This window comes from Spirillospora sp. NPDC052242 (assembly GCF_040679555.1).
Classification (GTDB): Bacteria; Actinomycetota; Actinomycetes; order Streptosporangiales; family Streptosporangiaceae; genus Spirillospora.
On record NZ_JBFAUZ010000006.1, the window covers coordinates 170,142 to 216,105 of the forward strand.

Annotated in this window: 40 protein-coding genes (1 of these 40 running past the window's edge); 26 read left to right on the forward strand and 14 right to left on the reverse strand. The window is 73.5% G+C overall.

All coding sequences use genetic code 11. The features are described from left to right. Positions 1-885, forward strand: the 3' portion of a protein-coding gene (gene hemW / locus AB0L25_RS07195) for a radical SAM family heme chaperone HemW (protein ID WP_500169521.1). Its footprint begins 324 nt before the window's first position; 885 of the gene's 1,209 nt are visible here — the last part of the coding sequence; its start codon lies off the left edge, out of view; its stop codon occupies positions 883-885. Positions 886-1,087: 202 nt separating this feature from the next. Here the strand turns inward: hemW and AB0L25_RS07200 are convergent, their stop codons facing one another. Beyond that, entirely contained in the window at positions 1,088-1,903 is an 816-nt protein-coding gene (locus tag AB0L25_RS07200) for a DUF3097 domain-containing protein (protein WP_500169523.1), read from the reverse strand. A 226-nt stretch (positions 1,904-2,129) separates the two neighbouring features. On the opposite strand from AB0L25_RS07200, the gene hrcA reads away from it, so the two are divergent. The 3 genes from hrcA (at position 2,130) to AB0L25_RS07215 (ending at position 5,110) form a co-directional block, all read left to right on the forward strand. After that, positions 2,130-3,143, forward strand: a complete 1,014-nt coding sequence (gene hrcA, locus AB0L25_RS07205; RefSeq protein ID WP_500169524.1) for a heat-inducible transcriptional repressor HrcA — start codon at positions 2,130-2,132, stop codon at positions 3,141-3,143. Further along, a complete protein-coding gene (gene dnaJ / locus AB0L25_RS07210) occupies positions 3,144-4,277 on the forward strand; it encodes a molecular chaperone DnaJ (RefSeq protein ID WP_500169526.1) in 1,134 nt (377 codons plus the stop codon). A 101-nt stretch (positions 4,278-4,378) separates the two neighbouring features. Beyond that, positions 4,379-5,110, forward strand: a complete 732-nt coding sequence (locus AB0L25_RS07215) for a 16S rRNA (uracil(1498)-N(3))-methyltransferase (RefSeq protein ID WP_500169528.1) — start codon at positions 4,379-4,381, stop codon at positions 5,108-5,110. 24 nt (positions 5,111-5,134) lie between these two features. Here the strand turns inward: AB0L25_RS07215 and AB0L25_RS07220 are convergent, their stop codons facing one another. After that, positions 5,135-5,854 (reverse strand): hypothetical protein, encoded by a 720-nt coding sequence (locus AB0L25_RS07220; RefSeq protein WP_500169530.1) that lies wholly within the window; start codon positions 5,852-5,854, stop codon positions 5,135-5,137. Next, positions 5,851-6,438, reverse strand: coding sequence for a SigE family RNA polymerase sigma factor (locus AB0L25_RS07225; protein WP_378296833.1), 588 nt, complete (start codon positions 6,436-6,438; stop codon positions 5,851-5,853). Before AB0L25_RS07225 ends, AB0L25_RS07220 begins: the two co-directional genes overlap by 4 nt. 297 nt (positions 6,439-6,735) lie before the next feature. Between AB0L25_RS07225 and AB0L25_RS07230 the strand changes: the two genes are divergently transcribed. The 4 genes from AB0L25_RS07230 to AB0L25_RS07245 all read left to right on the forward strand — a co-directional run bounded on the left by AB0L25_RS07230 (position 6,736) and on the right by AB0L25_RS07245 (position 10,148). After that, positions 6,736-7,080: a histidine triad nucleotide-binding protein gene (locus AB0L25_RS07230; RefSeq protein WP_500169532.1), complete on the forward strand. Its 345-nt coding sequence runs from the start codon at positions 6,736-6,738 to the stop codon at positions 7,078-7,080. Positions 7,081-7,282: 202 nt separating this feature from the next. Continuing rightward, positions 7,283-8,338, forward strand: a complete 1,056-nt coding sequence (locus AB0L25_RS07235; RefSeq protein WP_500169533.1) for a PhoH family protein — start codon at positions 7,283-7,285, stop codon at positions 8,336-8,338. Then, on the forward strand, positions 8,335-8,814 hold the full coding sequence (gene ybeY / locus AB0L25_RS07240) for an rRNA maturation RNase YbeY (RefSeq protein WP_500169535.1): 480 nt from the start codon (positions 8,335-8,337) through the stop codon (positions 8,812-8,814). The genes AB0L25_RS07235 and ybeY overlap by 4 nt, the downstream gene beginning before the upstream one ends. After that, on the forward strand, positions 8,811-10,148 hold the full coding sequence (locus AB0L25_RS07245) for a hemolysin family protein (protein WP_500169537.1): 1,338 nt from the start codon (positions 8,811-8,813) through the stop codon (positions 10,146-10,148). The genes ybeY and AB0L25_RS07245 overlap by 4 nt, the downstream gene beginning before the upstream one ends. Before the next feature lie 10 nt (positions 10,149-10,158). Here the strand turns inward: AB0L25_RS07245 and AB0L25_RS07250 are convergent, their stop codons facing one another. Next, a complete protein-coding gene (locus AB0L25_RS07250; RefSeq protein ID WP_500169539.1) occupies positions 10,159-10,491 on the reverse strand; it encodes a cytidine deaminase-like protein in 333 nt (110 codons plus the stop codon). A 140-nt stretch (positions 10,492-10,631) separates the two neighbouring features. Here AB0L25_RS07250 and AB0L25_RS07255 point away from each other — a divergent pair, with 140 nt between their 5' ends. The 3 genes from AB0L25_RS07255 to era are packed head-to-tail and all read left to right on the forward strand — an operon-like array spanning position 10,632 to position 17,386. Further along, positions 10,632-12,770, forward strand: a complete 2,139-nt coding sequence (locus AB0L25_RS07255) for an MMPL family transporter (RefSeq protein WP_500169541.1) — start codon at positions 10,632-10,634, stop codon at positions 12,768-12,770. Between the two features lie 47 nt (positions 12,771-12,817). After that, positions 12,818-16,405, forward strand: a complete 3,588-nt coding sequence (locus AB0L25_RS07260) for an ATP-binding protein (protein ID WP_500169542.1) — start codon at positions 12,818-12,820, stop codon at positions 16,403-16,405. 45 nt (positions 16,406-16,450) lie between these two features. Continuing rightward, positions 16,451-17,386 carry a GTPase Era gene (gene era / locus AB0L25_RS07265; RefSeq protein WP_500169544.1) on the forward strand — a complete coding sequence of 312 codons (936 nt, stop codon included), beginning with the start codon at positions 16,451-16,453 and terminating at the stop codon, positions 17,384-17,386. Positions 17,387-17,392: 6 nt separating this feature from the next. On the opposite strand, the gene AB0L25_RS07270 is transcribed toward era, so the two are convergent. After that, positions 17,393-18,202, reverse strand: a complete 810-nt coding sequence (locus AB0L25_RS07270; protein ID WP_500169546.1) for a hypothetical protein — start codon at positions 18,200-18,202, stop codon at positions 17,393-17,395. 297 nt (positions 18,203-18,499) lie between these two features. Here AB0L25_RS07270 and leuA point away from each other — a divergent pair, with 297 nt between their 5' ends. From leuA to AB0L25_RS07305, 7 genes are all read left to right on the forward strand, one after another. Then, positions 18,500-20,212 (forward strand): 2-isopropylmalate synthase, encoded by a 1,713-nt coding sequence (gene leuA, locus AB0L25_RS07275; RefSeq protein WP_500169548.1) that lies wholly within the window; start codon positions 18,500-18,502, stop codon positions 20,210-20,212. A 34-nt stretch (positions 20,213-20,246) separates the two neighbouring features. Next, on the forward strand, positions 20,247-21,257 hold the full coding sequence (locus tag AB0L25_RS07280) for a LacI family DNA-binding transcriptional regulator (protein WP_500169550.1): 1,011 nt from the start codon (positions 20,247-20,249) through the stop codon (positions 21,255-21,257). Positions 21,258-21,458: 201 nt separating this feature from the next. After that, positions 21,459-22,823: an ABC transporter substrate-binding protein gene (locus AB0L25_RS07285; protein WP_500169552.1), complete on the forward strand. Its 1,365-nt coding sequence runs from the start codon at positions 21,459-21,461 to the stop codon at positions 22,821-22,823. Between the two features lie 113 nt (positions 22,824-22,936). Then, entirely contained in the window at positions 22,937-23,869 is a 933-nt protein-coding gene (locus tag AB0L25_RS07290; RefSeq protein WP_500169554.1) for a carbohydrate ABC transporter permease, read from the forward strand. Between the two features lie 6 nt (positions 23,870-23,875). Continuing rightward, positions 23,876-24,754, forward strand: a complete 879-nt coding sequence (locus AB0L25_RS07295) for a carbohydrate ABC transporter permease (protein ID WP_500169555.1) — start codon at positions 23,876-23,878, stop codon at positions 24,752-24,754. Between the two features lie 48 nt (positions 24,755-24,802). Further along, entirely contained in the window at positions 24,803-26,374 is a 1,572-nt protein-coding gene (locus tag AB0L25_RS07300; RefSeq protein WP_500169557.1) for a glycoside hydrolase family 13 protein, read from the forward strand. Between the two features lie 107 nt (positions 26,375-26,481). Then, positions 26,482-30,060, forward strand: coding sequence for a discoidin domain-containing protein (locus AB0L25_RS07305; protein ID WP_500169559.1), 3,579 nt, complete (start codon positions 26,482-26,484; stop codon positions 30,058-30,060). Positions 30,061-30,123: 63 nt separating this feature from the next. Here AB0L25_RS07305 and AB0L25_RS07310 read toward each other — a convergent pair whose 3' ends face one another. Next, on the reverse strand, positions 30,124-30,378 hold the full coding sequence (locus tag AB0L25_RS07310) for a protealysin inhibitor emfourin (RefSeq protein WP_378296724.1): 255 nt from the start codon (positions 30,376-30,378) through the stop codon (positions 30,124-30,126). 3 nt (positions 30,379-30,381) lie between these two features. Next, on the reverse strand, positions 30,382-31,434 hold the full coding sequence (locus AB0L25_RS07315) for a M4 family metallopeptidase (protein ID WP_500169561.1): 1,053 nt from the start codon (positions 31,432-31,434) through the stop codon (positions 30,382-30,384). Between the two features lie 183 nt (positions 31,435-31,617). Here AB0L25_RS07315 and recO point away from each other — a divergent pair, with 183 nt between their 5' ends. Together recO and AB0L25_RS07325 are read left to right on the forward strand one after the other, a co-directional pair. Next, a complete protein-coding gene (gene recO, locus AB0L25_RS07320; protein ID WP_500169563.1) occupies positions 31,618-32,406 on the forward strand; it encodes a DNA repair protein RecO in 789 nt (262 codons plus the stop codon). Continuing rightward, positions 32,403-33,203: an isoprenyl transferase gene (locus tag AB0L25_RS07325; RefSeq protein WP_500169565.1), complete on the forward strand. Its 801-nt coding sequence runs from the start codon at positions 32,403-32,405 to the stop codon at positions 33,201-33,203. The genes recO and AB0L25_RS07325 overlap by 4 nt, the downstream gene beginning before the upstream one ends. Before the next feature lie 67 nt (positions 33,204-33,270). On the opposite strand, the gene AB0L25_RS07330 is transcribed toward AB0L25_RS07325, so the two are convergent. Continuing rightward, positions 33,271-33,696, reverse strand: coding sequence for an OsmC family protein (locus tag AB0L25_RS07330; RefSeq protein ID WP_026405582.1), 426 nt, complete (start codon positions 33,694-33,696; stop codon positions 33,271-33,273). A gap of 445 nt (positions 33,697-34,141) precedes the next feature. On the opposite strand from AB0L25_RS07330, the gene AB0L25_RS07335 reads away from it, so the two are divergent. Then, on the forward strand, positions 34,142-35,125 hold the full coding sequence (locus AB0L25_RS07335) for an NHL repeat-containing protein (protein WP_500169567.1): 984 nt from the start codon (positions 34,142-34,144) through the stop codon (positions 35,123-35,125). 67 nt (positions 35,126-35,192) lie between these two features. Here AB0L25_RS07335 and AB0L25_RS07340 read toward each other — a convergent pair whose 3' ends face one another. From AB0L25_RS07340 to AB0L25_RS07360, 5 genes are read right to left on the reverse strand one after another with little or no spacing between them, the layout of a single operon-like run. After that, complete coding sequence (locus AB0L25_RS07340) at positions 35,193-35,573, reverse strand: Fur family transcriptional regulator (RefSeq protein ID WP_500169569.1); 381 nt, start codon at positions 35,571-35,573, stop codon at positions 35,193-35,195. Continuing rightward, positions 35,570-36,460, reverse strand: coding sequence for a metal ABC transporter permease (locus AB0L25_RS07345; protein ID WP_500169571.1), 891 nt, complete (start codon positions 36,458-36,460; stop codon positions 35,570-35,572). The genes AB0L25_RS07340 and AB0L25_RS07345 overlap by 4 nt, the downstream gene beginning before the upstream one ends. Then, complete coding sequence (locus AB0L25_RS07350) at positions 36,457-37,167, reverse strand: metal ABC transporter ATP-binding protein (protein WP_500169573.1); 711 nt, start codon at positions 37,165-37,167, stop codon at positions 36,457-36,459. Before AB0L25_RS07350 ends, AB0L25_RS07345 begins: the two co-directional genes overlap by 4 nt. After that, complete coding sequence (locus tag AB0L25_RS07355; RefSeq protein WP_500169575.1) at positions 37,164-38,177, reverse strand: metal ABC transporter substrate-binding protein; 1,014 nt, start codon at positions 38,175-38,177, stop codon at positions 37,164-37,166. Before AB0L25_RS07355 ends, AB0L25_RS07350 begins: the two co-directional genes overlap by 4 nt. A 32-nt stretch (positions 38,178-38,209) precedes the next feature. Further along, positions 38,210-38,539 carry a DUF6703 family protein gene (locus AB0L25_RS07360; RefSeq protein WP_500169577.1) on the reverse strand — a complete coding sequence of 110 codons (330 nt, stop codon included), beginning with the start codon at positions 38,537-38,539 and terminating at the stop codon, positions 38,210-38,212. 28 nt (positions 38,540-38,567) lie between these two features. Between AB0L25_RS07360 and AB0L25_RS07365 the strand changes: the two genes are divergently transcribed. The 3 genes from AB0L25_RS07365 to AB0L25_RS07375 all read left to right on the forward strand — a co-directional run bounded on the left by AB0L25_RS07365 (position 38,568) and on the right by AB0L25_RS07375 (position 41,979). Beyond that, positions 38,568-38,852 (forward strand): antibiotic biosynthesis monooxygenase family protein, encoded by a 285-nt coding sequence (locus AB0L25_RS07365; protein ID WP_500169578.1) that lies wholly within the window; start codon positions 38,568-38,570, stop codon positions 38,850-38,852. A 154-nt stretch (positions 38,853-39,006) separates the two neighbouring features. Then, the gene (locus tag AB0L25_RS07370; protein WP_500169580.1) at positions 39,007-40,338 is read left to right on the forward strand and encodes a DUF1906 domain-containing protein; all 1,332 of its coding nucleotides are present in this window, start codon (positions 39,007-39,009) and stop codon (positions 40,336-40,338) included. A 273-nt stretch (positions 40,339-40,611) separates the two neighbouring features. Beyond that, positions 40,612-41,979 (forward strand): glycine--tRNA ligase, encoded by a 1,368-nt coding sequence (locus AB0L25_RS07375; protein WP_500169599.1) that lies wholly within the window; start codon positions 40,612-40,614, stop codon positions 41,977-41,979. A gap of 138 nt (positions 41,980-42,117) precedes the next feature. Here the strand turns inward: AB0L25_RS07375 and AB0L25_RS07380 are convergent, their stop codons facing one another. Next, positions 42,118-42,792, reverse strand: coding sequence for a hypothetical protein (locus AB0L25_RS07380; protein ID WP_500169581.1), 675 nt, complete (start codon positions 42,790-42,792; stop codon positions 42,118-42,120). 290 nt (positions 42,793-43,082) lie between these two features. Here AB0L25_RS07380 and AB0L25_RS07385 point away from each other — a divergent pair, with 290 nt between their 5' ends. After that, positions 43,083-43,577, forward strand: a complete 495-nt coding sequence (locus AB0L25_RS07385) for a hypothetical protein (RefSeq protein WP_500169582.1) — start codon at positions 43,083-43,085, stop codon at positions 43,575-43,577. 65 nt (positions 43,578-43,642) lie between these two features. Continuing rightward, positions 43,643-45,919, forward strand: a complete 2,277-nt coding sequence (secD, locus tag AB0L25_RS07390) for a protein translocase subunit SecD (RefSeq protein ID WP_500169583.1) — start codon at positions 43,643-43,645, stop codon at positions 45,917-45,919. The last annotated feature ends 45 nt before the right edge of the window (positions 45,920-45,964 follow it).

Below are 45,964 nucleotides of genomic sequence, written 5' to 3' on the forward strand. Positions count from 1 at the left end.
CTCGCCGCGATCGACGCCGAGTTCGGCCTGGCCCCCGGCGCGGAGATCACCACCGAGGCCAACCCCGAATCCGTCGACGACGCGTACCTCGCCAAGCTCCGCGAGGCCGGCTTCACCCGCGTCTCGTACGGCATGCAGAGCGCGCGCGAGCACGTCCTGGCCGTCCTGGAGCGGACCCACACGCCCGGACGCGTCCCCCAGGTCGTCGACTGGACGCGCAAGGCGGGCTTCGAGCACATCAACCTGGACCTCATCTACGGCACCCCCGGGGAGACCGACGACGACTGGCGCGCGTCCCTGGAGGCGGCCCTCGCGTCCGAGCCCGACCACGTGTCGGCCTACGCGCTGATCGTCGAGGAGGGCACCCGGCTGGCCGCGCAGGTCCGCCGCGGCGAGCTGGCGGCGCCCGACGACGACGCCATGGCCGACCGGTACCTGCTGGCCGACGACCTGCTCTCCGCGCACGGCCTGCACTGGTACGAAATCTCCAACTGGGCGACGGGCCCCGACGCCGCCTGCCGCCACAACCTCCTGTACTGGACGGGCGCCGACTGGTGGGGCGTCGGCCCGGGCGCGCACAGCCACGTCGGCGGCACCCGCTGGTGGAACGTCAAGCACCCCGCCGCCTACGCGTCCCGCCTCGCCGAGGGCGTCACCCCCGCCCACGCCCGCGAGATCCTCGACGCCGACGACCGCCGCGTCGAACGCATCATGCTCGAACTCCGCCTCGCCGACGGCTGCCCCACCGCCCTCCTCGACGACGCCGCCGTCCGCCGCCTCATCACCGACGGCCTCCTCGAACGGGCCCCCTACGCCGAAGGCCGCGCCGTCCTCACCCGCCGGGGCCGCCTCCTGGCCGACGCGGTCGTCCGAGACCTGTGCTGAGCGAAACCCGGTCGGCCTCCGGGCGCTGCGCGCCCTCCGGCCGCCCGGACAACCCGCCCCCCGGCGGTGACTGTGGTGCCGCGGCCCGCGTGGTGGCCCGGCTCCGAGGGGCGGCGCCGCGCTGAGCGCCTTGGGGGCCGTCTTGTGCTTGTGGTGGCTCTGCTGCGGTGCGGGGCGTTCCGGGGGTGTCGGGTGTGGGGGGTTAGGGGGCGGTCACGAAGTCGATCAGTTCTTCTACGCGGCCCAGGAGGGCGGGTTCTAGGTCGGTGTAGGTGGTCACGGAGGCGAGGATGCGCTTCCAGGCGGCGCCCACGTCGGGGGCCCAGCCGAGGGCGTCCAGGACGCCCTCCTTCCACGGGACGCCGCGGGGGACGCGGGGCCAGGCGGGGATGCCGACGGCGGCGGGCTTGACGGCCTCCCAGACGTCGACGAACGGGTGGCCGGCGATCAGGACGTGCGGGGACGAGACGCGCGCGGCGATGCGGCTCTCCTTGGAGCCCTCGACGAGGTGGTCGACGAGGACGCCGAGGCGGCGGCCTTCGGCGGGGCCGAACTCGTCGACGATCGCGGGGAGGTCGTCCACGCCCTCCAGGTACTCGACGACGACGCCCTCGACGCGGAGGTCGTGGCCCCAGATCTTCTCGACCAGTTCGGCGTCGTGCACGCCCTCGACGTAGATGCGGCTCTCCTTTGCGACCTGCGCGCGCAGGCCCCGGACGGCGACGGAGCCGGACGCCGAGCGCGCGGGGCGGCGCGGGGCCGCCTCGGGACGGACGAGCGTGACCGGGGCGCCGTCGATCAGGAAGCCCGCCTTGGTGAGCGGGAACACGCGGCGCTTGCCGAAGCGGTCCTCGAGGGTGACGCCGAACTTGTCGCAGGCCACGACGGCGCCGCAGAATCCGCTGTCCGGGTCCTCGGCGACCAGCCCCGGTTCGGCCGGGATCTCCGGGACGAGGCCCTTGCGGGGCCTGCGCCAGTCGCCGGACAGCACGTCGTTGCCGTAGTCCTTACTCCGCACAGGTCCGCAGATTAACCGGACGGCGGCCGCGGGCGGTGTCGTCCCCGGTCGCTCGGCGTGGCGCCCGATCCGGATAGGATCGCGCCGCCGCCGGGGCCGGGACCCTCCAGAAGGGCGCCCGCGGGTCGTACACTTGGCACTCAGGAGTAAGGAGTGCCAGCGGCACGGGGCCGGACGGCACCGGATGATCGGGGGGCCAGTGGCAGCGCACGAGGGAGGTGACAACGTGCTGGACGACCGGAAACTCGCGGTCCTGCGCGCCATCGTCGAGGACTTCGTGTCCACGAACGAACCCGTGGGTTCCAAGGCCTTGGCGGACCGGCACAACCTCGGCGTGTCCCCCGCCACGATCCGCAACGACATGGCGGTTCTGGAGGAGCAGGGGTACATCGCGCAGCCGCACACGAGCGCGGGCCGCGTCCCCACCGACAAGGGGTACCGGCTGTTCGTCGACCGGCTGTCGACGATCAAGCCGCTGTCGGCGCCCGAGCGGCGGGCGATCGAGACGTTCCTGTCCGGCGCGTACGACCTCGACGACGTCGTCGGCCGGACGGTGAAGCTGCTCGCGCAGCTGACCCGGCAGGTCGCGGTGGTGCAGTACCCGTCGCTGACGCGGTCGACGGTGCGGCACGTCGAGCTGGTGCGGGTGGCCGAGAGCCGGCTGCTGCTCGTCCTGATCACCGACACGGGACGGGTGGAGCAGCGGGTCATCGAGACGCCCGCCGAGATCTCCGAGGAATCGATCGGGCACCTGCGGGCGTTGCTCAACACGTGCCTGGACGGGCTCGGGCTCGGCGAGGTGCCGACGGCCGTCGCGGACCTGCCGGACAAGGTGGGGCCGGACGAGCGGCCGGTGGCGGCCGCGGTGCTGTCGGTGCTGCTGGAGACGCTCGTCGAACGGCACGAGGAGAAGATCGTTTTCGCCGGCGCGGCGAACCTGGCCGCGGTGGACTTCTCGCAGAGCCTGCGGGAGGTGCTGGTCGCGCTGGAGGAGCAGGTCGTGCTGATGCGGCTGCTCGGCGAGTCCGGCGACTCCTCTACTGTTACGGTGCGGATCGGCACCGAGAACCCCGAATTGGGGCTCCGATCGACCTCGGTCGTCGCCGCCGACTACGGCGTCGGCGACCTCACGCTGGCCCGGCTGGGAGTGCTCGGGCCTACACGCATGGATTACCCCAGCACGATGGGAGCGGTACGGGCAGTGGCACGCTACGTGGGACAGATCCTGGCGGGGTCGTAAGTGGCCAACGACTACTACGCGACTCTAGGGGTCGGCCGGAACGCGAGCGCCGACGAGGTCAAGAAGGCCTACCGCCGGCTCGCGCGGGAACTCCACCCGGACGTCAACCCCGACCCGGAGACCCAGGAGAAGTTCAAGGAGATCACCCAGGCGTACGAGGTGCTCTCCGACCCGAAGAAGCGGGAGATGTACGACCTGGGCGCGGACCCGTTCGCGCCCGGCGGCGGGGGCGGCGCCGGCGGGTTCGGCGGCGCGGGGTTCCCGTTCAGCGACATCATGGACGCGTTCTTCGGGACGTCGACGTCGCGCGGCCCCCGGTCGCGGGCGCGGCGCGGGCGGAACGCGACGCTACGGGTCGAGCTCGACCTGTCGGAGACCGCGTTCGGCACCACCCGGGAGCTGACCGTGGACACCGCGGTGGCCTGCTCGGCGTGCGAGGCGACGGGCTGCGCGCCCGGCACCCACCCGGAGACCTGCGACACCTGCCACGGGCGCGGCGAGGTGCAGCAGGTGCAGCGCTCGTTCCTGGGCCAGGTCATGACGGCCCGGCCCTGCCCGGCGTGCGGCGGCTTCGGCTCGGTGATCCGCACACCGTGCACCGAGTGCTCCGGGGACGGGCGCGTCCGCACCCGGCGCACCGTCAAGGTCAAGATCCCGGCGGGCGTGGAGAACGGCATCCACATCCAGCTCGCGGGCGAGGGCGAGGTCGGCCCCGGCGGCGGCCCGCCCGGCGACCTGTTCCTGGAGATCGTGGAGCGCGCGCACCCGATCTTCGAGCGGGAGGGCGACGACCTGCACTGCACGGTCGAGATCCCGATGACGGCGGCGGCGCTCGGCACCAGCGTCACGATCGAGACGCTCGACGCGGCCGAGGAGATCGACATCAAGCCGGGCACGCAGTCCGGCCAGGTGATCACCCTCTACAACCGGGGCGTGCGGCACCTCAACGAGAGCGGACGCGGCGACCTGATGATCCACGTGAACGTGGAGACGCCCGGCAAGCTCGACGAGGAGCAGGAGGAGCTGCTGCGGCGGCTCGCGGTGCTGCGCGGCGAGGAGCGCCCGCCCGGCAAGTTCGCGCCGGGGCAGCGCGGGATGTTCTCCCGCCTGCGGGACGTGTTCAACCAGCACTGAAGAGAGACGGTGACGGCCTACCGGGAGGGCCGTGACGGTGCCGATGAGGACCCCGGGGACGCGGCCGCGTCCCCGGGGTCCGGTGACGTTGGGGGAGAGCGATGAGTCCGCCGGTGTTCCTCGCCGGGACGGCCGCGCTGGAACGCGACCGCGTCGTCCTGGACGGCCCCGAGGGGCGGCACGCCGCGACCGTGCGGCGGCTGCGGCCCGGTGAGCGCGTCGACCTCACCGACGGGGAAGGGCTGCTCGCGGAGTGCGTCGTCACGGCGGCCGACCGGGCGTCCCTCACGCTGGAGGTCGCGGCCCGGCACCGCGAGCCGCCGCCGGAACCGCGCCTGGTCGTCGTGCAGGCGCTGCCGAAGGGCGACCGGGGCGAACTGGCGGTGGAGACGATGACCGAGGCGGGCGTGGACGAGATCGTCCCGTGGGCCGCCGCGCGGTGCGTCACCCAGTGGCGTCCCGAGCGCCGCGAGAAGGCCCTGGGCCGCTGGCGGAACGCCGCCCGGGAGGCCGGCAAGCAGGCCCGGCGGAGCCGCCTGCCGCACGTGCCCGACCTCGCGTCGACCGCCGACGTCGCGCGGCGGCTCGCGGACGCGTCCGCGGCGCTCGTCCTGCACGAGGGGGCCGCCGAGCCGCTCAGCGGCGTCCGTCCGCCCGCGTCGGGGGAGGTCGTCCTGGTGGTCGGGCCCGAGGGCGGGATCGCCGAGGACGAGCTGGCCGCGTTCGGCGCGGCCGGGGGACGTCCGGTGCGGCTCGGCCCGACGGTGCTGCGCACCTCGACGGCCGGGGTCGCGGCGGCCGCCGTGCTGCAGGCCGCCACCGGCCGCTGGTGAGGGGCCGCCGGGCGGCCGTCCCGGTCAGGGACCGGCCTGCCCGGCGTCCTGCTGCTTCGTGGTCGACGGGGTGTCGCTGGGCGTCGGCGTCTGCTGGTCGCTCGGCTCCGGCGAGGGGTCGGGCGAGGTGGGCGTCGACGAGGGCGGGTCGGTTGGCGACGTGGACGGCGTCTGGCCGCCCGGGCACGGCGTCCCGCTGGGCGCGCCGGGCGTCGGCGTCGTGCCCGGCGAGGGCGTGCCGGTCGCGTCCGCACCGCCGCCGCGCGGGATGACGCACGACGACAGCCCGGGCGACGACGACGGCGCCCCGGCCTCCTCGGACGTGCTGGGCGTGGCGGACGTCGTCGGCGCGGGGGAGGACGGGTCCCCGGGGACGACGGGCGGCGGGTTCGCGCCGGTGCGGTCGCCGTCGCTGTCGTCGCCTCCGCCGCCGGACGGGCCGTCGCCGGTGACGGTGTGCTGGATCAGGTCGATCGTCTGCGGTCCCGCCGTGACGCCGAACCCGGCGATCGCGACGGCCGCGGCGACGGCGAGCACGGGACGCGCCCAGCCCACGGTGAGGCCGGCCGGCCCGAACCGGGCGGGCGCGAACCGGCCGAGAAACCCCCGGCGGCGCCCGCCTTCGGCCGCGATCCGGGCCCGGATGCGGTCCAGGCCGTCGTCGGAGGGGATGACCGATTCCGCCTCCGCGTTCAGAACCCGGCGAAGGATCTCGCCGTGGTCGTCGTGGGGGTCGGTGGTCATGAGAACTGCTCCAGGACGTTGCGTAGGGCGGTCATGCCGCGTGCGGTATGACTCTTGACCGCGCCGCGGGAGATCCCCATGGCGTTGGCGATCTCGGCTTCCGAGAGATCACCGTAGTAGCGCAGGACGAGCGCCTCCCGCTGGCGGGGTGGGAGCCGGGAGAGCGCGTCGACGACCGCCGAGCGCTCCAGCTCCCCGATGGCCCCGGCCTCCGCGCTGGGCGCGTCGGGAAGCCCCTTGGGGGCGTACTTCTCGACGACGGCGCGGTGGCGCAGCACCGATCGGGACCGGTTCACCACCGACTGCCGCAGGTACGACAGCGCCTTGTCGGGGTCCCGGAGGCGCCGCCAGCCGCCGTGCATCGCGACGAACGCGTCCTGGACGACTTCTTCGGCCGTCCCCGCGTCCCGCACGAGCATCGCGGCGAGCCGCACCAGCGAGCGGTAGTTGGCGCTGTAGAGGGCGGTCACCGCCTGGTCGGCGTCCCAGGCGACGGCAACGGCCCCGGCCGTGCCCCTGGCCACGAGGGTCTCGGTCACGTCTGTGGGACGCCCGCCCTCCTCGTCCGGTTTACGAAAGGGCATCTTCTGGTCTGCCTCGGTCACCTATCCGCCGCCTTTGCCGTCCCCGGCCGTCCTTTCGGTCGGCCACCGCGAGAGCGGCATGAATCGGGCGTTCCCGACCGAACCGAGGGCGTGCCGCATGCCTGCGAACCGGGGGGTACGCCTTGAATTGACAACCTTAACCAGTGGCCGGTCGGAAACGGCTCGACAACCGGAGATCGATTCCGGAAAACCTTATCGGCGGGGGCGCCGCGGACCACGCCCGCGCGGGTCTCGATAGGATTCCGATCGCGGTCGCCGCCGCGGGAGGGGAGACAGATGACCGACTGCCTGTTCTGCAAGATCGTGTCCGGGGACGTGCCGGCGAAGATGGTCCGCTCGTCGGACCGGGCCGTCGCGTTCCGCGACATCAACCCGCAGGCGCCCACGCACGTCCTGGTCATCCCGAAGGACCACCACCCGACGGTGGGCGAGCTGGCCGCGGCCGACGCCGAGCTGCTCGCCGAGGTGCTCCGCGAGGCGCACCAGGTAGCCGTCGACGAGGGCATCTCCGACACCGGGTACCGGATCGTGTTCAACACCGGGGCGCAGGCCGGGCAGACCGTCTTCCACGTGCACGCGCACGTTCTGGGCGGCCGCGGCCTGAACTGGCCGCCCGGCTGACGCCCGGCCGAGGACGATCTGCACGGGCCCGGCGGAGCCGGCCGGGCCGGGCGGGGCGCGCCGTTTCGCGGGCCGCGGACGCGCCGGGGCGAGCGGAAATACGGCGGCGCACCGGCGAGGGCGGTCGGTACCATGGAACCGACACACCTTGCACACCCGGAGCAGACAGAAGGCAGGTCTGAGAGGCCGCAAGGCCCGGCTGATGGTCGAATCAACTCACACGGGGCGCGACGGCCGCGCCCAGATCAAGATCGTGGTGCCGGACGACCATTCGATGGTGAGCCTGCTGGGCTCCCGGGACGAGTTGCTCCACGCGGTCGAGCGCGCGTTCGGCGACGGCATCGACATCCACGTCCGCGGCAACGAGATCACCGCGACCGGGTCCGAGACGGACACCGGCCTGGTCTCCCGCCTCTTCACCGAGATGCTCGAGATGCTCAAGGGCGGCACCCAGCTCACCCCCGACGCGGTCGAGCGCAGCCTCGCGATGCTGCGCGGCGAGGGCGACGCCCGTCCGGCCGAGGTGCTCAACCTGAACGTGCTGTCCGGCCGGGGCCGGACGATCCGCCCGAAGACGCTCAACCAGAAGCGGTACGTCGACGCGATCGACAAGCACACGATCGTGTTCGGCATCGGACCGGCGGGCACCGGCAAGACGTACCTGGCGATGGCCAAGGCCGTCCGCGCGCTGCAGGAGAAGCAGGTCAACCGCATCATCCTGACGCGCCCGGCGGTCGAGGCGGGGGAGCGGCTCGGGTTCCTGCCCGGCACGCTCTACGAGAAGATCGACCCGTACCTGCGGCCGCTGTACGACGCGCTGCACGACATGGTCGACCCCGACTCGATCCCCCGGCTGATGGCCGCCGGCACCATCGAGGTCGCGCCCCTGGCGTACATGCGGGGCCGCAGCCTGAACGACTCCTTCATCATCCTGGACGAGGCGCAGAACACCTCGCCCGAGCAGATGAAGATGTTCCTCACCCGGCTCGGGTTCGGCTCCAAGGTCGTGGTGACCGGCGACGTCACGCAGGTCGACCTGCCGAACGGGACGCAGAGCGGGCTGCGCGTCGTCCAGGACATCCTCCAGGACGTCGAGGACATCCACTTCTCCCGGCTGACCAGCCAGGACGTCGTCCGGCACAAGCTGGTCACCGACATCGTGGACGCCTACAACCGGTACGACGAGTCGCGGGTGCCCGAGTTCAAGAAGGACGCGGCGCGCGGCGGCGGGCCCGGTCGCAAGCGGGGTTCCCGGTGAGCATCGAGGTGCTGAACGAGTCGGGCGCGACGGTCGACGAGAACGGCCTCGCCGAGCTGTCCCGGCACGTGCTGGACGGGCTCCGCGTGCATCCGCTCGCGGAGCTGTCGGTCCTGCTGGTCGACGAGGACGCGATGACCGAGCTGCACGTCAAGTGGATGGACGAGCCCGGCCCCACCGACGTGCTGTCGTTCCCGATGGACGAGCTGCGCCCCGGGCACCTGTCGGGCGGCGCCGACGAGGACGACGAGCTCGACCCGGGCCTGCTCGGCGACGTCGTCCTGTGCCCGTCGGTCGCCGAGCGGCAGGCCCGCACCGCCGGGCACAGCACCGAGGACGAGCTGGAACTGCTGTGCACGCACGGCATCCTGCACCTCCTCGGGTACGACCACGCCGAGCCGGAGGAGCACAAGGAGATGTTCGGCCTGCAGGCCGAGCTGCTCACCTCCTGGCGGGAGAAACGCGGCCGGCGGTGACCACGGCGCAGGCGTGGCTGGCGGGGCTGGCGGCCCTGCTGGTGGTTCTCGCGGGCCTGCTGGCCAGCACCGAGACGGCGCTCGCGCGCGTCTCCCGGGTGACCGTCGAGGAGTTCGCCAAGGAGCGGCGGCGCGGCTCGAAGAAGCTCGCGGAGGTCGTCGCCGACCCGGCCCGCTACGTGAACATGGTGCTGCTGCTGCGCATCGGCTGCGAGCTGGTCGCCACCGTGATCGTCGCGGACCTGTGCATCTCGTGGCTGGACGAGACGTGGCCCGCCTACGTCGTCGCCGCCGCGTTCATGATCGTGGTGAGCTACGTGGCGGTCGGGGTCGCGCCCCGCACCCTCGGCATCCAGCACGCCGACCGGATCGCGCTCGCGGGCGCGGCCGTCCTGCACCCGGTGACCCGGGTGTTCGGGCCGCTGCCGCGGCTGCTGATCCTGCTCGGCAACGCGCTCACGCCCGGCAAGGGGTTCCGCGAGGGCCCGTTCGCGTCCGAGGCGGAGCTGCGCGACCTGGTCGACCTGGCCGAGCAGCGCAGCCTCATCGAGCCGGACGAGCGCGAGATGATCCACTCGGTGTTCGAGCTCGGCGACACGCTCGTCCGCGAGGTGATGGTGCCGCGCACCGACATCGTGTTCATCGAGCGGGACAAGACGCTGCGGCGGGCGATGTCGCTGGCGCTGCGCAGCGGCTTCTCCCGCATCCCGGTCGTCGGCGAGAACGAGGACGACGTCGTCGGCATCGCCTACCTCAAGGACGTCGTGCGCCGCAGCCACGAGCACCACGAGGCCGAGTCGGTCGAGACGGTCGACTCGGTGATGCGCCCGGCGACGTTCGTGCCCGACAGCAAGCCGATCGACGAGCTGCTGCGGGAGATGCAGGCCCGCCGGATCCATGTCGCGATCGTCATCGACGAGTACGGCGGCACCGCGGGGCTCGTCACGATCGAGGACATCCTGGAGGAGATCGTCGGGGAGATCACCGACGAGTACGACCGGGAGATCCCGCCGGTGACCTGGCTGGACGGCGGCACCGCCCGCGTCACGGCCCGGCTGCCGGTGGACGACCTCGCCGAGCTGTTCGACGTCGAGATCGACGCCGAGGACGTCGACACGGTCGGCGGGCTGCTGGCGCACGCCCTCGGCCGGGTCCCGATCGAGGGCTCGACGGCGGAGGTCGGCTCCGCGCCGCGCGGCCCGGACGACGATGACGACGACGTCCCGGGCGGGGCCGTCCTGTCGCTGAAGGCGGAGACGATCGCGGGCCGCCGCAACCGGATCGGCACCGTCGTCGTCCGCCGCCTCGACACCCGCGCGGGCGGGGACGGCTGACCGGCGCCGGTCAGAGGGTGGCGCGGAGGGTCCCGTCGGGCCCGGCGACCAGGACGGGCGCCTTCGGGCCGAGGTCGCGGACGGCGGTGACGTCGGACGGGTCGGGCGCGTCGGCGGCGGTGACGACGGCGGCGGCCTCGAGGTCCTCGGCGCCGCTGGACACCGCCATCGCGACCGCGACCTTGAGCGCCGAGAGCCGCAGCGACGGCAGGTTCACGCTCGTCGCCGCGTAGGTGCGTCCCGTCTCGTCGCGCACGGCGGCGCCCTCGGCGGCCCCGGTGCGGGCCCGGGACGACCGCGCCAGGGTGATGATCTTCGCGTCCTCGGCGTTCAGCTCGCTCACGTCCCCGATCGTACGGGACGCGCCGCGACGCTCATCAACCGCTGCGAGCGGGTGGGGCGGGCGGCAAGTCGGCGCCAAGTGGGCGCCAAGCGGGGCGCGGCACCCTCGGAGTCTCGAATCCGGATCTCTGGGGGAACGTGATGTCCCGTCTGCTGTACCGCCTGGGCAGGGCCGCCGCCCTGCGCCCGTGGCGGTTCGTCGTCGTGTGGCTGGCGCTCGTCGCCGCGGTGGGAGGGGCCGCGGCGGCCGGCGGGGGTGCGCTGCAGGACGACTACACCCTCGAGGGGACCGGGTCGCAGCAGGCCACCGAGCTGCTGCGGGACCGGTTCCCGGCGCTGTCGGGCGCCGACGCCCGCGTCGTCGTGCACGCCCGGGACGGCCGCGTCGACCCGGCCGCGCTCGCCGCCGCGGGCGGCGGGCTGCGCGGGCTGCCGCACGTCAGCGCCGTCGACCCGCCGCAGCCCAGCCCGGACGGACGCACGGCGCTGATCACCGTCCGGTACTCGGTGCCGGTGACCGACCTGGAGACCGCGCCGACGCTCGACGCGCTCCGCGACGCGACCGGGAACCTCGAGGACGCCGGCTACCGGGTGGAGTTCGGCGGCCAGGTGCCCGAGAACATCACCGCGCCCGGCGGGGTGGCGGAGGCGGTCGGAGTGGTGGCCGCCCTGGTGATCCTCCTGCTGGCGTTCGGGTCGGTGGTCGCGGCGGGGCTGCCGCTGGTGGTCGCGCTCGCCGGTCTGGGCGTGGGCGTGTCGGGGATCACGCTGCTGGCGGCCGTGACGAACGTGGCGACGACCGCGCCGACGCTCGCGATGATGGTGGGCCTCGGCGTCGGCATCGACTACGCGCTGTTCATCCTCACCCGGCACCGCGAGGGCCTCGCCGCCGGGCTGGACGTGCCCGAGTCGGTGGGGCGCGCCATCGCCACCGCCGGGCAGTCGGTGCTCTTCGCCGGGTCCACGGTGCTGCTGGCGCTGTGCGGGCTGGTGGTCTCGCGGATCCCGGTGTTCATGACGATGGGGTTCGCGACGGGGCTGGTGGTGGCGGCGACGGTGGCGAGCGCGGTCACGCTGCTGCCCGCGGTGCTCGGGCTGGCCGGACACCGGGTGCTGCGCCGCCGCGACCGCGCGTCCGGCGCGGCGCCCGCGACCGACTCGCCGCGCATCCGCCGCTGGGCGCTGCACGTGGGCCGCCGTCCGTGGCCGTGGCTGCTGGCGGGGCTGGTGCTGATGCTCACGCTGGCCGCCCCGGCGCTCGGCATGCGGACGTGGCCGAGCGACGCGGGCAGCGAGCCGACGTCCAACACCGTCCGGCAGGCGTACGACCTGGTCGCCGAGGCGTACGGCCCCGGCGCGAACGGCCCGCTGATGGTGGCCGTGGACCTGACCGAGACGGACCCGGCGGCGCTGCCGGGCCTGCGCGACCGGCTCGCCGCCACCGAGGGCGTCGCGTCCGTCGCGCCGCCCCGGCTGTCGGACGCCCGCGACGCGGCGGTGATCGTCGTGACGCCCGAGTACGGGCCGCAGGACGAGCGCGTCACGCCGCTCGTCGACGGGATCCGCGCGGACGTCCTGCCGCCGGGCGCGGAGGTCACCGGCATGACGGCCGCCTACGTGGACCTGTCGCGGGTGCTGTCCGAACGGCTGTGGCCGGTGATCGGCGTGGTCGTGGCGACCTCGTTCGTCATGCTGGTGATCGTCTTCCGGTCGATCCTGGCGCCGCTGAAGGCCGCCGCCATGAACCTGCTGTCGATCGCCGCCGCGTACGGCGTGCTCACCGCCGTGTTCCAGTGGGGGTGGGGCGCGGAACTGCTCGGCCTGCCGCACAGCGTCCCGGTGTCGAGCTTCATCCTCCTATTGATGTTCGCGGTGCTGTTCGGCGTGTCGATGGACTACGAGGTGTTCCTGCTGTCGCGCGTCCGGGAGGAGTGGCTGCGGACCGGGGACGCACGCGGCTCGGTGTCGGCGGGCCTCGCGGCGACCGGCCGGGTGATCACCAGCGCGGCGCTGATCATGGTCACGGTGTTCCTCGGGTTCGCCGCCGACCCCGGCCTGGTGATCAAGCAGATGGGCGTGGGTCTCGCGGTCGCCGTCGCGCTCGACGCGACGATCGTCCGGCTCGTCCTGGTCCCGGCGACGATGGCGCTGCTCGGCCGCGGCAACTGGTGGCTGCCGGGGCCGCTCGGCCGGGTCCTGCCGAACGTCGACCTGCACGGCGGCGCCGTGCCCGCCGCGGCGGGCGCCGAGCCTCCGGCCAGGGAGCCCAGCCGCACCTAGGAGGCGATCACGGCGGTCGGCATGTCCCGGTTTAGGCTGATCGGGACATGTCGACTGTTGTGGACGCGCCCGTCGTCAGCGTGCTCGGCGCCTTCGGCGCGACGGTGGACGGCGCGCCCGCCGACCTCGGCGGGCGCCGCCGCCGGTCGGTGCTGGCCCGGCTCGCCGCCGCGCACGGCCGGATGGTCCCGGCCGACACGCTGGTCGAGGACCTGTGGGCCGGGACGGCCCCGCCCCGCGCGGGCGCGGGCCTGCAGTCGTTCGTCTCGCACCTGCGCCGCGCCCTGGAGCCGCGCCGCCCGCCCCGCACGCCCGCCCGCGTCCTGGTCACCGCGCCGCCCGGCTACGCGCTGCGGCTCCCGGACGGCAACGTGGACGCGTGGCGGTTCGACGCGCTCGTCGACGAGGCGGGCGCGCTGCTCGCCGCGGGCGACCCCGCCGCCGCCCGCCGCCGCGCCGACGACGCCCTCGCCCGCTGGGGCGGCCCCGCCTACGCCGAGTTCGCCGACCTGCCGTGGGCCGCCGCCGAGGCCGCCCGGCTGGACGAGCGCCGCCGGCTCGCCGTCGAGCGCCGCGCCGAGGCCCTGCTCGGGCTCGGGGGCGCCGCCGAGGCCGTCCCCGACCTGGAGGAGCACGCCGCCGCGAACCCGCTGCGCGAGGAGGCGTGGCGGCTGCTGGCGCTCGCCCTGTACCGGGCGGGACGGCAGGGGGACGCGCTCGCCGCGCTCCGCCGGGCCCGCGCCACGCTCGGCGAGGAACTCGGCGTCGACCCCGGCCCCGCGCTGCGCGGCCTGGAGGCCGACATCCTCGCGCAGGCCCCCGAGCTGGGCGAACCACCGGTCGCGGACCGTCCCGTCCCCCTGCGGCCGCCCCCCGCTCCGGTCGCGCGGCCGGAGCCGCAGGCGGCGTTCGTCGGCCGGGCGAGCGAGCTGGCGCTGCTGGACGGCGCCGCCGACCGGGGCGGCGTGGTCCTCGTCGGCGGCGACGCGGGCATGGGCAAGACGGCCCTCGCCGAACGGTTCGCTCGGCGGCTCGGCGACCGCGGCTGGACGTGCGCGTGGGGCCGCGCGCAGGAGACCGGCGGGGCGCCCGCCGCCTGGCCGTGGGCGGAACTGCTGCGCGACCTCGCCGCCGCCGCACCCCCGGACACCGCCCTGGCCGCCCGCCTCGCCCCCCTCCTCGACGACACCGCCCCCGCCCCCGAGACCCCGCCCGCCGGGCGCGGTGACGCCGGACCCGCCGCTCCCGGCCCCGCCCACGCCGCCACGGGGGACGCCTCCGCCGATCCCGCGGCTGCGGGTCACGGCATCGCGGGTTCCGCCGCTCCCGGCGTCGCGCCCGGCGTCGAGCGCCCGTACCCCGGGCACGCCGCCACCAGGGACCCCGGAGGTGCCGCCGTCCGGACCGCGTCCGCCGGGGGCGGGGGCGCGGACGTCACCACCGAGCGGTTTCGGCTGCACCTCGCCGTCGGCGACTACCTCGCCGGGATCGCCGCGCGTGCCCCGCTGCTGCTCGTCCTGGAGGACCTGCACTGGGCCGACGACGAGACGCTCGCGCTGCTGGTGCGGCTCGCCGAACGGCTCCGCGGACGGCGCGTCCTGCTCGCCGCGACGTTCCGCCGCACCGAGGCGCCCGAGCGGCTCGCCGCCGCGCTCGCCGCCCTCGCCCGCCGCGAGCCGCTGCGCATCGACCTCGGCGGGCTCGCCCCCGCCGAGGTCGCCGAACTCGTCCGCGCGACGTGCGCGACCGGCGTCGCCGACGCCGAACTGGCCGACATCGCCGAACGGACCGGCGGCAACCCCTTCTTCGTCCGCGAGACGGCCCGGCTGCTGGACGCCGAGGGCCTGCCCGCCGCCGTCCGCCGCGTGCCCGCCGGGGTGGGGGACGTCCTCCGCCGCCGCATCGCGCGCCTCCCCGAGCCCGCCCGGCACGTGCTGCGCGACGCCGCCGTCGTCGGCCGCGACGCCGACCTCGCCGTCCTCGCCGACCTGGCCGCCGGCGCGCACGGCGACGAGGAGACCGTCATCGACGCCGTCGAGGCCGCCCTCGCCGCCGGGCTGGTCACCGAACCCGCGCCCGGACGGCTGCGGTTCGTGCACGCGCTCGTCCGCGACACCCTCTACGACGGGCTGTCGCGGGCCCGCCGCACCCGGCTGCACGGCCGGGTCGCCGCCGCGCTGGAACGGCACCGCCCCGCCGAGGTCGCGGCGATCGCGCACCACTACCTGGAGTCGGGCGCCGAACCGGACCGGGCCGTCCGCTACGCGCGGCTCGCCGCGGCGGCCGCCGAGGCCCGGTTCGCGCACGGCCCGGCCGCCGACCTGTGGGTCCGCGCCGCCGAGACGCTGCGCGCGCGGGGCCCGGACGCCGCCCGCGACCGGCTCGAGGCGGAGGTCGCGGCCATCCGCGCCTGCGGCCTGTCCGGCGACGTCATGCAGGCCCGCGACCGGCGCCTGCAAGCCATCGCCGACGCCCGCGCGCTCGGCGACGTCCGGCTGCTGGCCCGTGTCATCACCGCCTTCGACGTGCCCACGCTGTGGACGAGCCGCGAGTACGGCACCCTCGACCGGGAGATCATCGACGCCGCCGAGGACGCCCTGCGCCGGCTCCCGGACGGCGAGGACGAACTGCGCGTCCGGCTGCTGACCAGCCTGGCGATCGAACTGGAGGGCGAGTTCGACGACCGCGGCGTCACCGCGGCCGACGAGGCGGTCGCGCTGGCCCGCGCCCTCGGCCGTCCCGACCTGCTCGCCGTCGCGCTCAACGGCCGCTACATCAACGGCTACCGGAGCGCCGGCGACCTCGCGCTGCGGCAGCGGCTCGCCCGCGAACTGCTCGACCTCGCCGAGGAGCACGGCCTCGCCGCGTACCGCGTCCTCGCGCACCTGCAGCTGCAGCAGACGTCCGTCGCCGCGCTCGACCTGACCGCGGCGGCCGCGCACCTGGAGGAGGGGCGGCGCCTCGCGGACCAGTACGGGCTGCCGCTGCTCGCGCAGATCGCGAGCTGGTACGCCGGGCTCGTGCACGTTCTCGCGTCGCGCTTCGACGCCGCCGAACGGGCGTACGCGCAGGTCAGCGCGGACATCGGCCGCACCGGGATCTGGAGCAGCGAGGACGGCATCGTCGGGTTCGGCGCGTTCTGCCTGCGGCTCGTCCAGGGGCGGCCGGGCGAGCTGCTGGAGCAGGCGGCCTGGCTGTCGCGGCGGTGGTCCCACGTCGCCGCCACCGCCGACATCCACGCGCTCGCGCTGGCCGACGCCGGCCGCGTCGCGGACGCCCGCGCCGCCGTCGCCGCGGCGGGCCCCATCCGCCCCGACTACTTCTACGACCTCGCCACGGCGATCCGCGCCCACCGCGCGATCGTCCTGGACCAGCGGGACGTCGCCGAGCGGGCGTACGCCGACCTGCTGCCGTACGAGGGGCACTTCGCCGGCGGCTGCACCACCTTCGCGACGATCGGGCCGGTCGCGCACGTCCTCGGCGACCTCGCCCGGTACCTCGGGCGTCCCGCCCCGGTCGCCGCCGCGCACTACCGCCGGGCCGCCCGCGCCGCCGACACCCTCGGCGCGCCGCTCTTCTCCCGGCTGGCCCGGGAGGCCCTGGCCGCGCTCGGCGACGCCGCGGCCTCCGCCTGACGGGCGACGGGACGGGGCCCGCCGCAGGTGGGGGACAATCGAAGGGTGACATCGACGGGAGATCTGACGACCGCGCCGCCGCCCGAGGGCTTCCGGGCGGGCTTCGCCTGCTTCATCGGACGGCCGAACGTGGGCAAGTCGACGCTGATGAACGCGCTCGTCGGCACCAAGGTGGCGATCACCAGCAGCCGCCCGCAGACGACGCGGCGGGCGATCCGGGGCATCGTGCACCGGCCGGACGGGCAGCTCGTCGTGGTCGACACGCCGGGCCTGCACAAGCCGCGGACGCTGCTCGGCGAGCGGCTCGACAGCCTCGTCCGCTCCACCCTCACCGAGGTCGACGTCATCGGGTTCTGCGTGCCCGCCGACCAGCCCGTGGGGCCGGGCGACAAGTACATCGCCCGCGAACTCGCCGGGGTGAAGAAGACCCCGATCGTGGCGATCGTCACCAAGACCGACCTCGCCGCGCCCGAGCAGGTCGCGGAGCAGCTCCTCGCCGTGGGACGGCTCGGGGAGTTCGCCGACATCGTCCCCTGCTCGGCGGAGAACGGCTTCCAGGTCGACCTGGTCGGCGAGCTGCTGATCTCGCGGCTGCCGGAGGGCATGCCGCTGTACCCGGAGGGCGACCTCACCGACGAGCCCGAACAGGTGATGATCGGCGAACTGATCCGGGAGGCCGCGCTCGAAGGCGTCCGGGACGAGCTGCCGCACTCGATCGCCGTCGTGGTCGACGAGATGGCGCCCCGCGAGGGACGGGACGATCTCGTCGACGTCTACGCGCACCTGTTCGTCGAGCGGCCCAGCCAGAAGGGCATCATCATCGGGCACCGCGGCGCCCGGCTGCGCGAGGTCGGCGCGGCCGCCCGGCGGCAGATCGAGGCGCTGCTCGGCACGAAGATCTACCTCGACCTGCGGGTCAGCGTCCTCAAGGACTGGCAGCGCGACCCCAAGCAGCTCCGCCGCCTCGGCTTCTACGACTGACGGGCCCTACGGCCGGTCGTCGCGGCGTTCCGCCGCCTCGCCGCCCGGTGCGGACTCGTCCGCCCGCTCCCACCCGCTCTGCTGCGGCCAGACCGCGTTCGGGTCGCCCGCGTACTGGCCGTTCCCGTACTGCGCGTAGTACTGATCTTGCGCGTACTGGTCCTGCGCGTACTGGTCCGGCGGGTACGCCTCCGTCGGCGGGTACGGGGCTGGACGGCCGCGCCCGCCCAGCCGCGCGGTGATCGGGCGCGCCAGGCTGAACCCGGTGACCAGCAGCGCCGCCGCGACCGCCACGTACCAGCCGTACAGCACGCTGATCTCGTAGCCGACGTCCAGGCCGCCGGTGGGCAGGTCGTCGCGGGCGTCGTCGAGCCGGAGCAGGAACAGCAGGCACGCCAGCAGCGACAGGACGCCGGGGACGGCCGCGAGGCCGGTGATGCGGGTGTCGCGGGCGAGCAGATCCCAGCAGGCCATGACGATCGCGACCACCGCGAACACCGGGACCGACAGCACCACGTCGTCGGCGTCGATGCCCGCCGCCGTGGCGACCTCCCGGGAGATCGCGCTGCCGAACAGGTCGACGACGACGGAGGCGCGCGCCCACGGCAGGAACGCCGACACCAGCAGCGCCGCCGCCGCGGTGATCAGCGCGATGCTCCAGCCGAGGCCGCCGCGCCGCGGTTCGTCCGGCGCGGGCTCGGGCTGCGGCTCCGGGACGGCGTCCTCGGGACCGGGCGGCGGAAGACCGTCGTCGGGCGGCAGGAACTGCGGGCGCGCCCGCGCGCCGCCCGCGTCGGAACCCAGGTCACCGGTCATGGCCCCAGCGTAAGGGGAGGAACCGCCGGGTCGCGGACGGGCGGGAATGTCCCGTACGGCCGATGACGTTCTCGTGACGGAAGAGACCCCCGGACGTCTCGTCATGCATCGATCGTCTCAACATGCGGACGCCGGTTTCCGGAGCACGGATGTCATCTGTTAGTTTGGCGGGCGTGTCTGGTGCGCTGCTCCTTCTTAGCGGCCGCAGCGGGGGCCTGTAACCAGGTCGGCTCCCTCGCTGCGGGACTCTGACGTGGACGTCGGCCGCAAGAGGTTCGAGCAGGGAGATCCCACCGCATGTACCCGGCACAGCAGCCCTCCGGTATGCCCTTCGAGCGCTACCGCCCCTTCACCCCGATCAAGCTGACGGACCGCACCTGGCCGGACGCCGTCATCACGCAGGCCCCGCGCTGGTGCGCCGTCGACCTGCGGGACGGCAACCAGGCGCTGATCGACCCGATGGACGCCCACCGCAAGCTGCGGATGTTCGAGCTGCTCGTCCGGATGGGCTACAAGGAGATCGAGGTCGGGTTCCCGGCGGCGAGCCAGACCGACTACGACTTCGTCCGGCAGATCATCGACGAGGGCCGCATCCCCGACGACGTCGTGATCCAGGTGCTGACGCAGGCCCGTCCCGAACTGATCGAGCGGACGTTCGAGGCGGTGCGGGGCGCGAAGCAGGCGATCGTCCACCTGTACAACTCGACCAGCACGCTGCAGCGCCGCGTGGTGTTCGGGCAGGACCGCGACGGCATCACCGCCATCGCCGTCGAGGGCGCGAAGCTGTGCGCCAAGCTCGCCGAGGACATGGGCGACACCGAGATCTTCTTCCAGTACTCGCCGGAGTCGTTCACCGGCACCGAGCTGGAGTACGCCGTCGAGGTCTGCAACGCCGTCAACGACGTGTGGAAGCCGACCCCGGACCGGAAGGTCATCGTCAACCTGCCGGCGACCGTCGAGATGGCCACGCCGAACGTGTACGCCGACCAGATCGAGTGGATGAGCCGGAACCTGGCGTACCGCGACTCGGTCATCCTGTCGCTGCACCCGCACAACGACCGCGGCACCGCGGTCGCCGCCGCCGAGCTCGGCTACATGGCGGGCGCCGACCGCATCGAGGGCTGCCTGTTCGGCAACGGCGAGCGCACCGGCAACGTCTGCCTGGTCACCCTGGGGCTGAACATGTTCACCCAGGGGATCGACCCGCAGATCGACTTCTCCGACATCGACGAGATCCGCCGCACCGTCGAGTACTGCAACCAGCTGCCCGTCCACGAGCGGCACCCGTACGGCGGCGACCTCGTCTACACCGCGTTCTCCGGCTCCCACCAGGACGCCATCAACAAGGGCTTCGAGCACCTGCGGCGCGACGCGGAGGCCGCCGGGACGCCCGTCGACGAGTACCGGTGGGAGGTCCCGTACCTGCCGATCGACCCGCACGACGTCGGCCGCACCTACGAGGCCGTCATCCGGGTCAACAGCCAGTCCGGCAAGGGCGGCGTCGCCTACATCATGAAGACCGAGCACTCGCTGGAGCTGCCGCGGCGCCTCCAGATCGAGTTCTCCCGGGTCGTGCAGGAGCACACCGACAGCGAGGGCGGCGAGGTCGACCCCGCCCGCATGTGGGAGATCTTCGAGGCCGAGTTTCTGTCCAACGGGCCCCGCGTCGGGCTGCTGGCGCACCGCGCCACGTCCCGCGTCGACGAGAAGGACGCCCTCAGCTGCGACGTCCGCGTCGACGGCGAGATCCGCGAGATCGAGGGACTCGGCAACGGCCCGGTGTCGGCGTTCGAGGACGCCCTGTCGACCGTCGGGATCGACGTCCGCGTCCTGGACTACGCCGAGCACGCGATGAGCGCGGGCGGCGACGCGCGCGCCGCCGCCTACGTCGAGTGCGACGTGAACGGCAGCACGGTGTGGGGCGTCGGCATCGACGGCAACATCGTCACCGCCTCCCTCAAGGCGATGCTGTCGGCCGTCAACCGCGTCGCCCGCCTGCAAGCGAAGTAAGCGGTTTGCGCCCGGGCGCTCTATAGTTGCGTGCATGGCACGTCGACTGGCGGAGGTCGCCAAGAAGGTCGGGGTCAGCGAGGCCACGGTCAGCCGGGTCCTCAACGACAAGCCCGGCGTGTCCGACGCGACCCGCGCGGCGGTGCTGACCGCCCTCGACGTCCTCGGCTACGAGCGCCCCACGCAGCTGCGCGGCGAGCGCGCCCGCCTGGTCGGGCTGGTCCTGCCCGAACTCGGCAACCCGATCTTCCCGGCCCTGGCCGAGGTCGTCGGGGGCGCGCTCGCCCAGCGCGGGTTCACGCCCGTCCTGTGCACCCTCACCCCCGGCGGCCTGTCGGAGGCCGACTACGTCGAGATGCTGCTGCAGCAGCAGGCGTCCGGGGTGATCTTCGCGGGCGGCCTCTACGCCGAGGCCGACGCCGCCCACGACCACTACCACCGGCTGCTGGACGTGCGGCTGCCGGTCGTCCTGGTCAACGCGGCCGCCGGCGGGCTCGACTTCCCGCAGGTGTCCACCGACGACGCCGTCGCCGCCGAGCAGGCGTTCGGCCACCTGCTGTCCCTCGGCCACGAGCGCATCGGCGTCGTCCTCGGCCCCGAGGACCACGTCCCGTGCCGCCGCAAGCTCGCCGCGGTCCGCGCCGCCGCCGCGCGCGCCGGCGTCGACCTGCCCGACTCCCGCGTCCGCCGTGCGATGTTCTCCCTCGAGGGCGGCCAGGCGGTGGCGGGGCGCCTCATCCGCGACGGCGTCACCGGCGTGATCTGCGCCAGCGACCCGCTCGCCCTCGGCGTCATCCGCGCCGTCCGCCGCCTCGGCATGTCCGTGCCCGGCGACGTCTCGGTCGTCGGCTACGACGACTCGGCGTTCATGAACTGCGTCGACCCGCCGCTGACGACCGTCCGGCAGCCCATCGAGTCCATCGGCCGCGCCGCCGTGACGCTGCTGGTCAACCAGGTCGACGGCGGGTCCGTCACCGCCGAGGAACTGCTGTTCGAGCCCGAGCTGGTGGTCCGCGCCTCGACCGCGCCCAGTCCCGCGGCCTGACGCGCGCCCGCTCCCCGCTTCCGCTCTCCGGCCCGCCGCGCATCGCGCGCGGCGGGCTTGCGCGCGTTTACAGCCGATTACGCCAGCTCAGGCGCCTGTTGTTGGTTTTTTGCGTATGTTCATTCATCTATTGCATTGTGATGTAGGTCTCTGTATGTTCCTCGCAATTGGCCGACCCCCACGGCCCAGGAGGGAACCCCCATGAGATCCCGGATCCTCGCCGCCCTGCTCGCCGCGGCCGTCACGTCCGTCCTCGCCGGCTGCGGCGGGGACGGCTCGGGCGGTGCGGACACCTCGCCGCTGAGCGCCGACACCGAGGTGACGATCACGGTCGGCTGCATGCCGGCCAAGAGCCAGGCGGCGCAGCGCAAGGAGTGGAACGAGGACGTCGCCGCGTTCCAGAAGCTCCACCCCAACATCAAGGTCGTCGGCAAGGACGCCTTCCCCTGCCTCGACCCGAACACCTTCCAGGCGAAACTGGCGGGCGGGCAGATGGAGGACCTCTTCTACGTCTACTTCACCGACGTCAACGGCATCATCGCCAAGGGCCAGGCCGCCGACATCACGCCGTACCTCGGCCAGGTCGAGAACTACAAGAGCCTCGACCCGGCGGTGCAGCGGGTCTTCAAGGACGGCGACAAGGTGTACGGGCTGCCGCGGCAGAACTACACGATGGGCCTGTTCTACAACCGCGCCCTGTTCGAGAAGGCCGGGCTGGACCCGGACGCGCCGCCGCGGACGTGGCCCGAGGTCCGGGCCGCCGCGAAGAAGATCAGCGACCTCGGGGACGGCGTCGTCGGGTTCGCCGAGCTCAGCTCGCAGAACCAGGGCGGCTGGCACTTCACCACGTCCCTGTACAGCCAGGGCGGCAGCATGGTGACGCCGGACGGCAAGAAGTCGGCGTTCAACGGCCCGCAGGGCAAGGCCGTCCTGCAGACCCTCAAGGACATGCGCTGGACGGACGACTCCATGGGCAGCAAGCAGCTGCTCGTGGCCGCCGACGTGCAGCGCATGATGGCCGCCGGCGAACTCGGCATGTTCCTCGGCGCGCCCGACAACGCGACCGCGCTCGTCGACCAGTTCGGCGGCGACTACAAGGACTACGGGATGGCGCCGATCCCGGGCGGGCAGGGCACGCTGCTGGGCGGGGACGGCTACATGTTCAGCCCCGACGCGACCCCCGAGCAGATCAAGGCCGGGCTGATGTGGCTCGAGTACTACGCGATCACCCCCGGGCAGGGCCAGCTGAACTACGCGCGGGCCGCAGGCAACGAACGTCCGGTCGGGCTGCCGCAGCCGAAGCTGTTCGGCGACGGCGCCGTGGGGCAGAAGGACCGGGAGCTGCGGGCCGCGTCCGCGAACCTGCCGGTCGAGAACTTCAAGGCCTACGAGGACGCCTACGCGTCCGTCCCGGCGAAGCTGGAGCCGCCGCACGCGCAGAAGCTCTACGCGATCCTCGACTCGGTCGTGTCCGCCGTGCTGACCAGGCGTGACGCGAACATCGACGACCTGCTCGCGGACGCGCGGGAGAAGGCCGACGCCGTCCTCGCACGGTCGGCGAGCTGACGCCGGACCCGGGCCCCGGCCCGGACCGCCGTCCCGCCCCGACCCCCGACCGACCCCGACCCGACACCCGAACCGGGGCGCCGGCCCGCCGCCGGCGCCCCCGAGGGGACCCCATGCTCACACTGCGGACGCTGGCGCGCCCGGCCGCGCACGCCCGCCGCCGCCCGGCGACCCGGAGAGGGCGGGTCGTGCGGCGCAACCTGACGGCCTACGGATTCCTGTGCGGGGCGCTGATCTGCTTCGCGTTCTTCTCCTGGTACCCGATCCTGCGGGAGATCCTGCTCAGCTTCCAGCAGACGAACTTCGTCGGCGACACCCGCTGGGTGGGGCTGGAGAACTTCCGCACGGTCATCGCCGACCCCGTGTTCTGGGACGCGTGGAAGAACACCGCGATCTTCACGCTGCTGGCGCTGGTGATCGGCTACGCCGTCCCGTTCACGATCGCGATCGTCCTGAACGAGCTGCGGCACGCGCGCGGCTACCTGCGCTTCGTCGTGTACCTGCCGGTGATGCTGCCGCCCGCCGTGGTGGTGCTGCTGTTCAAGTGGTTCTACGACCCCGGGCCCGGTCTGTTCAACCAGGTCCTGGGCCTGGTGAACCTCCCGGGGCTGCAATGGCTCGACTCGACGGACACGGCGCTGGTGTCGCTCGTGCTGGTGTCGACGTGGATGAACCTCGGCAGCGGCACCCTCATCTACCTGGCGGCGCTGCAGACGATCCCCGGCGAGCTGTACGAGGCGGCCGAGCTGGACGGCGCCGGCCTCTTCCGGCGCCTCCGGCACATCACGATCCCGCAGACCAGGCTCATTCTGCTCGTGATGCTGCTCCTGCAGGTCATCGCGACGATGCAGGTGTTCATCGAGCCTTACCTGCTGACCGGCGGCGGCCCCGAGGACGCGACCGTGACCGTCGTCTACCTGATGTACCAGTACGCCTTCAACTTCACGAACTTCGGCGGCGGCGGCGCGCTCGGGCTGATGCTCATGGTCGTGCTGATGGTGTTCTCCGCCGTCTACCTGCGCGTTTCGCGTGACGACCCGAGGTAGGCACCCATGACGCAGACCCGCACGCTCGTGTCGCCGCACACGCTCGGCACCCGGCGCGGCAAGGCCGTCTACTGGACGGTCCTGACCACCGTCGTCGTGACGTTCACGCTCGTGTTCGTCTTCCCGCTGTACTGGATGGTCACGGGCGCGATGAAGTCACCGGACCAGCTCGCCGAGGTGCCGCCGAGCCTCTGGCCGTCCGACATCGACCTCGGCGCCTACCGGGAGGCGTGGCGGCAGCTCGACCTCGGTCTCTACATGCGCAACACGTTCGTGTACGCGTTCGGCGCGTGGCTGTTCACCCTCGCCGTGGACGTCTCCGCCGCGTACGCGCTGTCGAAGCTGCGCCCGCTGTTCGGCCGCGCCGTCCTCGGCATGATGCTGGCGACGCTGATGATCCCGCCGATGGTGATCCTGCTGCCCGCCTACCTCACCGTGAAGGACCTGCCGCTCTTCGGCGCCAACCTGCTGAACACCCCGTGGGCCATCTGGCTGCCGGCCGCCGCCAACGCGTTCAACATCTTCCTGCTCAAACGGTTCTTCGACTCGATCCCGACCGAGCTGATCGACGCCGCCGAGGTGGACGGCGCGTCGTCCTTCCGCATCCTGTGGTCGGTCGTCCTGCCGGTGTCGCGCCCGATCCTCGGCGTCGTGTCGATCTTCACGATCGTCAACGTCTGGCGCGACTTCGTCTGGCCGCTGCTCGTCCTGCCCGACGGCGAGAAGAAGACGATCAGCGTGGCGATCTCGTCGCTGGCCGTGCAGGTGCCGCAGAACGTCCTGATCGGCTCGCTGGTGATCGCCAGCCTGCCCACGATCGTCGTCTTCTTCATCTTCCAGCGCCAGATCATGGCCGGCCTCACGGCGGGCGGCCTGAAGGGCTGACCGGACTCTCCCGCTCCCTGTGTTCAACGATTCCTAAGGAGTTCTCGCATGCCCGAAGCATGGTGGCGCGACGCGGTGATCTACCAGGTGTACCCGCGCAGCTTCGCCGACGGGAACGGCGACGGCGTCGGCGACCTCGCCGGCCTGCGCGACCGGCTGCCCTACCTCGCCGGTCTCGGCGTCGACGCCCTGTGGCTGAACCCGTGGTACCCGTCGCCGATGGCGGACGGCGGCTACGACGTGGCCGACTACCGGGACGTCGCCCCGGAGTTCGGGACGCTCGCCGAGGCGGAGGCGTTCATCGCCGAGGCGCACGCGGCCGGCCTGCGGATCATCCTCGACGTGGTGCCGAACCACGCGTCCGACCAGACCGCCTGGTTCCGGGAGGCGCTCGCCGCCGGCCCCGGCTCGCCCGAACGCGAACGCTTCTGGTTCCGTCCGGGCCGGGGCCCCGGCGGCGCCGAGCCCCCGAACGACTGGCGGTCGATCTTCGGCGGGCCCGCCTGGACGCGCGTCCCGGACGGCGAGTGGTACCTGCACCTGTTCGCCCCCGAGCAGCCCGACTTCAACTGGAACAGCCCCGACGTCGTCCGCGAGTTCCACGACGTGCTGCGGTTCTGGTACGACCGCGGCGTCGACGGCATCCGCATCGACTCCGCGGCGCTGCTGGTCAAGGACCCCGACGCCGAGCCGGACGGCCGCGACCCGTACACCGACCGCGACGGCGTCCACGACGTCTACCGGGGCTGGCGGGCGATCACCGACGGGTACCCGGGCCGGATGCTGGTCGGCGAGGTGTGGCTGCCCGACCAGGAGCGGTTCGCCCGCTACCTGCGCCCCGACGAGATGCACACCGCGTTCAACTTCGACTTCCTGAACTGCGCGTGGGACCCGCACGCCCTCCGCAAGGTGATCGAGACGACGCTCGCGACGCACGGCCCGCTCGGCGCCCCGCCGACCTGGGTGCTGGCGAACCACGACGTCGTCCGGCCCGTCACCCGGTACGGCCGCGCCGACACGTCGTTCGACCTGCAGGACCGCCGGCTCGGCGCCCCCACCGACCGCGCCCTCGGCGTCCGCCGCGCCCGCGCCGCGGCGCTGCTCGCGCTGGCCCTGCCCGGCTCCGCCTACGTCTACCAGGGGGAGGAGCTGGGCCTGCCCGAGGTCGAGGACCTGCCGGACGACCTGCGGCAGGACCCGATCTGGCACCGTTCCGGTCGCACCGACCCCGGCCGGGACGGCTGCCGCGTGCCGCTCCCGTGGTCCGGGGACGCCCCGCCGTTCGGCTTCGGCGGCGACCCGTGGCTGCCGCAGCCGCCCGACTGGAAGGCGCTCACCGCCGAGGCGCAGGACGCCGACCCCGGCTCGATGCTCGCGCTGTACCGGTCGGCCCTCGCGCTGCGCCGCGACCATCTGCGCCCCGGCGGCGCGGGCGACGGCGCGCTCCGCTGGCTGCCCGCGCCCGAGGACGTCCTGGCGTTCACCCGCGAGACCGGCGTGACGTGCGTCGTCAACCTCGGCGAGGGCCCCTTCCCGCTGCCGGACGGGGAGGTGCTCCTGGCCAGCGGGCCCCTCGCGGGTCGCGACCTGCCGCCCGACACGGCCGTCTGGCTCCGCTGACCCGAACCCGCGGACGCGGACCCGCGTCCACCCCCGAGTTCTGCCGCTCCTCCCAGGCAGGTGTCCCACCCCCACCCCCACTACACCGACAGGGAGCAGAACCAGCGATGAGACAGAAGGCACTCCGCGTCCTGCTGGCCGCGGCGCTGGCCGTCACCGGGCTGTTCGGCCCGGTGGCGGCCCCCGCCGCGGCGGCGGAAACGAACCTGGCGGCGGGCAAGACCGCGTCCGCCGCCTCCGCGAACGGCCGGTACGCCGCCGCGAACGTCAACGACGGCGACCGGGCCACCTACTGGGAGAGCGCGAACCGCGCCTTCCCGCAATGGATCCAGATCGACCTCGGCGCGACGGTCGACACGAACAAGGTCGTCCTCAAGCTCCCGACCGCCGGTTGGGAACGGCGCACGCAGACCCTCGCCGTCCAGGCGAGCACGGACGGGACGCGCTTCACCGACGTCGTCGCGTCCGGCGCGCGCGTGTTCGACCCGGCGTCCGGCAACACCGTCACCCTCGGCTACGACGACGCCCCGACCCGGTTCCTGCGCGTCCACATCACCGGCAACACCGGCTGGCCCGCCGGGCAGCTCTCGGAACTGGAGGTGTACGGGCCCGGCACCGGCGACACGGCCCCGCCGACCGCCCCGTCCGGGCTCGCCTTCACCGAACCCGAACCGGGGAAGATCGAGCTGACGTGGAACGCCGCGTCCGACGCGGTCGGCGTCACCGGCTACGACCTCTACGCCGGCGGCGAGCGGTTCGCGAGCGTCGCCGGGGACGTCCTGGCCTACACCGACGAGCGCCCCGCCACGGCCACCGTCTCCTACCACGTGCGGGCCAGGGACGCCGCCGGGAACGTGTCGCCCCCGAGCAACGTCGTCACCCGGCAGGGCGAGGGCGGCGGGACGAACCTCGCCGAGGGCAGGCCGATCAGCGCGTCGTCGCACGTCCACACCTACGTCGCGGCCAACGCCAACGACGGCGACGCCGCGACGTACTGGGAATCGGGCTCCGGCGCCTACCCCGCCGCGCTGACCGTGAACCTCGGACCGTCCGCCGACCTCACCTTCGTCGTCGTCGAGCTGAACCCGGACGCGGCGTGGGCGCGGCGCACCCAGACGATCGAGGTGCTCGGCCGCACCGGCCCCGGCGACGCATTCACCACCCTCAAGGAATCCGCCGACTACACCTTCGACCCGGCCACCGGCAACAGCGTGACCATCCCGGTCGTCGCGCGCGCCGCCGACGTGCGGCTGGTGTTCACCGCGAACTCGGGCGCGCCCGGCGGGCAGGCCGCCGAGCTGCGGGTGCTCGGCACCCCCGCGCCGACGCCGAACCTGACCGTCACCGACGTCTCCTGGACGCCCGCCGAACCGGTCGAGACCGACGAGATCACGCTGCGGGCGACCGTCGCCAACACCGGGACGGGCCCGGCCGCCGCGAGCACCCTCGGCTTCCTCGTCGACGCCGAGCGGGCGGCGTCCGCCGAGGTCGGCGCGCTCGCGGCGGGCGAGTCCGCGACCGTGACGGCGTCCATCGGGGCGCGCGCGGCCGGCACCCACAGCGTCGCCGCCGAGGCCGACGCGGGCGACGACAACATCGAGCTGAACGAGACCGACAACGCCCGCGACGCGGACACCGCCCTGACCGTCGGGCAGGTGCCGAGCTCCGACCTGGTGGCGCGGGCCGTCACCTGGAGCCCCGGCGCCCCGCGGGCGGGCGACGACGTCGCGTTCTCGGTCACGCTGCACAACGCGGGCACCCGGCCGGCCGCGGGCGGCTCCCACGGGATCACCCTCGAGATCCGCGACGGCGACGAGACCGTGCGGACGCTGACCGGCGCGCACACCGGCCCGCTCGCCCCCGGCGCGTCCACCGCGCCGATCGACCTCGGCACCTGGACGGCCGCCGACGGCCGGTACACGATCCGGACGACCGTCGAGGCCGACGCGAACGAGGTCCCGGTCAAGCGCGAGAACAACACCGCCGAACGCGAACTGTTCGTCGGCCGCGGCGCGGACCTGCCGTTCGACACCCACGAGGCGGAGGACGGCGCGCTCGGCGGGGGAGCGGCGGTCGTCGGCCCCGACCGGGAGATCGGCGACCTCGCGGGCGAGGCGTCCGGGCGCCGCGCCGTCACGCTGAACACCACCGGCAGCAGCGTCGAGTTCACCACCGACGCGCCCACCAACACCCTCGTCACCCGCTACTCCATCCCGGACGCGCCGGGCGGCGGCGGCATCGACGCGACCCTCAACGTGTACGTCGACGGCCGCTTCCTCAAGGCCGTCGACCTGACCTCCAGATACACGTGGGTGTACGGGCCCGAGGCGAGCCCGGTCGACTCGCCGAGCGCGGGACCGCCCCGGCACATCTACGACGAGGCGGGAATCCTGCTCGGGACGACCGTCCCCGCCGGTAGCAAGATCCGGCTGCAGAAGGACGCGGCCAACACCGCCGCCTACGCCATCGACTTCATCGACACCGAACTGGCGACGCCCACCGCGAACCCCGACCCCGCGAAGTACATCGAGCCCGCCGGGTTCGCGCACCAGGACGTCCAGAACGCCCTCGACCGGGCCCGCCAGGACCCGGACCTCACCGGCGTCTACCTGCCGCCGGGCGACTACGACACCACGAGCAAGTTCCAGGTCTACGGCAAGGCGGTCGAGGTCGTCGGCGCCGGGCCGTGGTTCACCCGGTTCCGCACGCCCCGCGACCGGCAGAACACCGACGCCGGGTTCCGCGCGGACGCCACCGCGAACGGCTCCACGTTCGCCGGATTCGGCTTCTTCGGGAACTACACCCAGCGCATCGACGGCCCCGGCAAGGTCTTCGACTTCTCGAACGTCGCGGACATGACCGTCGACAACGTGTGGGCGGAACACGTCGTGTGCCTGCTCTGGGGCACGAACGTCGACGACTCCACGATCAAGAACTCGCGCATCCGCAACACGTGGGCGGACGCGCTCAACCTCACCAACGGCAGCAGCGGTAACCACGTCGTCGACAACGAGGCGCGGACGACCGGCGACGACAGTTTCGCGTTGTTCCCGGCGGTCGACAACAACAACGAGCAGCAGACCGGCAACGTCTACGAGGACCTGACCTCGCGGCTGACGTGGCGGGCCGCGGGCCTCGCCGTCTACGGCGGCGGCGGGAACACCTTCCGCAACATCCACATCGCCGACACCCTCACCTACCCGGGCGTCACCGTCGCGACCCTGCGGTTCGGGGGCATCCCCGCGCTCGGGTTCGAGGCGGACGCGCCGACGACGTTCGAGAACATCTCGCTCGTCCGGACCGGCGGCCACTTCTGGGGCGCGCAGACGTTCCCCGCGTTGTGGCTGTACTCGGGCGAATACCCCTTCGAGGGCATCCGGATCAGCGACGTCGACATCGTCGACCCGACCTACTCCGGGATCATGTTCCAGACCAAGTACGCCGGCGGCCGGCCCCTCAACCCGATCACCGACACCGTCCTGACGGACGTCACCATCACCGGCGCGCGCAAGAGCGGTGACGCGTTCGACGCCAAGTCGGGCTTCGGCGTCTGGGTCAACGAGATGCCCGAACCGGGGCAGGGCCCCGCCGTCGGCTCGGCGACCTTCAACAACCTCGTGCTCCGCGACAACCACACGGACATCAAGAACACGACGTCCACGTTCACGATCGGCCGGAATTCCTGACCGGGACGGGGACCGCGGGTGTTGGGAGGCCCCGCGGTCCCCGGACCTCCGGCCGCCTCGCGGTCAGCGCGCCCGGCCGAGGACGTGGTGGACGAGCTCGCGCAGCGGGCCGCTCAGCTGCGCCTCGCCCACGGTCGTCCGCCGGCCGTCGATGTCGATCTCGTACAGGAACTGGTCGGGGATCCGCCCGGGCGGCGGCACCGAGTCGAGGTCGACGCGCCGGACGAGCCCGGCCAGCACCGGGTCACTCGCGCTGTCGGACTCGGCCCGCCGCTCGATCCCGGCGAACCCCCCGCTGCGGACGACTGTCACCTTCACCGTTCACCTCAACGCCTCCGCGGCCGCCGCTTCGATGGACACGCCCACCCCCGTCCATCCGCGCCGGACCGCCTCCGTCTCCGCCGCGTCCGCGCCGAAGCGGCGGGCGGCGGCGCGGACCGTCTCGGCGGCGAAACCGGCGAAGTCGACGTCCACCGCCAGCGCACCGCCGGTGAGGACGTCATACCAGACGCGGCCCGCCTTGTCCCAGGCGTTGCCGCCGATCGCGACGGCCGTCAGGTGGAACGCGCGGTTCGGGATGCCGGAGTTGATGTGGACGCCGCCGTTGTCGCGGTACGTGTCGACGTAGTCGTCCATGTGGCCGGGCTGCGGGTCCTTGCCGAGCCGCGGGTCGTCGTAGGCGGTCCCGGGCTCCTTCATCGAGCGCAGCGCGACCCCCTGGACGCCCTCGGCCAGCAGGCCCACGCCGATCAGCCAGTCGGCCTGGTCGGCGGTCTGCCCGAGATGCCACTGCTTGACCAGCGACCCGAACACGTCCGACACCGACTCGTTCAGCGCGCCCGCCTGGCCGTAGTACTCCAGGTTCGCGGTGTGCTGGGTGATGCCGTGGACGAGTTCGTGGCCGGTGACGTCGAGCGGCCCGGTGAAGTCGGTGAACACCACGCCGTCGCCGTCCCCGTACACCATCTGCTCGCCGTTCCAGAAGGCGTTGGCGTACCCGTCGCCGTAGTGGACGGTCGAGACCAGCGGCAGCCCGGCGCCGTCGATGGAGTCGCGCCGGTAGACCTCCTCGAAGAAGTCGAAGGTGGCGCCGAGCCAGTCGTAGGAGCGGTCGACGGTCGCGTCCCCGGTCGCCGCGTCGCCCTCCTTCCGGACGGCCCGGCCGGGCAGCGTCTCGCGGCCCTCCGCGTCGTGGATCGTCCGCTTCGGGACGAAGTCCTCCTCGGGAGAGCGGGCGGGCCCGGGCACCAGCCGCTCGACGTACTGGGCTGAGGTGAGGGCCATGGTGCGGCGGGCGCGGGCGCTCACGACCGGGTCGTCGGCGTCGCGGGCGAGGCGTTCCAGCATGTGCGGCGGCACGATGTGGCATCTCATGCCGCCACGCTGACAGGTTCCCGCCCGTCCGGCCATGGATTTCGGCGCGTGGCGGCGGCCGAATCCGGTCACGGTACGTGATTGTCACCCTGCGCAGCGACACGATCGGGGGGACTTGTGGAGATCCTGGGGAGATGCCCGTCCGGCAACGGAGCACACGGCCGGGTGCGCCAGAATGAACGGGTGACCCTCTACCGCGACGAAGGCGTCGTCCTGCGCACCCAGAAGCTGGGCGAGGCCGACCGCATCGTGACGGTGCTGACCCGGCGGTCCGGCCGGATCCGCGCCGCCGCGAAGGGCGTCCGCAAGACCAAGTCCCGGTTCGGCGCCAGGCTGGAGCCGTTCACCCACGTGGACCTCCAGCTGTACGAGCGGCGGTCGCTCGACCTCATCACGCAGGCCGAGACGCTGCGCCCCTACGGCGAGCGCCTCGTCTCCGACTACTCCCGCTACACGGCGGGCACCGCGATGCTGGAGACCGCCGAGAAGCTCACCGCGGAAGAGGGCGAGCCCGCGCTCCGCCAGTTCCTCCTCCTGGTCGGCGGGCTGCGCACGCTCGCCGACCGCAGCCACGACGCCCGCCTGGTCCTGGACGCCTACCTGCTGCGGTCCCTGTCGGTCGCCGGGTGGGCGCCCGCGCTGGACGAGTGCTGCCGGTGCGGCGCCCGCGGCGGGCTGCGCGGCTTCGCGATCGCCGCGGGCGGCGCCGTCTGCGCGAACTGCCGCCGTCCGGGCGCCGCCACCCCGGCGCCGCCCACGTTCCGGCTCATGCTGGCGCTGCTGCGCGGCGACTGGGAGTACGCGGACGCCAGCGAGCCGCGCCACCGCGTGGAGACCAGCGGCCTCGTCGCCGCCTACCTGCAGTGGCATCTCGAGCACGGGATCCGCTCGCTGCGGCACGTGGAGCGCGACGGCTTCGACGAGACCGCCGGCGACCCGGCCGGCGGAGACGACATCAGGGAGAGAGTGTGAGCAGGGCTGTTCTGCCGCCGGAGCCGCACCGGGACGGGGCGAGGCCGCCCGCGATCCCGGCGGATCTGGTGCCGCGGCACGTCGCCATCGTGATGGACGGCAACGGCCGCTGGGCCAAGGAGCGCGGGCTCCCGCGCACCGAGGGGCACAAGCGCGGCGAGGACTCGCTCTTCGACGTCATCATGGGCGCGATCGAGCTGGGCGTCCCGTACCTGTCGGCGTACGCGTTCTCCACCGAGAACTGGAAGCGCTCCCCGGACGAGGTGAAGTTCCTGATGGGCTTCAACCGGGACGTGATCCGCCGCCGCCGCGACCAGCTCCACTCGATGGGCGTCCGCGTCCGCTGGGCGGGCCGCCGCCCCCGCCTCTGGCGCAGCGTCATCAAGGAGCTGGAGACCGCCGAGGAGATGACGCGCGACAACGACGTCCTCACCCTGCAGTTCTGCGTGAACTACGGCGGCCGCGCCGAGATCGTGGACGCCGCCGCGGCGATCGCCCGCGACGTCCGCGACGGCCGCCTCAACCCCGACAAGCTCGACGAGAAGGTGTTCGCCCGCTACCTGGACGAGCCGTCGATCCCGGACGTCGACCTGTTCCTGCGCTCGTCCGGCGAGCAGCGCACGTCCAACTTCCTGCTGTGGCAGTCGGCGTACGCGGAGATGGTGTTCCTCGACACCCTGTGGCCCGACTTCGACCGCCGCCACCTGTGGCACGCGTGCGAGCTCTACGCGTCCCGCGACCGCCGCTACGGCGGCGCCGTCCCCAACCCGGTGGAACCCGCCGCCAGCGGCACCTGAGGCCCGACGGTCGCACGTAGTGGGCCCGCACGCGGGTGCGTGCGGGCCCGGTCGCCGGTGCGGCGCCCTACACCAGGGCCGCGTCCAGCGTGATCTTCGTGCCCGCGAGGGCCTTGCTGACCGGGCAGCCGGCCTTGGCGTCCTGCGCGGCCTTCTCGAAGTCGCCCGCCGACAGCCCCGGCACGCTGGCCCGGACGGTCAGGTGGATCCCCGTGATGCCCTCGCCCGGCTGGAACGTGACCTCGGCCTTCGTGTCGACCTTCTCCGGCGGCGTCCCGGCCCCGGCGAGGGCGTGCGAGAGGGCCATGGAGTAGCAGGTGGAGTGCGCCGCGGCGATGAGCTCCTCCGGGCTGGTCTTCCCGCCCGGCTCCTCGGCGCGCGACGGCCACGTCACGTCGAACGTGCCCGTCTTGGAGGAGTCCAGCGAGACCGTGCCCTGGCCGCCCATCAGCGGCCCTTCCCAATGCGCGTTGGCGGTGCGAGTCGTAGCCATGCGGGCATTCTTCCGCGATCGTGAAGCGGACGTCACATCGGGGCCCGGGCGCGGCGGCTCAGCAGTCCCGCGCGGCGTCGGCCCGCATCCCCGCGGGGGTGCCGGTGACGTCGCGTTCGCCGGTCTCCGGGGCGGCCGCCTGGACGAGCACGGTGCCGGGCCGGATCCGGGTCAGGCTCTCCGCCGTGACGTGGGAGACGCCGAGCGTGTACTCGTCGCCGTCGTCCCCGGCGGTCAGGAACCAGGGCGCCGCCCGCGGCGACCGTGGCGAGTGCCGCGAGCGTCGCTCGTGCGACTGCCATGCCCGTGTTGACGGCGTCCGGCCCCGGGTGTTCGCGGCCGGAGACGGCCGGGCGTCGGCTTTAGGTCGTCTTTCGGGGGTGGTTGATCAACTTGGCGGGTCGATGGCCTTCGAGTAGGCCGTTCCATCCCGGAAAGGGAGCAGATGAGAAGACTCGCCTGTGCCGTGCTGACCATGGTGCTGCTGGCGCTGATCCCCACACCCGCGAGGGCGGACGCGAGCGCGGGCGGCCTGCCCGACGCCCACGTCGTCCCCGGGGACCGCGCGTTCCCGACGGGCATGACGTACGACCGCCGCACCGGCCACTTCTACGTCGGCAGCGCCGAGGACGGCACCATCTACCGGGGGCACGTGACGCGGCGCGACCTGGAGGTCTGGTCGCCCGACGGGACGGACGGCCGCAGCGTCACCTCCGGCATGGCCCTGGACGGCGCCGGGCGCCTCTACGTGGGCGGCGCCGACACCGCCACCCTGCGCGTGTACGACGTGCGCACGCGGCGGCTGCTCGCCACGCTGCACGGGACGGGCGGCGGGTTCGTCAACGAGATCGCCGTCGCGGGAGACGGCACCGTCTACGCCACCGACTCGTTCCGGCCGGTCGTCTACCGGATCACGCAGCGGGACGGCGACTGGCGGATCGAGAACTGGCTGGACGTGGCCGCGACGCCGGTCGACTGGGTCGACGGGCGGCACAATCTCAACGGCATCATCGCCGTCGGCGGCCACCTGCTCACCGTCAACAGCGCCACGGGATCGCTGTGGCGGATCGACCCGCGCGACGGCGAGACCGTCGAGGTCGACCTGGGCGGGCACCGGCTGCACAACGGCGACGGGCTCGCGTGGCGCGACGGCCGGCTGTTCGTCGTCCAGGGCAACCTGAACCAGGTTCCCGGCCTGGTGCCGCAGGTCGCGGTGGTCGCGATGCCGTCCGATCTCGACCGCGGCCGGTACGTCGCCCGGTACGTGCCGCCGGGAGGGTTCCGCCACCCGAGCAGCATCGTGCTCACCCCGACGCGCGTCATGGTCGTCAACAGCCAGTACGACCGGTGGCTGGCGGGTCTCCCGCCGGTGACCCCGTTCACCGTCTCCAGCCTGAGGCTCGGCGCCGCCGAACCGGTCGGCGGCTGATGGACGCCGTCCGGCGGTCACGACCGGGCGGGCCCGGAGTGATCGCCGGGCGGTTCCGGGCGGCGGGTCAGGAGGAGGCGCAGTCGGCGCAGGTGCCGAAGACCTCGACGGTGTGGGTGATGTTCGTGAAGCCGTGCTCGGCGCCGATCGTGTCGGCCCAGCGCTCCACGGCGGGGCCCTCCACCTCGACCGTCCTGCCGCAGACCCGGCAGACGAGGTGGTGGTGGTGCTCCTCGGTCCGGCAGGCGCGGTAGACGGCCTCGCCCTCGTCGGTGCGGAGCACGTCGACCTCGCCCGAGTCGCTGAGCGCCTGCAGCGCCCGGTAGACCGTCGTCAGGCCGATCTTGGAGCCGTCGGCGCGCAGGTCGGCGTAGATGTCCTGGGCGCTGCGGAATCCCTCGCAGCCGGCCAGCGCCTGCCGCACCGCGTCCCGGCGGGCCGTCGTCATCCTCTGAGCACCTCCGCCTCGGCTTCCCTGCCGGGACCGGCCCGGTCCGGGATCACCTCCCGGGCCTCGCCCGTCCGAGCACGTCTGCGTCGAACCACGGTCCCCCCGGCGACCGCGACCGCGAACACCGCCAGGGCGAGCAGCACGATCGAGGGGCCCGGGGGCAGATCGTACTCGAAAGAACCCGCCAGCCCCGTCACGGCCGACAGTACCCCGACGCCCATCGCCAGCAGCATCGTCCCCTTGAACCCGCGGGTGACCTGCTGCGCGGCCGCGACCGGCACGATCATCAGCGCGCTGACCAGCAGCAGGCCGATCGCGCGCATGGCGATCACGACGGTCGCCGCGGCCGTCACCGCGATGAGGATGCTGAGGAACCGGACGGGCAGGCCCGCGGCCCGCGCCACCTCCTCGTCCTGGCACAGCAGGAACAGCTCCCGGCCGAACACGGCGATGACGCCGAGGACGACGACGGCGAGGCCCGCGACCACGTACAGGTCGGAGGGCGTCACGCTGGTGATCGAGCCGAACAGGTAGGACTGCAGGCTCGCGCCGCCGCCCTCCCGGTTCGTCAGGATCACGCCGCCCGCGAGCCCGCCGTAGAAGATCAGCGCGAGGGCGACGTCGCCGCCGCTGCGGCTGCGCGCCCGCAGCACCTCGATCGCGATCGCGCCGAGCACCGACACGGCCAGCGCGGCGAGCACCGGGGAGGTGCCCGTCAGCAGGCCGAGCCCGATGCCGGTCAGCGCGATGTGGCCGACGCCGTCGCCGAGCAGCGACAGCCGCCGCTGCACCAGGAACGTGCCCACGGCCGGGGCGGTCAGCCCGATCAGCACCGCCATCACGAGGGCGACGCGCATGAAGTCGTACTGCAGCATCTCGATCACGCGGACCTCCGCAGCGGCTCGGTGTCGCGGACGACGCGGCCGTGCGCCAGCTCGACCGTCCGGGTGACGAGCGGCGCCATCGGGCCCAGCTCGTGCGCGACCAGGACGACCGTGCGGCCGGCCCCGGTCAGCGTGCCGAGCGTCGCGGCGAGCGCCTCCTGGCTGCCCGCGTCGACGCCCGCGGTCGGTTCGTCCAGCACGAAGGCGTCCGGTTCCCCGGCGAGCGCGCGGGCGATCAGCACGCGCTGCTGCTGGCCGCCGGACAGCAGGTGCGCGGTGTCGCGGGCCCGGTCGGCGAGCCCGACCGCGGCGAGGGCGTCGTCCACGGCGGCGCGGTCGGCGGCCGACGCGGGACGCCACCGGGAGCGCCGGGCGACGCGGCCGGACGCCACGACCTCGCGGACGGTCGCGGGGACGCCGCCGCCCATCGGCAGCCGCTGCGGCACGTACCCGATCCGCTTCCAGTCGCGGAACCGCGCGGGCGTGTCCCCGTAGATCTCGGTGCGGCCGGCCGCCAGCGGCACCAGCCCCAGCAGCGCCTTGACCAGCGTCGACTTGCCGGCGCCGTTCGGCCCGAGGATCGCGACGACGTCGCCGGCGCCGACCCGCAGGTCGACGCCGGCCAGCACCTCGCGGCCGTCCCGCCGGACGTGCCCGCCGGTCATGGCGAACGGCGGTGCGAACGGTGCGGCGTCGTCTCGTGTCATGAGCATCCCAGGGCGGGTCGCAGGGTCTCCAGGTTCCTGTTCATGATCGTCAGGTAGTCGTCCGACGATCCCTCCTCGACGCCCTCGACCGGGTCGAGCACGGCGGTCTTCACGCCGGCCTCCCGGGCGAGCGTCTCGGCGACCTTCGGGCTGACGAGCGTCTCGGTGAAGACGGTCGTCGCGCCGGTCTCCTTGACGTGCCGGGTCAGCTCGGCCAGCCGGGCGGGGGAGGGCTCGTTGGACGGGTCGACGCCGGCGATCGAGATCTGCGTGAGCCCGTACCGGTTCGTCATGTAGCCGAACGCCGCGTGCGCGGTGACGATTCCCTTGCGCTCGCAGGAGGCGAGGCCGTCCTTGAACTTCGCGTCGAGGTCGGTGAGCTGCTTCGCGACCGCCTGCGCGCGGCTCTTGTACTGGGCGGCGTTCTCGGCGTCGACCTTCGCGAGCCGGTCGCCGAGCGCGGTGGCGATGGCGGCCATGCGGCTCGGGTCGAGCCAGATGTGCGGGTCGTACCCGGCGTCGCCGTGGTCGTGGCCCTCGTGGCCTTCCTCGTGCCCCTCTTCGTGGGCGTGCTCGTGGCCGTGCTCGCCCTCGTGGCCGTGCTCGTGGGCGTGCTCCTCCTCCTCGGCGGGCGGGGGGAGCGTCTTCACCACGCTCGCGGCGTCGAGCGCCGACTTCTGCGCGTGCTCGGTCACGGCGTCGTCCACGGCCGGCTGCATGCCCTTCACGTAGAGGGCGAGGTCGGCCTGCTGGACGTTCGCGACCTGCTTGGCGGTCAGCTCCAGGTCGTGGGGCTCGGCTCCCGGCGCGGTGAGGGTGCGCACGTGGACGTCGTCGCCGCCGACCTCGCCGGCCAGCCACGCCATCGGGTAGAAGGACGCGACCACTTCGGTGGTACCGGCCGGCGCGTCGGTGCCCGCGTCGCCGCAGGCGGTGAGGCCGGCCGCGAGCCCGGTCAGGGCGAGCGCGGCCGCGGGGAGGTTTCGCAGGGTTTTGCGGGATCTGAGCACGTCATCAGTATGCTCAAACCTGAAAATGATTGTCAAAACCGACCTATGATACGCGCCACGCCGAACCCGGCGAGAACGGTCACCGCGACCACCCGCAGCAGCCGTCCCGACGCGTCCAGCGCGGGCCAGTTCAGGTAGGCGAACCAGGCGAGGAACAGCGCCAGCACGAACAGGCCCGCCGCAGCGGCCCAGCCCGTCCCCGCCATGCCGAGCACCAGCAGCGCGAACACCGCGGCCAGGAGCGTCCAGCGCGGCAGCCGGTGCAGCAACACCACCGGCGCGGCGCTCCGCCGCTCCACCGCCGCCCGCAGGCCCGTCGATCCCGTCGCGCGCTCGCCCGGCATCCCGCCTCCCCTCTCCATCCGCCCAACGTACTGCCAGGATGGGCGGATGATCGCGATTACCCGGTACCGGGTGCCCGGCGAGGACGCCGACGGATTCGCCGCCCGCATGAGCGCGGTGCTCACCGCCCTGTCCGCCAGTCCCGGCTTCCGCACCGGCCGGCTCGCCCGCACCGTGGACGACCCCGACCTGTGGGCCCTCGTCACCGAATGGGACGGGGCAGGATTTTACCGGCGGGCCCTCGGTGCGCCCGCCGTCCGGATGGAGTTCATCCCGCTGGCCGCGTACGCCGTGGACGAGCCGGGCGCCTACGAGATCGTCACCACCGTCTAGCCCGTCCGCGACACGCGCGGGCGCGTCCCAAAACCGGGCAACCGGCGGGCAAGATCCTTCCGGGCGCCGTTTCGCCCCCGCGTCCAAGGTCATCTTTGCCGCGTCACGATCACGTCGCGGGCCGCCCGGCCCGGCGGTCCTCGGGGGAGACGCGATGCGCCATGTCGTCCTGCTCAGCGCACTGTCCGGGGCGGTGGTCCTCGCGCCCGTCGGCGCGGTCCTGTGGGAGGCCCCCGCGCGCCCGGCGGCCGAGGCGCCCGCCGCGCTGACCGCCGCGATCGGCGGAGCGGACGCGGGGGAGGCGGGGCGCGTCGTCCGCTACCGGGGGCTGCGCATCCCGGTGCCGGACGGGTGGGAGGTGCACCGGCTCGACCGCGACCCCACCCGCTGCGTCCGCTACGACCGGCGGGCCGTCTACCTCGGACGGCCGGGGGAGCGGCCCGACTGCCCCGCCCGCGTCGTGGGCCGCACCTCGGCCGTCCACATCGCGCCGCTCGGCGACGGCCGGTCGTCCCGGACGGCCGTGCGCGCCGACCGGCTCGCCGCGTACACCGTCGAACCGTCCGTCGACCGCGAGGCCCGGCTCGCGCTGCCCGAGGCGGGCGTGGCGATCACCGGCGTGTACGGGGACGACCCGGCGGCCCTCCAGCGCGTGCTGCGCGGCGTCCGGCTCAGCCCGTCGTGGCCAGGGGAGGACGCCCCGCCGGCCGAGCGCCGCGCCGACCCCGCGCCGCCCGTGCCGCCGGCGTCCGGGAGCGACGGCTCCGCGGCCGTGCCGCAGGCCCCGGACGCGGCGCCGCGGCGGCCCTGGACGCGCGGGCGCGGGTTCGACACGTGCACCGCGCCGTCCCTCGACACGATGGCGCGCTGGCGGGACGCCTTCGAGGTCACCAACATCTACATCGGGGGCGCGGCGCGCGGCTGCGCCCAGCCGAACCTCACCGAGGCGTGGGTGCGGGAGGTCCGCGACATGGGCTACCGGATCACCCCGACCTACGTGGGGCTGCAGGCGCCGTGCGGCCCCCGCCCGCAGCGCTTCACCAAGCGCAACGCCGTGGAGCAGGGCCGCGAGAACGCCGTGGACGCCGCCCGCAAGGCGCGCGACCTCGGGATCCCGCCGGGCGAGCCGATCTACCTCGACATGGAGGCGTACGACGGCTCCAAGAAGGGGTGCCGCAAGGCCGTGCTCGACTTCATCGACGCCTGGGTGGGCGAGCTGGAGGCGCAGGGCTACCGGCCGTGCATGTACAGCAGCGCGGCGTCCGGCGTCCGCGACGTGGCGCGCGCGTCCGGGATCAACAAGCCCGACGGCATCTGGTTCGCCAACTGGGACGGGCGCGCCGACGTGTACGGCGACCGGTACTTCCCGGACGACCTGTGGTCGCCGCACCGCCGCATCAAGCAGTACCGCGGCCCGCACAAGGAGCGGCACGGCGGCGTCACGCTCAACATCGACAGCAACGTCGTCGACGGCTACGTCTACTGACCGGGCGCGCCCGCCGCGCCCGCCGTCCGGACGCGCGCCCGAAATCCGGTCGCGGATCTGCGGCGGCGTGTGCGAGCCTCGCGGCAGGGAACCCGCTCCGGTGCCCTAAGCTGGGGAATGCTCTGAGGCGCCGGGGAGGACCGCGCTTCGGACGCACATCACCGGGGATCACACTCGCCGCCGTCCGCCGTTGCCGCGGACCGGGGGCGCACTCACTGTCCCGCCGACCGCCAGCCGGATGGAGAAGGATTCATGGCACGCCGTTCCGACGTGATGGAGACGATCGTCAATCTCGCCAAACGGCGGGGTTTGGTCTACCCGTCGAGTGAAATCTACGGCGGGCTCCGCGCCTCCTGGGACTACGGCCCCCTCGGCGTCGAACTGAAGAACAACGTCAAGCGCCAGTGGTGGAAGTCCATGGTGCAGGGCCGCGACGACATCGTCGGCCTCGACTCGTCGGTGATCCTCGCGCGCGAGGTCTGGGAGGCCAGCGGCCACGTGCAGGCGTTCGTGGACCCGCTGACCGAGTGCCAGTCCTGCCACAAGCGCTTCCGGGCCGACCACCTCGAGGAGGCCTACGAGGAGAAGCACGGCCGCCCGCCCGCGAACGGCCTGGCCGACCTGTCCTGCCCGAACTGCGGCGTGAAGGGCTCCTTCACCGAGCCGCGGATGTTCAACGGCCTGCTCAAGACCTACCTCGGCCCCGTCGAGGACGAGTCCGGCCTGGCCTACCTGCGGCCGGAGACCGCGCAGGGCATCTTCATCAACTACAAGAACGTGGAGCAGTCCGCGCGGCGCAAGGTGCCGTTCGGCATCGGCCAGATCGGCAAGTCGTTCCGCAACGAGATCACGCCCGGCAACTTCATCTTCCGGACCCGCGAGTTCGAGCAGATGGAGATGGAGTTCTTCGTCAAGCCCGGCACCGACGAGGAGTGGCACCAGTACTGGATCGACGAGCGGTTCCAGTGGTACGTCGACCTCGGCATCCGCAAGGAGAACCTGCGGCTGTTCGAGCACCCGGCCGAGAAGCTGTCGCACTACTCCAAGCGGACCGTGGACGTCGAGTACCGGTTCAACTTCGTCGGCGGTGAGTGGGGCGAGCTCGAGGGCGTCGCGAACCGCACCGACTACGACCTGTCGACGCACTCCAAGGCGTCCGGCGCCGACCTGTCGTTCTTCGACCAGGAGTCCGGCGAGCGGTACACCCCGTACGTCATCGAGCCCGCGGCCGGCGTCGACCGCTGCACGCTGACGTTCATGATGGACGCCTACGCCGAGGACGAGGCCCCGAACGCCAAGGGCAAGATGGAGAAGCGCACGGTGATGCGCCTCGACCGCCGGCTCGCCCCGGTCAAGGTCGCGGTGCTGCCGCTGTCGCGCAACGCCGACCTGTCGCCGAAGGCCCGCGACCTCGCGGCGCAGCTCCGCAAGAGCTGGAACGTCGACTTCGACGACGCGGGCGCCATCGGCCGCCGCTACCGCCGGCAGGACGAGATCGGCACCCCGTTCTGCGTCACGGTCGACTTCGACACGCTCGAGGACGACGCCGTGACCGTGCGGGAGCGCGACACGATGAGCCAGGAGCGCATCGCGATCTCGCAGGTCGAGTCGTTCCTCGCGGCGCAGCTCGTCGGCTGCTGACCGCGGGACGTCCGCACGCGGCGTCCGCGCGCGAGGTTCGGGAACGATGAGGACGGGCCGCCCCCGGGGGGATGGGGGCGGCCCGCCGTCATGGGAGTCGCGGTTCGGTGGGGGAGCGGGGTCGGCCGGTGACGTGCGTCAGCCGGTGACGTAGAGCGGCTGGTCGTAGGTGCCGGAGCCGGGCGTCGACTCGCCGAGCAGCTCGTAGGTGGCGGTGACGGTGGCCCTGGACGGGCAGAGGAAGCTGCCGCCCTGCTTGGAGACGGTCGCGCCGTTCACGCCGACCTGGGCCTGCCCGTTGCCCGTGTCGGGCCGGTTCGGGTTGTCGCCGTTGAAGCCGTCGGCGGTCAGGGTGCCGCCGAAGACGCAGGTGATGCCGCCGAACAGGTCGACGACCGCCTGGACCCGGAAGTTGGCGATCGTGACGCTCGCGTCGCGGCCGCGGGTGCCGTTCGGGTCGTGGGCGACGGCGCCGCCCGTCCACGGCAGGTTCTGCGCGGTGATGGTGGACGACGTGGTCCCGGAGCACGGGCCGCCGTTCGCGCCGCTGAAGCTCGCCGCGTCGATGGCGAGGCCGGTGCCGTCGGAGTTCACCGACCCGGTCATCGTCGACTCCTCGCAGGAGCCGCTGCCGATCGACGTGGAGACCGTCGCGACGCCGAGCAGGGACGCCTGGACGTTGCCCGCGTAGGGAGCGGCGGTCGACGAGCCCGCGCGGATCGTGGTGGTCGCCGCGGCGGCGGGGGCGACGCCCGCGGCGAGGACGGCCACCGCGGCCGTCCCGATGACTGCAGCTTGCCTGATTCGTGCCACCGGATACTCCTTTGTCCGGTTCGGGGTGGGCATCGTGAAAGTAATTCGCTTTCCGAGGCCCGGCAATACCGGCCGGTAAGTACAGTGCCGACCGGTTCCGGACACGCGGCCGTCCGCGCAGGTCGGGCGGTCCTGGCCGGAATGGGAAGGCCGATGTGGCGGCGGACGCCCTTGACAGGAAAGTTCGTCGGTTGGTCAAACCCTCGGCGAACGCGGAGCGTCCGGCCGCCGGTGTGGGCTAGGTTTGCCACAGCATCGCGGCGAGCCGAGGATCAACGACGGGAGGGACCATGCAGCGCCCTCCCACCGCACCCGGCCGGACGGCCCTGCGGGCGCGGGCCTCGCGGTACGCCGGGCGGCGCGCCGCGGCCCCCGCGGGACTCCTCGCCCGGATGCTCGTCGTCGCGCTCGGCCTGCTCGGCCTCGTCGGCGGGCAGGGCCCGCACACCGCCGCGTCCGGCGGCTCCGGCGCGGCCGCGTCCGTCTCCGGGGCCGGACTGCGCACCGGCGCGGTCCAGGGCGTCCCGTCGCGCGGACGGCCCGCGCCCGCGGGCCTCGCCGACCGCGGCAACGCCCGGCACGCCGAGGCCGCCGCGGCGGCGCTGGCGCGGCAGACCGACGCGCTCGCCGCCCCGCTCTGGCAGGCCGCGCCGCCGCCGCCCGACGTCGACGTCCGGCCGCCGCACGCACCGGCCGTCCGTCCGGCGGCCGCCCCCGACCGCCCGGCGGCGGCGCCGCACCCCGCCCCGCGCGGCCGCGCCCCGCCCGCCTCCGCACGGATCTGACGACCCGTTCGCGGCGCCGCGCCCCCCCGCGGCGCCGAAGTCCCCGTGTGGAGAGGTTTTCCCTTTTGAGTCGCGCCACCCTGGTGCGGGCGGTACTGGCGTTCGCCGTGCTCGCCGCATCGCTGTACTTCGCGCTGAACGAACCCGCCCGGCTCGGGCTCGACCTGCGCGGCGGCACGCAGATCGTCCTCGAGGCGCAGGACACCCCGCAGGTCGAGGCGAACCGGGAGTCGACCGACCGGGCCCGCGAGGTCCTCCTGCGCCGGATCAACGCCCTCGGCGTCGCCGAGTCGTCGATCACCCGGTCCGGCGACCGGCGGCTGATCGTCGAGCTGCCCGACGTGCAGGACCCGTCCCGCGCCGCCGAGGTGATCGGCCGCACCGCCCAGCTCACCGTGCACCCCGTCCTGCCGCCCACCACCGGCGAGCCGCAGCAGGGGCAGCAGCGGATCAATGACGAGAGCGGCCAGCCGATCCTCATCGGCCCGGCGAAGCTCACCGGCGACCAGATCGGCGGCGCCGAGGCCGTCTACGACCCACAGAACCTCAGCGGCTGGGCCGTCACCATCGACTTCCGCGGCAACGGCGACGATATTTGGCAGCAGATGACCGCCGAGGCCGCCTGCAAGACCGGCGACGAGCGGCGCGCCGCGATCGTCCTGGACGGACGGGTGATCTCCTCGCCCGGGGTCGTGCAGAGCGTCCCCTGCGGCGTCGGCATCAGCGGCGGCTCCACCCAGATCACCGGCGACTTCACCCCCGACGAGGCCAAGGACCTCGCGGCGCTGATCCAGGGCGGCTCGCTGCCCGTGCCCGTCAAGATCATCGAGCAGCGGGTGGTCGGCCCGACGCTGGGCGAGGAGGCCATCGACGCCAGCGCCCGCGCGGCGATCATCGGCATCGCGCTGACCGCCCTGTTCATCACGGCCGTCTACCGCCTCGCCGGCTTCCTGTCGATCATCGCGCTGTGCACGTACGCGCTGATCTCCTACGCCGCGCTCGTCGCCATCGGCGCGACCCTCACCCTTCCCGGCCTCGCCGGGTTCGTCCTCGCCATCGGCATGGCGATCGACGCGAACGTCTTGGCCTTCGAACGGGCCAGAGAGGAACGCGGCATCGCGCCCGGACGGCATCCGCGGCTGGCGCTGGACACCGGCTTCAACAAGGCGTGGTCGGCGATCGCCGACTCGCAGGTCACGACCCTGCTCGCCGCCGCCCTGCTGTTCTTCCTCGCGTCCGGCCCGGTCAAGGGCTTCGGCGTCACCCTCACCATCGGCGTCATCGCCTCGCTGATCTCGGCGATGCTGATCAGCCGCGTGCTGCTCGACGCCGCCGCCAGCTGGATGCCGCGCGTCATGAAGTCGCGGGTCGGCGGCCTCAGCGGCCCCGGACGCATCCGCACCTGGCTGGAGAACAACGGGCCCGACCTGATGAGGCGGCGCCGGCTGTGGCTCGCGATCTCCGGGCTCGCGATCGTCCTCGCCGTCACCGGCATCGCCACCCGCGGCCTGAACTTCGGCGTCGAGTTCACCGGCGGCCGCATCGTCGAGTACTCCACGGCCCGGACGGTCGACATCGACGTCGCCCGCTCCGCCGTCTCCGACGCCGGGTTCCCCCGCGCGATCGTCCAGACCTCGGGCGAGAAGGACATTTCCGTCCGCACCAGCGACCTGTCCAACCAGGAGGTCGAGGACATCCGGAAGGCGCTCGCGGCGGAGGGCGGCGGCGCCACCAAGCAGCGCGACGAGCTGATCGGGCCGAGCCTCGGCGACGAGCTGCGGCAGAAGGCGCTGATCGCGCTCGGCGTCGCGCTGCTCGCCCAGCTCGCCTACCTGACCATCCGGTTCCGCTGGACGTTCGGCGCGGGCGCCGTCCTCGCGATGTTCCACGACGTGCTGATCGTCGTCGGCGTCTTCGCGTGGCTCGGCAAACCCATCGACGGCGTCTTCCTCGCCGCCCTGCTCACCGTCATCGGCTACTCGGTCAACGACTCGGTCGTCGTGTTCGACCGGGTGCGCGAACTGTGGGGCGCCAACCCGAAGAAGCCGTTCGCCGAGGTCGCGAACATGGGCGTCCTGCAGACGATCCCGCGGACGATCAACACCGGTATGGGCGCCCTGTTCATCCTCGCGGCCCTCGCCGTCCTCGGCGGCGACTCGCTCACCGACTTCGCGATCGCGTTGCTGATCGGCATCGTCGTCGGCACGTACTCCAGCGTGTTCACCGGGACGCCGCTCGCGATCGTGTTCGAGCGGTACGCCAAGTCGCCGCCGCCGCACGAGAAGAAGAAGTCCCGCCCGTCCCGTCCCCGCTCGGCGGACGACTCGGGCGCCGTCGTGTGACCGCCCGCGCCGCCGGTGCCCGCGCGGGCCCCGGCGGCGCGGGCC

Coding starts and splice junctions, on each gene's coding strand:
- AB0L25_RS07300 (WP_500169557.1), top strand. CDS start 24,803: ATGCCCGAAGCATGGTGGCGCGACGCGGTGATCTACCAGGTGTACCCG.
- AB0L25_RS07220 (WP_500169530.1), bottom strand. CDS start 5,854: ATGACCACCGACCCCCACGACGACCACGGCGAGATCCTTCGCCGGGTT.
- AB0L25_RS07360 (WP_500169577.1), bottom strand. CDS start 38,539: ATGGAGAGGGGAGGCGGGATGCCGGGCGAGCGCGCGACGGGATCGACG.
- AB0L25_RS07305 (WP_500169559.1), top strand. CDS start 26,482: ATGAGACAGAAGGCACTCCGCGTCCTGCTGGCCGCGGCGCTGGCCGTC.
- AB0L25_RS07330 (WP_026405582.1), bottom strand. CDS start 33,696: ATGGCTACGACTCGCACCGCCAACGCGCATTGGGAAGGGCCGCTGATG.
- AB0L25_RS07335 (WP_500169567.1), top strand. CDS start 34,142: ATGAGAAGACTCGCCTGTGCCGTGCTGACCATGGTGCTGCTGGCGCTG.
- AB0L25_RS07225 (WP_378296833.1), bottom strand. CDS start 6,438: ATGCCCTTTCGTAAACCGGACGAGGAGGGCGGGCGTCCCACAGACGTG.
- leuA (WP_500169548.1), top strand. CDS start 18,500: ATGTACCCGGCACAGCAGCCCTCCGGTATGCCCTTCGAGCGCTACCGC.
- AB0L25_RS07260 (WP_500169542.1), top strand. CDS start 12,818: ATGTCGACTGTTGTGGACGCGCCCGTCGTCAGCGTGCTCGGCGCCTTC.
- AB0L25_RS07350 (WP_500169573.1), bottom strand. CDS start 37,167: ATGACACGAGACGACGCCGCACCGTTCGCACCGCCGTTCGCCATGACC.
- AB0L25_RS07340 (WP_500169569.1), bottom strand. CDS start 35,573: ATGACGACGGCCCGCCGGGACGCGGTGCGGCAGGCGCTGGCCGGCTGC.
- AB0L25_RS07280 (WP_500169550.1), top strand. CDS start 20,247: ATGGCACGTCGACTGGCGGAGGTCGCCAAGAAGGTCGGGGTCAGCGAG.
- AB0L25_RS07365 (WP_500169578.1), top strand. CDS start 38,568: ATGATCGCGATTACCCGGTACCGGGTGCCCGGCGAGGACGCCGACGGA.
- AB0L25_RS07375 (WP_500169599.1), top strand. CDS start 40,612: ATGGAGACGATCGTCAATCTCGCCAAACGGCGGGGTTTGGTCTACCCG.
- AB0L25_RS07270 (WP_500169546.1), bottom strand. CDS start 18,202: ATGACCGGTGACCTGGGTTCCGACGCGGGCGGCGCGCGGGCGCGCCCG.
- AB0L25_RS07235 (WP_500169533.1), top strand. CDS start 7,283: ATGGTCGAATCAACTCACACGGGGCGCGACGGCCGCGCCCAGATCAAG.
- AB0L25_RS07215 (WP_500169528.1), top strand. CDS start 4,379: ATGAGTCCGCCGGTGTTCCTCGCCGGGACGGCCGCGCTGGAACGCGAC.
- AB0L25_RS07230 (WP_500169532.1), top strand. CDS start 6,736: ATGACCGACTGCCTGTTCTGCAAGATCGTGTCCGGGGACGTGCCGGCG.
- AB0L25_RS07285 (WP_500169552.1), top strand. CDS start 21,459: ATGAGATCCCGGATCCTCGCCGCCCTGCTCGCCGCGGCCGTCACGTCC.
- AB0L25_RS07385 (WP_500169582.1), top strand. CDS start 43,083: ATGCAGCGCCCTCCCACCGCACCCGGCCGGACGGCCCTGCGGGCGCGG.
- AB0L25_RS07315 (WP_500169561.1), bottom strand. CDS start 31,434: ATGAGATGCCACATCGTGCCGCCGCACATGCTGGAACGCCTCGCCCGC.
- AB0L25_RS07295 (WP_500169555.1), top strand. CDS start 23,876: ATGACGCAGACCCGCACGCTCGTGTCGCCGCACACGCTCGGCACCCGG.
- AB0L25_RS07255 (WP_500169541.1), top strand. CDS start 10,632: ATGTCCCGTCTGCTGTACCGCCTGGGCAGGGCCGCCGCCCTGCGCCCG.
- AB0L25_RS07370 (WP_500169580.1), top strand. CDS start 39,007: ATGCGCCATGTCGTCCTGCTCAGCGCACTGTCCGGGGCGGTGGTCCTC.
- AB0L25_RS07290 (WP_500169554.1), top strand. CDS start 22,937: ATGCTCACACTGCGGACGCTGGCGCGCCCGGCCGCGCACGCCCGCCGC.